This is a genomic window from Mailhella massiliensis, from assembly GCF_900155525.1.
In the GTDB taxonomy this organism is placed as follows: Bacteria; Desulfobacterota; Desulfovibrionia; order Desulfovibrionales; family Desulfovibrionaceae; genus Mailhella; species Mailhella massiliensis.
The window spans coordinates 1-56076 of sequence record NZ_LT706937.1 but is presented as its reverse complement, the minus strand read 5'-3'; the positions used below and the strand labels follow the sequence as shown (position 1 = coordinate 56076).

Here is a 56076-nt window from a genome sequence, read left to right as displayed (position 1 = left end):
AGATGCCGCCTATGATGATCCACAGGAAGCAGGGCAGCCAGCCGAAGAACGCGGCCTGGATGGGGCCGTTGATGGGACCGGCGCCGGCGATGGAAGAAAAGTGATGGCCGAAGAGCACGGGGGTTTTGGCGGGAACGTAGTCCACCCCGTCATGCATGGTATGGGCGGGGGTGGGTTTCGTCTCATCCACGCCCCACTGCTTCGAGAGCCACGCGCCGTAAAACACGTAGCCCGCGAAAAGACATGCGAAGCCGATAAGAAGAATGACAACGGAACTCAATTTAATTCCTCCTCAATTGAGTTAGCACTTTTCCAGATTTCCGCGTATGAATGCCGCCAGTTCCCGGCCCGCCCCGTTGACCGCAACGGCCCCCGTGGCAAGATTCACGGCGGCGGCGCGATAGTCCATCCAGCCGTGCAGGGAAAACAGGAAGTCCTTGTGGTGCCGCGACCTCCGCACGGCCCCGGCAGCCTCCTCCGTCATGCCGTCGCAGACGAAGATGGCGGTGATGAAGGACGACCGGTGTTCGATGTGAGGGCGGATATGACGCATACCAAGCTCGAGAGCCTTCCCCCGGCAGGCGTCGTAAAGTTCCGCACTCAGCTCGGGAACAGAGAAAACATACACGAATTCATGGGATTCCGCACGCCAGAGCCGGATTTTCCGCGAGAGGACGAAACACTCGTCGGCGGAGTGGAAGGCGTAACAGGCGGCAAGCAGGGGAGCGTCCGCCTCAACGGGCCGTTCATCGAAATAAACGGTGTAGGCATCGTTGAGTTTGGCAAGCATGGCTGATCTGCTGACGGGCATTCCCGCATCCTCCTGGTACGTTTTCCCTTGAACGGCGGGTTCAGGGCGTCGCGCGGCCTGCAGGGCGGAGGCCCTTGCAGAAGCCGTTCCGGCGGCGTTTTCCGGCTACCATATTCAGGGGTGGCACGGCCTCATTACGCTATCACGGCCCAAAGTGGAGATACAAGAAAAAATTATATTGTGAAAAAAGAAATTAGAATGGGTACTTCTGGGAAAGGCACGCGCAAGGAGCGGTCAGGATTCTTCCGGCGGCAGAGCAGCGATTTCAGGTGTACAGGAATGTGGAGGGAACAGTACCTTTTTTCCGCCTTTCCTTTCCGCGAAACATCTTTCATGCGACAATAAAGAAAAGATTTTTTCCCTTCTTTGCTTTAAAGAGTATCCGTTTCGTATTTTTCATGGAGGTTTGAAGAGAAAACTTGTTTAAATGTCTGCGCGGTGCATCCTGAAAGAGCGATTGTCGCACTTTTCCCGGAAAAGATGCGGGAGACTGCGGAAAAGATGCTGCAAACGTGAAAGTTGGAACATGATTTTCGCAGGGCTTCCCTCAGCCTTTTCAGGTGCGGGGACGGAGTTTTCTCCTCTGGGGGAGCGAGGAGGATGCGACCGCCTGCAGAAGCATGGGGAGAGCCGTTGCGGGGAGCGTGCAGGGAGTTGCAGAAAAAACGGAGAGCGGCGTTTGCGCCCTGCGGAGGGCATGAAAAAGCGCGGCCGGAGCCGCGCTTTTTCATCGGATGCTGTTACGGGTCATCAGGCTTTGGCGAGACCGGCAAGGAAGGCCTGCGCTTCTTCCTGCATCTTCTGGAAGTGTTCTTCACCCTTGAAGTCTTCCATGTAGAGCTTGTAGATGGGTTCCGTACCGGAAGGACGGACGGCGAACCAGCCGTCGTCGGTGACGATCTTCAGGCCGCCGAAGGGAGCGTTGTTGCCCGGAGCTTTGGTGAGCACGGCCTTGACCGGGGAACCGGCCAGTTCCTTCATGTGCACGTCGTCGGGAGAGATGGTCTTGAAGGCGGCCTTCATTTCCGGCGTCATGGGCGAGTCGATGCGGCGGTATACGGGCGCGCCGAACTTTTCTTCCAGTTCATGGTAGAGCTCGGCGGGGTTTCTGCCGGTTTTGGCCGTGATTTCGGCGGCCAGCAGGCAGAGAATGAGCCCGTCCTTGTCGGTGCTCCAGGGCAGACGGTCGGCCCGCAGGAAGGAAGCCCCCGCGCTTTCCTCGCAGCCGAGGCAGCAGGTGCCGGAGTGCAGGCCGGGCACGAACCACTTGAAGCCCACCGGAACTTCCATGACGTTGCGGCCGTGGGATTCGGCCACTCGGTTGAGCATGGAGCTGGTCACCACGGTCTTGCCGATGGCCGCGTCCTGACGCCAGGCCTTGCGGAATCCGTCCTTGCTGTCGCGGATGAGGAAGTCCACCACCACGGAGAGGTAGTGGTTGGGGTTCATGAGTCCTTCGGGCGTGACGATGCCGTGACGGTCGGAATCCGGGTCGCAGGCAAAGGCGATGTCGAAACGGTCCTTCAGCTTGAGCAGTTCGGCCATGGCGTAGGGGGAAGAGCAGTCCATGCGGATCTTGCCGTCGTGGTCGAGGGGCATGAAGCGGAAGGTGGGGTCGTACTGGTTGTTGGTGTTTTCGATGCTCAGGCCGTACTTCTCCGCGATGGGCGCCCAGTAGGCCAGGCTTGCTCCGCCCAGGGGGTTCACGCCGAGCTTGAGGCCGGCTTTGGCGATGGCTGCAAAGTCGATGACGTTGCGCAGGTCGTCCACATACGCGGCCACATAGTCGTGATCCTGCACCAGGCCGGAGCGCAGAGCCTTGTACAGGCTGATGCGCTTCACGTCCCTGTTGCCGTCTTCCAGAAGCTGGTTGGCGCGGTCCTGAATGCGGGCGGTGAGACCGGTATCCGCCGGACCGCCGTGGGGCGGGTTGTACTTGAAGCCGCCGTCCTGCGGAGGATTGTGGGAAGGCGTGATGACGATGCCGTCCGCCGTGGCCGTGGACTGGCGGTTCCAGCTGAGAATGGCATGGGAAATGGCGGGCGTGGGCGTATAGCCGTGGCCCGTCTGCACCATGGTGACCACGCCGTTGGCGGCCAGCACTTCAAGAGCGGTGCGCCATGCAGGTTCGGAAAGGGCGTGCGTGTCCTTGCCGAGGAAGAGAGGACCGGTAATGCCCTCGGCCTTGCGTACGTCGCACACGGCCTGCGTCACGGCGAGAATGTGGGCTTCATTGAAGCTGGTGCGCAGGGAGGAACCGCGATGCCCGGACGTGCCGAAGCTCACGGCCTGCTCCGCCACATCCGGGGAGGGCTCGCAGGTGTAGTAGGAGGAAATGAGAACGGGAATGTCGGTAAGCTGGTCGGGGCGGGGGAGTTTACCCGCCTGAGGGTCAAGAGCCATGGCAAGTCTCCAGAATGGACATGAGGTGACGAAATGCGTTGTGTTGCAGGTTACGCCAAAAAACGGGGCTTGTTAATACGGCAGGCGGCCCTTTGCGCGGAGCTTTTCCTCTTTTCTCGGCACGGGCGGCAAGGCCGGTCCCCCGCACGGAAGCGGATGCGGCCCCGCTCTCCCCGGCAGAGTCAGCGGGGATGTTCCAGCGCCCAGACATGGATGCGGCCTTCGCGTTCCCTTGCATCGGGCAGCAGGCGCAGAAGCAGTCTGTGGAAGGCGGGGCCGTGGTTCATCTGTCTGAGGTGGCACAGTTCATGACAGATGACGTAGTCGACGAGGGGCAGCGGCAGGGCGATGAGCTGCGCGGCGAGGGTGATGTCGCCCCGGACGGTGCAGCTCCCCCAGCGCCGTTTCAGAGAGCGTACCGTGAGGGATGCCGGGGCGGCTTCGTCTCCGAGAAGGAGGCGGGCGCGCTGCTCCATGCGCGCGAGACGGCGGCCGAGCATGTGTTTTGCCGCAGTCAGCCGCCAGAGGCGGAAGGCTTTTTCCACGGCGCTGACGTCGTTTTCCCGTCCTGGGGGAAGCGGAAGATGCAGTTGTCTGCCCGCGAGGCGCGCCGGGACATGTTTTCCGGCAGGCATGAGGCGGATCGTGAAGGGCCTGCCTAGGTAGAAGATGATGCCGCCTTCGCAAAATTCGGAAGGCGCGCCCCTGTGGGCGGCGAAAAAGTCCTGCTTGGCCCGCACCCAGTCAAGGCGCGCATGGAGAAAGGAGAAGACTTCCTTCAGCGCAAGGCGTGAAGGCGCCTTCACCCGTACCGAGCCGTCGGCCTTCACGGCGATGCGCAGGGTGCGGCATCCGTCGCGCTGAAAAAGAAAGCTCAGGTCCGTGCCGGGCAGAACGAGAGTTTTTTCTTCCCGGATTCGTCGGGAATCGCTTTTCCGGGAGCGGCATACACGGTTCAGCATAGCCACCTGCGGCTGGAGGGCAGAAGAAGGCAGGCGCAGCTTGCCAGCATGAGGGCGGAAAGCGCGGCCGCAGCCGCAAGTTCCGCGGCGCCTGCCCCGGGCAGGGCGTGCATCATGTCCAGCAGGGAGATGAGGCAGCAGCCGCCCCATGCGGGAACGAACCCCGCGTTGCCGCATACGGAGAGAACGTGTCTGAGCGCCAGGTAGCGCCATGCCGCGCCGAGCATGTCCAGTCTTCCGGCATGGGCAAGAGGCCCGCCTGCGTGGGGAAAGAAGAAGGGATGCACAATCAGCGTAAGAACAAGCAGCAGCGAAAGCACCCCGAAAAGACGCATGGCGGAAGGCCGCGGCGTTTGCGGGCCGGGCCGGGGCAGAAGAAAGGCGCCGATTTTATAGGAAATGTAGAGCAGAGGGCAGGAAAAGAGCGGGGTGAGGTTGGCTGCGGCCAGGGGAACGAGCATGGCCGGAATGTTCAGCCACTGGAAGAGGGGGCGCGCCGCTGCAAGAAAGAACAGCGCGAAAAGGGAAAAGGAGAAAAGCACGGCCCGGCCCGTTTCCCGCGAGATGTCCCGCAGCGGACGCGAGCGGTCGGGCCAGGCGTGCAGGGCGGGCGGCAGCACCAGCGAAAGGGCAAGGATGAGGGCAAAGACAAGCCAGCCCGGCTGCGGAACGAGGCAGTCGGCCAGAGAAAGAAAATCGGCGCAGATGAGAATGAGCCATCCCGCAACGGGGATGGCTGTGAGCGTAAGCGCGAAAAGGGCGAAGAAGCGCGGCAGGAGGCTCATTCTTCAGCGGCGAGCCTCTTGAGCAGATCCTCCATGCCCACAACACCCACGATACGCCCGTTTTCCTCCACGGGCAGCGTGTAGTAACGCTGCTCCACCATGAGCGTGGCTATTTCTTCCACCGAAGTGTCGGGCGTGATGGCGTGCGGTTCGGAACTCATGACTTCGCCCACGGTGCTCGCGGCCATACGGCGCAGCTCGCGGGAGAACTTGCCCGGCATCTGCATGGGAATGGCTCCGCCGAGCAGCAGAAAGTAGCCCGGAGTTTCCAGCTTTTTGTCCAGAGAAATGAGGTCGGACTGCGTGAGCATACCGATGAGCCGGCCTTCTTCCACAACAGGCAGGCCGTTGAAATGCCCGTCGAGCAGGAGTCTTGCCGCGTCGCGCAGCGTGGTGTCGCGCGTGACGGTAACGGGGTTGGTGGTCATGATATCGGCGGCAGTCTTCATGTTTTCCTCCGGCGTGGAAGGTTCATAGCGGTCTGAATCGACCCTGCATCCATTAAAAGAGGAAGCGGCGGGACTGTCAAGAGCGGCGGAAGAATGCCGAGCCTTTCCGCCTGCGGAAGAGAAGGGGGAAGCGGAGCGTATCGTGGTTGCTTCTGCGGGGAACAGGAGCATTCCGTTTTCCTGTATCCCCGCAGAGGGGTTATCCGGGCAGAACCTCATTGACGCACGAGAGCGCGTTCAGCGTACGGGGAAATCCGATGCAGGGAAGTATGAGCGTAAGCGCATTCACCAGATCCTGCCTGGTGTTGCCCACGTTCGCGTTGCCCTGCACATGACTTTTCACCTGCGACTCGCAGCCGCCGAGAGCGCTGATGATGCAGAAGGTGACCAGTTCCCGCTTTTTCAGGTCGAGTCCTCCGCGGGTGTAGATGTCGCCGAAGCAGAAGGCGGAAAGCCGGTCCACCATGATGCGTCTCTCGTCTTTCGGCGTTGCGCTATGCATCCGGTCGATGGCATCCCCGAAAATGGATTTCTGCACCGCAAGTCCGCGGGAAAAGCGGTTTTCCTCCGTTACCGCGGCACAGCTTTCCACGGGCAGGGAAACGCCGGAGGCAAGAAGCGCCTCGTTCACGGGACGAAGGGCGGCTTCCGTTCGGGGAAAGCCGATGTAGGGGACGCACTGATACAGGGTTTCCTTGATTTCCACAGGCGTCGCCCCGGCCCGGAGGGCTTCCTCCGTGATGCGCTTCATGTCTCCGGTCGTCTGAAGGGCGGCAAGCACGGCCATGGTGAGAAGACAGGAGGTTTTTGCATCCGGGAAGCTTTCCGCGTCTTCCCGCGCAAGACGCGCACGCATGGCTGCAAGGTCGGGATCGGTCTTTTCCAGAGCAGGGAATGTTTCCCCAAGGTACGGTTCTTCAATGGGCTGGTTCATCACATCTCTCCGTTTTTTTGCGTCCGCCCGTGCGATACGGCAGCGTGGGAACAGGCGGGAAAGTCATGTTTTTCCGATACGTCGTGCTGACTTGCGGGGTATCTCTGTCGGGAAGGACCGGACGTAAAAGACAAGGTTTCCGTCTTCCGGGCCGGGCGCACGAACGCTTCCGAGCGCAGCATAGGACGGGAGCTTCTGGTAAGGTAGATACGTTTCCTTCTTATTCTTGCCTGATTCTGCCGTTGCCGGTGAAAGCGGGAAGAGCGTTTTCCCCTGCCGGTGAACAGGGGCCGTCAAGCCAGTGCAAAGCGATGTGCGGCTGGGGACATGCGGGAATGCCTGTCCGCGCATTTTTGCCGGACTGGGCCCTGCGCATTGCCGTTTGCCGTCCATATGGGGAAAAAAGAGCGGAAAAGAGGAGCGCGGGGAAAAAGGCTGTTAATTTTTTATTTTTTAATATATGGAAATAATTGAATATTTAATTTTTTTTCAAAAAAAGGGCAAAAAAATGCCGTTTTGCCCCTTTTCAACTTCGAAAGCGGGCTTATTTATGCTTCGTCACCGGGAGCGATAATGCTCCGGGGTTTTCAGCGCCGCTTTTTCGCACAGCCTTCCGGTTTCCCGGAACGGTGCTGGAGAATTTACGATAACAAAAATTTTTTGGGAGGATATGGGTAATGAAACCCCTGAATGATCGTGTGCTCGTGAAACGCCTTGAATCTGAAGAAAAGACCGCCGGCGGCCTTTTCATTCCCGATGCCGCCAAGGAAAAGCCCTCCAAGGGTGAAGTCGTGGCCTGCGGCCCCGGCAAGCTGAACGAGAAGGGTGAACGTGTCGCCATGGAAGTGAAGCCCGGCGACGTCGTGCTCTTCGCCAAGTATGCCGGTACCGAAATCAAGGTCAACGGCGCCGATCACATCATCATGCGCGAAGAAGATATCCTCGCCATCCTCGACTAACTTCCTCGATCACTTCCTCTATTTTTCTCAGGAGAACATATCATGTCTGCTAAAGAGATTCTCTTCGACGCCAAGGCCCGCGAACGTCTGGCCCTTGGCGTGGACAAGCTTGCCAACGCCGTGAAGGTGACCCTCGGCCCCAAGGGCCGCAACGTGCTCATTGAAAAGGCCTACGGCGCTCCCGTCATCACCAAGGACGGCGTGACCGTCGCCAAGGAAGTCGAACTGGAAGACAAGTTCGAAAACATGGGCGCCCAGCTCGTCCGCGAAGTGGCCTCCAAGACCAACGACGCCGCCGGCGACGGTACCACCACCGCCACCGTTCTGGCTCAGGCCATCTACCGTGAAGGCGTGAAGCTCGTGGCCGCCGGCCGCAACCCCATGCCCATCAAGCGCGGCATCGACAAGGCCGTGGCCGCCATCACCGCTGAGCTCGGCAACATTGCCAAGCCCACCCGCGACCAGAAGGAAATCGCCCAGGTCGGCACCATTTCCGCCAACTCCGACGCCACCATCGGCAACATCATTGCCGAAGCCATGAGCAAGGTCGGCAAGGAAGGCGTCATCACCGTGGAAGAAGCCAAGGGCCTCGAAACCACGCTGGAAACCGTGGAAGGTATGCAGTTCGACCGCGGCTACCTCTCCCCCTATTTCGTCACCGACGCCGAAAAGCTGGTGTGCGAGCTTGAGAACCCCTTCATCCTTCTGCAGGAAAAGAAGATCTCCGGCATGAAGGAAATGCTGCCCGTCCTCGAACAGGTGGCCAAGATGAACCGTCCTCTGCTTATCATCGCCGAAGATGTGGAAGGCGAAGCCCTTGCCACCCTCGTGGTGAACAAGCTGCGCGGCACCCTGCAGGTTGCGGCCGTCAAGGCTCCCGGCTTCGGTGACCGCCGCAAGGCCATGCTCCAGGATATCGCCATCCTCACCGGCGGCACCGTGGCTTCCGAAGAAATGGGCGTGAAGCTTGAAAACTTCACCCTCGCCAACCTCGGCACCGCCAAGCGCGTGCGCATCGACAAGGACAACACCACCATCGTCGACGGCGCCGGCGAATCCGCCGACATCAAGGCCCGCGTCGCTCAGATCCGTGCCCAGATCGCCGAAGCCACTTCCGACTACGACCGTGAAAAGCTCCAGGAACGTCTGGCCAAGCTGGTCGGCGGCGTTGCCGTGATCAAGGTCGGTGCCGCCACCGAAACCGAAATGAAGGAAAAGAAGGACCGCGTCGAGGACGCCCTCAACGCCACCCGCGCCGCCGTTGCCGAAGGCATCGTGCCTGGCGGCGGCACCGCCTACATCCGCTGCATCCCCGCTCTTGACGACATCGAGGCTTCCGAAGAAGAAATGGCCGGTGTGAACATCATCCGCCGCGCCGTGGAAGAACCTCTGCGTCAGATTGCCGCCAACGCCGGTTTCGAAGGCTCCGTAGTGGTGGAAAAGGTGCGCGAAGGCAAGGACGGCTTCGGCTTCAACGCCGCTACCGGCGAATATGAAGACCTTCTGGCTGCTGGTATCATCGACCCCAAGCAGGTTTCCCGTTTCGCGCTTCAGCACGCCTCTTCCGTGGCCGCCCTGCTGCTGACCACCGAATGCGCCATTGCTGAACTGCCCAAGCCCGAGCCTGCGGCTCCCGCTGCTCCCATGGGCGGCGGCATGGGCGGCATGTACTAAAAAGTGCCCGGCGGGCATCTGCCCGCCGATGCCTGATAACAAGGGGGATCGCGCAAGCGGTTCCCCTTTTTTCGCAGAAGAGCCTGTGATGAGAAGCGGTGCAGGCCGGGAACTTTGTTCCGGTTACGGGAAAATCTGTTCCTGCGCTGCGGACGTCCCTTCCCGCGTTTCACGGCGGACGCTCAGGGACTGTCCTTTCTTCGCGTCCGCAAGGCCACAGGAGAGCAATCCATGACGGAACACGACGAACAGGGCCGCGCCGTGGTGGAGCCGGAACTTGTCACCGATGAGAAATACCGGCGCGCCTATTCCGAAGAGGCGTTTCACACCAAGCTGCTGCGCTTTGCCGGAACTCTGGGCAAGGAAGGCCTGCGTTCCGCACTGATTCTTTACTATACCCTCCGGCGCAGGGATCTGCCGGGAAAGACGCGAGCCATCATTCTCGGCGCGCTGGGGTATTTCATTCTTCCGGCCGACATCATCCCCGACATCATTCCCGCTTTCGGTTTTACCGACGATATAGGCATACTGGCGGCGGCGCTTGCCGCCGTGGCCGCCTATGTGGACGACGAGGCCCGGGCCCGGGCCGATGCCGCCCTTGAGCGCTGGCTGGCGAAGGCGGAGAAGGTTCTTCGCGGTTAGACTTTTCTGTTTTTCCTCCATGCCCGCTTTCCCGGAAGGGAGGCGGGCTGCTTTTTCATGTCCTCTCCGGCGGCCGTGACGCGCGGAAGAGAAGCGTGAGGCTTCCACGGGGATGAGAAGATACGGCGCTCCGAGTTCCGGGCTGTCGTCTTCTCCTCCCGGGCGGAGAAGGGAGCTCTGCCGTCGGCATGACGCGTCGGGGGAGTACCCTCCTTGCCCGGAAGGCCGACGGGGGAAGGCTTTTTAAGGGAGGATGTTCCTCTGCCGGAATTTCCCTTGGAAAAAGTGCTTGCCAGACGGAGAGAAAACGTGTATGACCATCCTTCGGATGTCCGCCCAGGGCATCTATGCACTTGCCTGTAATGGAAAAGTCGCCCTCCTCGGAGAGGCGCACCTGCACCGACATACGGGAACAGGTTGTCATGCCTGCCAGCATCATTCAGGGAGTGTGCGCCGCTCAGCGGCTTTTTCCGGTTCGCCGGAGTACCTGTATCATGGGAAGCAGGCTTCAATTCTGACCCGTTTTTCGGAGGTTTTAATGTACGCTATTGTTGAAGTGCTCGGCAAGCAGTACCGCGTTCAGGAAGGCAACAAGGTTGTTGTCGACCTCATGAACGCTGAAAAGGACAGCGAAGTGTCCCTCGACCGCGTGCTCATGATCGGCGGCGAAAGCACCAAGATCGGCACCCCCGTCGTGGAAGGCGCCAAGGTGACCGCCAAGGTCGTCGATCACATCCTCGGCGACAAGGTCGTGGTGTTCAAGCACAAGCGCCGCAAGGCCGAACGCCGCACTCAGGGCCATCGTCAGGAATACACCGTTCTTACTGTTACCGGTATCGTCGCCTAACGGGCGTACCGTTTTTCTCCAAGGAGTTTCATCATGGCACATAAAAAAGCAGGCGGCAGCTCCCGCAACGGTCGTGACAGTGAAGGTCAGCGCAGAGGCGTGAAGCGCTTCGGCGGCCAGCATGTTCTTGCCGGCAACATCATTGTTCGTCAGCTCGGCACCGTGGTGTATCCCGGCGCCAACGTCGGCATGGGCCGCGACTACACCCTTTTCGCCAAGTGCGACGGCGTGGTGAAGTTTGAAAAGTTCTACCGCAAGCGTCGCGTGCACAAGCGCGTGAGCATCGTTCCCGCCGAAGCTGCGGCGTAAGCGTGCTTCTGGTATGACGTTTTGGGCGAGAAGGGCTGTGGCTCTTCCCGCCCTTTGCGTTTTTTGGAAAGCGGGCGCATTCTTGCTTCCGCTGCTGCGTCAGGGGCGGCCCGTCAAAGGCTGTCCGGCAACGGACCGGGCATATGTTCCCCGGAACAGGAAGGCAGCGCTTCAACCGACGAGAGGAAACCGATATGAAATTTGTGGATGAGGCCACCATTCAGGTGAAGGCCGGCAAGGGCGGCAACGGCTGCGTTTCCTTCCGCCGCGAAAAGTTTGTTGCCAAGGGCGGCCCGGACGGCGGCAACGGTGGCGACGGAGGCAATGTTTATGCCATTGCCTCCAACAGGCTTTACAGCCTGTACGATTTTCGCCTGAAGCGCATTTATGAGGCCCCCAACGGGCAGGGCGGCATGGGCAGCCAGTGCGACGGGCACAAGGGCGAGGATCTTATCATCGAACTGCCCGCCGGTACGCAGCTTTATGAACGTACGGGCGAGGGCGAAGTGCTCTTTGCCGACGTGTCCGATACGGAAAAGCCCGTGCTTCTCGCAGCCGGAGGCCGCGGCGGCAAGGGCAACGAACATTTCAAGTCCTCCACCATGCGTGCCCCGCGTTTTGCGCAGAAGGGGGAACCCGGCGAGGAGAAGACCTTCCGCCTTGAACTGAAGATTCTGGCCGACGCCGGTCTTCTGGGCCTGCCCAATGCGGGCAAGTCCACCTTCCTTTCCCGCGTGTCCGCCGCGCGACCCAAGATAGCGGATTATCCCTTCACTACGCTGACGCCCAACCTCGGCGTGCTCATCGACGACTGCGACCCCGACCGCCGCATGGTCATTGCCGATATTCCCGGCCTCATCGAAGGCGCGCATGAAGGGCAGGGCCTGGGCGACCGTTTCCTGCGTCATGTGGAGCGCACGCGTTTTCTCGTGCATATTCTCAGTGTGGAAGATGTGGACCCCGAGGCGGAAAATCCGTGGGAAGGCTTCGACCTCATCAACGACGAACTTTCTCTCTTCGACCCGGAGCTTGCCAGACGCCGCCAGATAGAGGTGGTGAACAAGATAGACCTGCGCACCCCCGAGGAACTCGAAGTGCTCAAGGCCCGCGCTGCCGCGGACGGCAGGGACATTCTTTTCATTTCCGCCAAAGAGGAAATCGGCATCGAGGAGCTGGTGGAGCGCATGTGGAAACTGCGCGATGAGCTGGACTTCAACGATCCGTTCGTGCACTATCAGGAAGAAGTGGTGGTGGATGAAGAATTCCCCGACATTGAAGTGATATGGACGCGCGAATAATGGATACCCGAGAAAAAACGCTCGCTTCGGCGCATACCCTTGTGGTGAAGGTGGGCAGTGCGGTGCTTACCACCGCCGAAGGACTGCATCTTTCCGTTCTGTATAATCTTGTGGAACAGCTTGCACGTCTGGTCCGCAGCGGCAGGCGCGTCTGCCTGGTGAGTTCCGGGGCCGTGGCCGCCGGACGCACCGCGCTGCCGGACCGCGGGCGCAGCGTGGAAGGCATATCCGGCAAGCAGGCTCTCGCCGCCATAGGACAGGGCTGTCTCATGCGTGAGTATGAGCACGCCTTTGCCGCGCAGGGGCTGCTGTGCGCGCAGGTACTGCTCACCCGTGACGACCTCCGCAGCCGTACGCGCTTTCTCAATGCCCGCAATACCTTCATGAATCTGCTGGACTGGGGTGTGGTGCCCATCGTCAACGAAAACGACACCGTGGCCGTACAGGAGCTGAAGTTCGGCGACAACGACCAGCTTGCCAGTCTGCTGCTCAATCTGGTGGAAGGGGATCTGTACATCAACCTCACGAGCGCCGCAGGCGTGATGGCGGCGAACCCCGAGTCCGCGGCTCCGGGGGAAAGCATTCCCTATCTTGAATGCATCGACGACATTGCGGAGCTGGACATAGAATCCCTGTGCGGAGCCAAGACCAGCGTGGGGACGGGCGGTATGCGCTCCAAACTCATGGCGGCGCGTCGTGCGGCGCAGCTCGGCGTGCCTACGCTTATTCTGCCGGGGCGTCGCCCCGATATTCTCGATGCCGCGTTTGCCGGGGAGAAGGTGGGCACCTGGGTACGTCCGGCGGAACAGGCCGTGTCGCGCCGCAAGTACTGGATGGCCTATCAGTCGGAACCTCAGGGCAGCATTCTTGTGGATGAGGGCGCGGCCCGTGCGCTGGAGGAAAAGGGCGGGAGCCTGCTTCCCGGCGGCATCCGCGCGGTGGAAGGCAGCTTTGAACCCGGGGCGCTGGTGCGCGTCGTGTGCGGGGATCACCACATCGGCGTGGGGCTGACCAACTACTCCTCGGAAGACCTTGAACGCATCAAGGGACTCCGCAGGCTGGAGGTGGCGGCCATTCTGGGGAATGCCCACTATCCTGAAGTGATACACCGCGACAATCTGCTGATCAACGCAGCCGTATGAACAAGGTTGAAAAAAGGCCGTAACCTTCGGGGAGCGGCCTTTTTCGCGCATAAAGCTTTCCTTTGGGGAGGATATTCCTCATTTTTCCGTTCACGGAGCGGCGCAAAAGGCTCAGGAATATTTTTTTGCGACGGGATGAAAAAAATGCTTGCCAAGGCGGGCGAATTTCTATAAGTTCCAGCTCGTGCCCAGGTGGTGGAATTGGTAGACACACTATCTTGAGGTGGTAGCGCCGAATGGCGTGGGAGTTCGAGTCTCCCCCTGGGCACCAGTCAGTATGTAAGGGCCGCGAAATTCTTTTCGCGGCCCTTTTTGCATTAAGGCCTTCAGGCAGTTGAGGGAGCGGAAGCGACCGAAACAGAAAACCACCCGCTTAGCGGGTGGACCACAAAATGGTTATACCTAAAAAAACACCTTTTCGATAAGACGGAGTTGTTCAGGCTCCCGTCCACATCGAAAAGGTGTTTTTTTATGGCGAAAGAACAAAATCTGGCACATACGAAATGGCTGTGTAGGTACCATATTGTCTTCACTCCGAAGTATAGGAGAAAAGTGATTTACGGGCAATACCGTGAAGAAATAGGAAAAATAATACGACAGCTTTGTAATTACAAGGGAATCGAAATTATTGAGGGACATATGATGATAGACCATGTGCATATGCTTGTCATGATACCGCCGAAGTATGCGATATCGTCGGTTATGGGGTATATAAAGGGTAAAAGTTCACTGATGATTTTTGATAAATTTTCCCAGCTGAAATACCGGTATGGCAATCGGAGATTCTGGAGCGTGGGATATTACGTCAGCACAGCAGGTTTGAACGAAGCAACGATCAGGAAATATATACGGGATCAGGATAGAGAAGATATCATGCTTGATAAGAGGACGTGCAGGGAATATACGGATCCGTTCAGTCCAAAGCAGGGAAAGCTCCTTTAGGAGCAGGCTACGAGTCAAAGTACATGGGGGCTTGAACTGTTGAAAAAAAGGCAGGGCGCCGACTAGAGAAGTTCAAGCCGGCGCCCTTAAGGCGCGAGTAAGTAACAAGCCCTTACAGGGCTGGTCAAGCCACCCGTTTTACGGGTGGTCCTGACTCCGTTCTCTGCTGCAGGCTCCGTTTACCTTTTCGAAAGGCGGAGCCTGCATGTTTTTCGTTGCACGTTGCANGAGCAGGCTAAGAGTCAAAGTACATGGGGGCTTGAACTGTTGAAAAAAAGGCAGGGCGCCGACTAGAGAAGTTCAAGCCGGCGCCCTTAAGGCGCGAGTAAGTAACAAGCCCTTACAGGGCTGGTCAAGCCACCCGTTCTACGGGTGGTCCTGACTCCGTTCTCTGCTGCAGGCTCCGTTTACCTTTTCGAAAGGCGGAGCCTGCATGTTTTTCGTTGCACGTTGCATGTTGTCTTCCGGTGTTTTCTGCGTTGCCGGATACGCGGTGCGGGATGCTTTTTGTCGTGGGCGATGCAGGCGGGAGACGGCCGCCGTTTTCCGAAGGGGGAGCAGAGGGAGTTTTTTCGTCTACGCAGAGGTGGACGCGAGGCGTGTTTTATCTGTACCATGCCGGAATGTATGGGCTATATGTTTCAGTAGAAGGGGAGCCGGAAGGCCGGAAAACGGAAGAGAGCTGTCCGTACCGGCATTGTCCGGTCCTTTGCCGGAAGCGCCGGACACATACGCCTTGCGTGCAGAGCTTCCGGGAGCGGCGCTTTGCCTCCGAAGCGGGTTCGGACAGGCGCAAAACACGGCCTTTGCACGGCCTCTTACCGGAGCCGGCATCATACCGGCAGGAGAACGTATGGATCGCTTTATCTATATTCATGGTCTGAACAGCGGAGCGCAGAGTCGTTCCGGCAGGGAGCTTTCCGAACTGCTCGGTACGGAGGTCATCCGTCCTGAATACGATTATGCCCGGCCTTTTGCCGAATGCCTCTGTTCCCTGCGCCGGCAGATCATGGAGGCCGTGGACGAGAAGAACGACCGTCTCTGCGTCATGGGGTCCTCGCTGGGGGGCTTTTACGCGCTTCAGTTGCGGCATCCGTCCATCGTCCATGTGGCAGCATGGAATCCCGTAGTGTTTCCGGCCATGCAACTGGAACAGTTCCTCGGAACCAATACGCGTTTTACCGATGGTTCTTCGTGGGAATTCACGCGGGAAACGCTGCTGTCCTATGCGCAGGCGCCCGATCCCCGTCCCTGGCGCAATGAAATGTGGGCCCGTGAGGAACGCCGTGAAGCGTGCGCGCAGGAGGCTTCCGCCCCCGTTCTCATGATGGGCGGACGCGGCATTTCCCTGCGGGCGGAAGAACGGCAGAAGGGTACGTTCGCCCTCAGGGAACGCATGGAGCCGCCCCGTCGCGACATTTTCCTCGGCAATGCCGACGATGTTCTTGATTCCCGTCTCGCCCGAGCCTTCTGGCAGGGGGGAGCGGAACTGCATGATATTGCTTCCGGGCATCAGATCATGGACTATTCCCACGCCGTGGACATTCTGAAACACGGCAAGCTGCTGGAGAATTTTTCCTGCTGGGACGCCGGGGAACCCTTTGCAGAGCCGTTTCACGAAGCCGCGCGTTTTGAACTGGCGGGTCTGTTCGATGCCGGGGTCGCACTGGCGCGGGCGCGCCGCATACTCTGGCTTGCCGATGTGGAATATATGGAACTGGAAGAGGAAAACGGCGGGGAACGCCGTGTCGTCATTGCCGTGTTCTTCCCTCTGCGTCACGAGGCGCGTATGAAGCGGCTTCTTGCCGGACTGGTCCGCCTCTGTGGAGGGAAGGACTATGTGCTTGTCCGGGCCGACGGGCAGATGCTGCGGCATCAGATGGCGGCGCATAGCCTCCTGGACGCGGAATATCGCCTGCCGCTGGAGCAGAATTCCTTTTCTGCAGCCTGGGAATCGGCCTTTCCCGGCAGGCGCTGCATCAGTGCCCGCTGGCAGGGGCATCAGCTCCACGGCTCGTTCATGAACGCGTCTCTGCGCGACCGTTTTTCCTCTCTGTGGGACAGAAACGAAGATCCGGTGGAGGCTTTTGAACGGTTGTAGGCGGGAAGGGCTGTCCGCCCGGAAAGGGATGTTGCCCGGCGCGTGCGCCTCGTCCTGCGTCGGGCTTTCCCGGTATGCGGGAAGCAGGGGGGACACGGAAAAGCCCCTGCCGTGCGGAAGGAGAGATCCTCCGACCGGGGGGCGGAACCTGTGCGGAATGCGGCGCATAAAAACAGGAAGCTCCGCAGGGCGCGGATTCTTTTGCGGGAAACGGGGAGAGGCCGGAAAAGCGTTCGTGCCGTGCCTTGTGGAGTACGGCCTTTTCTTCGGGCGAATGCCGTTCGGGCGGAAGAACATGTTCCTGCTGGTCTGCCGCGGAAGGTTGTCTGTCCGGGGAAGTGTTCTTTCCGTTTTCAGGCGAAGCGTTTTTCGCGTCCCGGGCGTCCCTGTTCGTGGCAGCCCGTACCCGGGCGGCCGGAGCTTAGTCGCGGATGGCGTCGAGGGGCCATGCAGAGTGCTTCTCTCCGTTGTCTCACAAGGCGCAGGGAGCTTCCGTTCCGACCGTGTCTGCTTGCCGCAGGCATGGCGTTTTCTTCGGAAGCGCCGGACAGATACTGCAGGGCGTCGCCGCTTGCCCGGACGTCGGGCTGCTGTACGCGTCGGGAAGGGCGGAAAATAAAGCGCAGCGCCATGCCGTTCTGCCGGACGGCATGAAGACAGACGGCGGCATCCTGATCGGCGACATGCCGCAGGTTCAGCCCGGTTGACTGCACGGCCAGGAGCCGGAGCGAAGAAGGGGGGACAGGAGTACCCGTTGCAGGTATCACTTTCCGCCGCCGTTGAAAAATGCCCGGCGTCAGCGCGCGTTTTTTGGCCTGTGGACATAGCGCAGAGATTCGCCGTCATTGCTCAGAGCCGCTGTACATGTCTCCTCATCCTGTCCCGGGACGAACTGCAGCGCCTGTCCCCATGTCTGCACCACATTCATGATGACCTTGCGCGAGGGACTTGCCATCCAGCGTATGCTGTAGGGATCGGAACGCAGAGCGGCAAGCTGGAGGTCTTCGTCCTGCTCGGGAACAAGGCGTATGGCGCCGCCGTACTGTGCCACGGCTTCCCGGCAGATTTCGGGGGTTTTGTTCCGTACATAGAGCAGGGCGTCGCCTTCGTTGCGCACGGCGGCAAGGCAGATGTTTTCCGTCTGATTGCGTACATAACGCAGGGCTTCGCCGTTTTCCCGTACGGCGGCGAGACAGATTTCTTCCGTCTGTTCAAGAACATGGCGCAACGCAAGGCCGCTTTCCCGCACGGCGGCCAGGCATACGATGCGGCTCTGACGGCGCACATGGCGCAGGGCTTCGCCGTTTTGACGCACGGCGGCAAGGCAGACCGCTTCGCTCTGCCGGTCTTCATCAAGAAGTTCCAGCGCGTCGGGGTCGGCCGTGACGGCGCGCAGACAGGCGGCTTCCGTGGGGTGTTTCATGCGCAGCAGCGCCTTGCGGGCCGAGGCCTTCCTGTCCAGAAAAAGATCGGGATCTGCGCCTTCGGGAAGAAAAGAGGTACCCCGGCAGGAAAGGGCGGCAAGGCGGAGAAGTTCCGGCGTGATGCTGCGTACATGACGCAGGGCGTCGGGGTTCTGCTTCAGCGCAAGCTCGCATAGCTCCGTATTCTGTTCCTTCACAAAGCGCAGGGCCAGTCCGTTCTGCGTGACGGCCGCCCGGCAGAGAACGGGCGTCTGTTCCTGCACATATTCCAGTGCCTCGCCGTCTTCCTGTACGGCGGCAAGGCAGATTTCCGGCGTCTGACACCGTACATGGCGCAGCGTAAGCCCGTTTTCCCGTACGGCGGCAAGGCAGAGTTCCTCGTCCTGTTCACGCAGAAAGGCGAGCAGTTCCGGTTCCTCCCACAAGAGGGAAAGAATTTCGTTCCGGGTGTTTTTTTCCTCGGCGATGCCCCCGGGGGCATGATGGTGATGAGACATGTGTTCTCCTTGCTGACGCCGCTTTGCCGGCGGATGATATTCCCTGAAAACACCATAGCAGCAGAAGGAGAACGAAAAAGAAAAGATGTCGGCCCCATCCACCTATGGGTGGACGGGAACGGGAAGGATGACCGGGGAAGAGGGATGACTGCCGGGAAGATGCCGTGCATTCCGCTCCGGTGACGAGGGGACGACCGGACACTCATGCGGGGAACAGCAGGGGACTTATTCCTCGTCCGAAGGCTCCACGCCTATGACTTCCGCCTCATGCCCCCACTGTTTTGCCCAGTACAATACTTCCTGCGGATCGGAAACGCGCACGGAAAAAAGCAGTTCATGTTCGGAACGGCGGATGCGCTGGCTGGAATGCCAGTTTTTTTCCAGAACGTAGTGCATGGCATTGCCGGTGAAGCGCAGCGTGACATCGTAGAGCCTGTCGCCGAACACGCCGGAAAAGGCGTTTTTCTGCTTTTCTTCAAATCCACCGTCGTCCATGGGGTCCCAGCTGCAGAAAATGCCGGTGGCGCGTACCTCATCAATGCGGTTCAGGCGGAAGATTTTCCAGGCCGGTGGCGTTTCATCCACCGTTCTGGCGTAGAGGTACATGGCCCGTTTGCGGATATAGAGGCGGCGGGGGTCCAGTTCCCGCCAGCTCCGGGTCCAGTCCGCGGCGCGCGTATACAGAATGCGGACGCGCTGCCCGCGGCTTACGGCGTCCTGAAGAGCGGCCAGCACTTCCGGCCTGACGCCGAAGGCTCCCTGAGTGACGCAGGAGTCGAAACTTTTCTGCAGTTGTTCCCGGAAGGGAGAATCCAGCCCTCCGGCAAGTTTCCGGCCCGTTTCCATGGCAAGGGCCGCCAGCGTACCGTCGCCTTCGGCGGCAAGATGTTCCAGCGCGAACATAAGCAGAAGGCGGTCGCTGAAGGTGAGTCCCGTGATGGGCGTCAGCCTGTCCTCCAGAATGCGGAAACCGCGGTTTTTCTGAAAATCGAAGCGGAAACCCACATCCGCCAGAGCGCTTTTATCCTTATAATACTGGCTGCGGCTGATGCCGAACCTGCGCCACAGGCTTTCCTGCGTCTGATGCGGTTCCCGGCGTATTTCCTGTGCAATGCGCAGAAGCCGCGTGATTCTCGGCGAGTCGTCTTCCTGAAGGTGATGTGCGCTGTCCATGATGCCCTCCTGTCGTGAGAGTTGCGTGAATTTTCTGCAAACGCAAGAAAAAACAGAGACCGGGCGTTTCTTTTCCAATGGCGGCCGCCCGTGAAGAGAAAACGGGGGATGTCCGCGTCATGGTTCCTCACGGGAGATTTCTTGCCGTATCATCCCTGCGGGCATACCATGGGCGCAGGGATGAGCGCAGCTTCCGCCCGTCGTATCCGGGCGGAGACTCAAACGTCGTACGGAGTGTTTATGGCCACCATGATTCCCGCTTCCCTTCCTGAGGAAGCCACCGAGGGTGAAAGGCGTCTTTACCGTTTTCTGGAAAAGCTTCCCGTGTTCTTCACGGCGTGGATCAATCCTTCTCTGGATGGTGAGACGGCCGATTTCGTGCTCTATACGCCGAAAAATGGTCTTATCGTGCTGGAAGTGAAGGACTGGGCGCTGGATCAGGTGGTTTCGGCGGACAGAAACGTGGTCCGGCTGCGCCTGGGATGGAAGGAAGAGAACCGTACCTGTCCGTTCGGGCAGTCGCAGCACTACCTTAACCTTCTGAAGGCCATGTTTCAGAAGCCGGGAGGAAAGGAATTTCTGCTCCCCCTGCAATGCGGCGTGGTGTTGCCGAATATGAGGCGTGCCGATTATGAGGAGCGGCTGCGCCGTGATCCTTTGATTTCGGAACTGACATCCCCCCGTACCACGCTGTTTCAGGAAGAACTGGAAGCGCTGGAGCGTGCTTCCGACAAGGGCGGATTTTTTCAGAACATGCTGAACGAACGCTTTCCCTGCCGTTTTTTTTACGAGCACGGCAAAACTCTTGTGCAGACCGTGGAACGCAAGCTGGGCCATGCCGTGATCATGCAGATACCCGGTGTGGACTGGCAGAGCGGGGAAAAGAGGCTGGTGACGCTGGATGAAGAGCAGGAAAAGGCGGCCCTTCGTTTCACCGGCGGCCGGAGACTGCTGCGCGGCGCGGCAGGCTGCGGGAAAACATTGATTCTGGCGCGGAGGGCGGAAGAGATTCTTAAGAAAAGCCCCTCCGCAAAAGTGCTTTTTCTCTGCTTCAATCTTTCCCTTGCGGGCTATATCCGGCGTATGCTTGCGGAAAGAGCCCTGCCTCTGGGAACGGGCGGGGTGGAGGTCATGCCCGTGTTCGATCTTATGGCCCGTATTCTCGGAGACAAGGTGGAGGAGAAGGAGAACGCCGACTACTACAGGACCGTGCAGGCCATGGCAGTGGAGGAACTGGAAGCCGGTCATGAACTTTGCGGAATCTGGGATGCCGTGCTTGTGGATGAGGCGCAGGACTTCACCCCCATGATGGTGCGAGCCGTGACGCTGCTTCTGAGGGAGGACACGTCGCTTCTCGCGGCCATGGATGCGGAGCAGCACCTCTATGCCGAGAGCAGTCCCGAAACGTGGCTGAACATGCCCGGTATGAAGACGTTTTCGTTGAAGAACCGTTACCGCTCCACCCGGCAGATCGCAGCTTTTGCGGAAGACTGGCTCGATGCGGAGGTTTACGCACCGGATAAGGAGCTGGGTGTTCTGGATGGCGACATGCCGGAAGTGCGCTACGCTTCCGGCAGGGAGGAGGCCGCCGCCATGGCCGCTTCCGGCGTGGCGGATATGCGCCGTTCCGGTCTGCCCCAGGGAGAAATGGCCGTTCTCTATGCAAGAACGGACGGCAACCTGCCCCATCTGCTGCTCGATGCCCTTGCCCGTCGCGGCATGATGACGCTGTGGCCTTCGGAAGATGAGCGCGCCAAACGCCGTTACGACATCACTACGGATTCCGTTACGGTTTCCACCATACACAGCATGAAGGGCATGGATTTTGCCTGCGTCACGTTGGTGCTGCCCCTCAGCCTTGCGGAAGGCAGGGAACATCTTCTGCTCAGGGAGAGCCGGGACCGCCGTGCTTTCTGGGAACGGAGAAGAGAGCGGGGGATGACGCGCAGCGAAGCCCGGTTTCACGCTCTTGTTTATGTGGGCATGACCCGCGCCCGCCGTCAGCTCACCGTCATCTGGTATGACGACGGAAAGAAGAGCGGAGTTTGAGAGGAGGAAACGTGAAGTGGTAGAGGGAACTTTGTCGGGAAAGCCCCTGAAAGAAATTTACAGCTCGAAAGCAGGAAAAGTTTTCCGTGAAAGTCGGGCATATGGAAAGGCGTTTTCTGCATGATACAGACGTAGAAAGCGACCCGGAATACCCGGATCGCTTTCTATGAGGAAGATGCATGGGGGCGTGCATCAGGGCCCGAGGGGCAGGTCATGCCTAGGTTCAGGACTCATTAAATATAAAAGATGACAATGGCAGCGAGACAAATAGCCGAAAAGAACGTGTGGGCACAACGGTCATAACGCATGGCTATTCTGCGCCAATCCTTGAGCCGGCCGAACATGATTTCTATCTTGTGCCGCTGCTTATAAACCTCCTTGTCATAGGCCACCGGAGTTTTCCGGCTGTGTCTGCCGGGAATACACGGCGTGATTCCTTTACGGGACAAGGCATGACGAAACCAGTCGGCATCATAGCCTCTATCCGCCAGAAGCTCCCCGGCCTGCGGCAGAGTATCAAGCAGGACAGCAGCGCCTTTGTAGTCGCTCACCTGACCGCCGGACAGATGGAAGGCCAACGGTTGACCGAAGGCATTGCAGACAGCGTGGAGTTTTGAATTCAGGCCGCCTTTTGTGCGTCCGATACATCGGGAAAGGCCCCTTTTTTCAGCAAACTTGCTGCTGTCCTGTGTGCCTTGAGATGTGTGGCATCAATCATCAAGCGTGTTGTGGAGCCGTTTTGCTCAACAAGCTCCGCAAAAATCCTGTTAAAGACCCCCAATCGGCTCCAGCGGATAAAACGATTGTAGAGAGTTTTGTATGGTCCATACTCGCGCGGAGCATCTTTCCATTGCAGGCCGTGCTTGATGACATAGATAATGCCGCTGACGACACGCCTGTCATCGACTCTCGGAATGCCATGGGAACGAGGAAAGTAGCGTTTGATACGAGCAATCTGTTCATGAGAAAGATAAAAAAGTTCCTTCATGGCATCCTCCCTATGCCGACAATAAGAACTTTTTACCCTTTTGGCAATTAATGAGTCCTGAGCCTAGAACAGCACGGAGGGAAGCCAGAGAGCTATCTGCGGGAATACCGCAAGCAGGAAGACCAGGAACATCATGGCCAAGAAGAAGGGGATCACTCTGCGGAAAATGCTGGCCATGGGCACATCGGTGGCTACGCTGCTCAGGGCAAAAACGTTGATGCCCACGGGAGGAGTGATCTGCCCGGCTTCCATGAGAATGACGACCACCACGCCGAACCACACCGGGTCGAAGCCGAGTTCTATGATGGTGGGGTAGATGGCGGGCAGCGTGAGCAGGATCATGGGGATGACGTTCATGAGGCAGCCCATGATGATGTAGAAGAGTACGATGGCCGCAAGCAGTACATATCTGTTGACGTGGAGACTTACTACGGTGTCGGCCAGATCGTAAGGCAGGGCAGTGGCAGCGAGGAATGTACCCAGAATGCTCACTCCGATAAGTATCAGAAGAAGCCTGCCGGTGACCTGTGCCGTGGAATTGAGTGCGCTCTTGAAGTCGTTCCAGCTGAGGCGACGACGACACAGTGCATAGAGAAGCGTGCCGGCCGCGCCGACGGCACCGCCTTCGTTGGGACTGAACCAGCCGAGGAGAATGCCGCCGAGAATGAGAAAGATCAGGGCGACCATGGCGAAGATTCCTTTGATGGAACGTATTTTTTCCTTAAAGGTGGTGGATTCCCCACGAGGGGAGAGCTCAGGATGCCGATAGGCGATGAAGAGCAGCACGGATATGAACATGAGCGTAAGGAGAATACCGGGGATGACGCCTGCGACAAAGAGCTTTCCTATGGAGACTTCGGTCACGAGCGCATAGAAAATGAAGCCTGTGCTCGGGGGGATGAGTATGCCCAGAGTGCCGCCTGCGGCGAGAGTTGCACAGGCAAGGCCGGGGTCGTACTTCTTCTTGCGCATTTCAGGAAGGGCTACGGAAGCCATGGTCACGGCGGTGGCCATGGAATCGCCGGAAACGGCGGCGAAACCCGCGCATCCGCTTACGGTGGCTATGCCGAGGCCGCCCGGCTGGCGGCCGAGCCATACGTTGGCGGCGTTGAACAGATCCCGGCTGATGCCGCTGTACATGGCCAGCTCTCCCATAAGGATGAACATGGGAACTACGGTATAGGTATAGTTTGAGGCCACATTGTAGGGATTGACGCCCAGCATGGAGAAGGAAGCCTTGAAGTTGGGGTATATGACCAGCATGCCGATATATCCCATAAGCGCCATGGCCAGCCCTATGGGCATGCCCAGAAGTATGCTTGCCATGAGAATGACCATGCCGAGGGAGCCGAGAAGCATGTAGTTGTCGGCAATTTCCGTTCCGCGGACGAAGAACGGCACGGAAAGCAGCAGTACGCTTAATACGATGCCGCACAGGAAGGAAAGGTGCATTCGTCGGGAAAGCATGTCCGCCGCAACGGAGATGAAGTTCGCAAGCAGAGCGAGGGAAAAGATGAGACAGCCGAGAGCACCGTAGAAGATGAAGGGCGCAAGCGGAATGCCGAGCATGCCGCTCAGCTCGTTGGTGCCGGACTTGGTCACGCCGTTCTGGAATACGCACCAGGTGATGAGGCAGAGCAGCAGAAAGGGGCACAGCGTGGAAACAGCTTCCAGCATATCCCGCACACGCGGGGAAAAGTGATCGGTAAGCAGGGTGACACGGATGTGGGAACGATCGTCCTGAATGTATCCCAGACTGCTGAAGACAAGGATGACCATGCAGAACTCGACAAGCTCCATGGCTCCGATGAGGGATTTGTTGAACAGAAAACGGCTGAGTACATCCAGAACCGTAGGGATGACCATGAGTCCCGCGGCCAGCGCGGAGAGTCTGTAGAAGACTCCGTTGACGCTTTTGGAAAGCACGGCCAGGCGATGCGCAGCATTTTCAATACCGGAACTCATGATTATCCTCCCTTGCGGTGTTGTTGGTTTCGGATGCAGCATGCGGATATCTTTTCTGTCCCGGAAATGCGATCATTCCGGGACAGAAAAGAGGGGAGAAGGGATTACCGGGGCTTTGACAGAGAGTTGGTTACTTCCGCGCCTACCTTGCGGACCTGTTCAAGCAGTGCCCTCGCATCTTTTTCGGCAATGCCGAGTTCTACAACCTTGTTTATCCATGCCTGATCCAGAGGTGCGCAGGCCTTGACCCAGCGTTCGTATTCTGCATCGTCCAGAGTATAGAATTTGGCTCCTGCCTTGGTAAGAAGTTCTCTGCCGGAAACGTCGCCTTCATCCATGACACCGGACATGCGGGCCGCCCAGGACTCGCTGCAGCAGGTGCTTTCAATGGCCTTCTGAATATCCGGGGGGAAGCTGTCCCACAGATCCTTGTTGATGCCGACGAAGCGGATGTCCTTGCAGAGGCTCACCAAGGTGATGTGCTTGATGATATCCTGGATCTTGATGGAGCCGGAGGCCAGCAGGGAAAAGAGGGCGGAGTCGGCAGAATTGCGCGAGAGCGTCATGTAGATGTCGGGAAGAGGAACAGTGATGGGGTTGGCGTCCAGCGCCTGCACGGCGTCGGCAAAGGGTTTGCTCATGCACGTCATGCGCAGCCCCTTCATATCTTCAAGCTTTGTGACGGGCTTTTCCTTGGTCATGATCTGCATGGAGCCGCCTCCCCAGTATCCGAGGACCTTGACGGATGCCATTTCTTTCTGCAGCAGGGGCGAGGACTGGAATACGCGCCATGCCGTCACCCCCTGAGCTGTGGAATTTCCTGTAATAAGGGGAAGCAGGAAGACATCGTGCAGAGGAAAACGGCCGGTGTTGCGCGCATGGTCAATGGCACCCATATCGATGGCGCCGCTTTCGATGGAGGTAACGATTTCGTTTACCGGGCAGATGGTGTTGGGATTGAAGTAACGTATTTTTACCTGCCCGTTGGTGGCTTTTTCAATTTCCTTGAGCCAGGGCAGAAGACCGTTGGTTACGCTGGGGTGGGATTCGAAGTCTGATCCTGTAAAACGCAGGTTCCAGGTCTTCGCCTGTGAGGCTATGGGCAGGGTAAAGCTGAACGCCACTGTGGCTGCCAGAGCAATGAGGAAGCGCTTGTTCATAGAGACCTCCGTATTCTCAAAACTGGGAAAGGGCGTACTGCGTCCTCTGCCATGGCATGGTGCGCAGCACGCCAGGAGAAACTTTAAAGTACTGCGGCTGCGTCATATCCGGCCGCCGTGGCGTCGGCTACGGTGCCCACCTTTTTACAGTCGCCTACATGGATGACGTCGAAGGCCAGGTCGTCGAATTGCCGGGCCTCCTCGTCAAGGGATTTCATTCCCGTGCAGATGATGACGGCATCGGCCCGGATGGTTTCGACGCCTTCCGACGTTTCCACAACGATCTTGTCCTTTTCGATTTCCACGCAGCGGGTGGAAACATGAGAAGTGATGTTCGGGTCGTTGTCCATGAGGTGCAGAGTATGGACGCGTTCGGTATAGATGCCGTCGGGAGCCAGCATGGGAGCCATTTCCACGATATCCACCGTGTAACCGAGGTGAGAAAGCTGGAGTGCGACTTCACAGCCCACCATCCCCCCGCCGATGACGGCAGTGCGGATGCCGGGAAGTTTTTCCTTTTCATGGCCGAGTATGTTCATGGCGGTGAACACGTGGGGGGCGTTCAGGCCCGGAATGGGAGGCAGCAGAGGCTGTGCGCCTACGGCGACGATGACGGCGTCCGGGGACTCCGCGGCTACGCGTTCGGGAGTGGCCTCCTCGCCGAGATGGAGGCGTATGGCGGCTTTGCGCACCTGTATTTCCAGGTAACGGCGGTAATGTTCCATATTGTCGATCTTGAACCACATGGCCGGGGCGTAGATGGAGAGCTGGCCTCCCAGAGTGTCGGACTTTTCAAAGAGTACGACTTCATGTCCGCGTTCGCATGCCGTAAGCGCCGCATTCAGGCCTGCAACGCCTCCGCCGATGACGACTACCTTCTTTTTGCTTTTTGCCGGAGGCAGATCCAGACGGCACTGGCCGTTGCCGTGATACACGTTCACCGCGCATTCTGCGCGCCGCGTGGTGGTGGGGAACTCATCGAAAATGTCCGCGATATTGTGCAGACTTGTATTGCGTTTGCCCAGAGGAATGTCCAGACAGTGCATGCAGCGGATGCAGGGACGTATATCTTCCGCCTTGCCGCAGCGGGCCTTGTTTGCCCAGTCGGGGTCCGCTATCCAGCCGCGTGCCATAAGCACATAGTCGGCCTTGCCTTCAGCCAGAACCTTTTCCGCAAATTCGGGAGTGTCGATGCCGCCCAGAGTACCGATGGGGATATGAATGTCGGGCGTGTTCTTCACCCTTGCCGCAAGATGTACGTTGTGCCCTTCCTCGATGAAGTGCGTGGGGTGCATGATGGCCCGGCTGAACGGAACGAAGCGGTTGCCTGTGGAGATATGCACAATGCTGGCGTAGTCCTGCAGCATGCGCACGTTTTCTATGGTATCTTCTATCTGTATGCCTTCAGGCACACATTCATCGCCGCTCAGACGCACTTCGATGAGGAAGTCTTTGCCGACGGTTTTGCGCACACGTTCGAGCACCATGAGCGGAAAGCGCATACGGTTTTCCACGCTGCCGCCGTACTTGTCCGTACGCCTGTTCAGAATGGGAGAAAGAAAGCCGCCCATGAGCCAGCCGTGACCATAGTGGAGCAGGATCATGTCGAAGCCGGCGCGTTTGGCCATATTTGCGGCCTTGCAATAGATATGCGCCACATAGTCCATGTCGTCCTCGTTCATGGCGCGTACATGCACGCCGCTCGGCATGTCCATATCCATGGCCGACATGGGATCACGGCCGTCGCCGAAGGCAGGCATGGCGAAATGCCCGCTGTGGTTGAATTCTATGGAGGTCTTGGCTCCGAAAATGTGACAGTATTCGTTATAGGTATTGTAGGTTTTGAGACATTCCTCATCTATGATGTTCAGGTGACTGTCGTGTGCCGCGCTGTTGACCCTGTCCAGCAGCGATTCGCCAATATGCACGGCTCCGGCGCCGCCTTTGGCGAAGCCGCCGTAGTAGCGCATTCCTTCCGGAGTCATCAGATTGTTCACTCCTGCAGAAAAGGGCGTATGTGTGGGGGCGACGAAAATGCGGTTTTTAAATGTTGCGCCGCCGACGGTAAGAGGACTGAACAGATGCGGGTAGAGCTGCTTGTAAACCGGAGAACTCATGGATATACTCTCCTTGAGAAAATGGTGGTCGGTCGGATCTGACTCTGCTAGCATTGTTTCTTTCGTAACAATGTTGGGGGACCAGGCATAGAAGATGAAAGTTGTGACGCTATACAGGTAAAAAGCTGTAACGAATATATCACTTTGATATAATATATTTTTTTATTTTATTACGAGTATATTCCGGGCCAGAATTTTTTTGGGAAAATTTTCTCGACACTGGTGGAGCATCATGGGGTGCACGGTGTATGGCTTCCGTTGCTGACGCGATGCCATGAAGAGAAATAAGGCGGCATCAGGTATGACAATACGGCAGTTCAGGTATTTTTTGAAAATCGCTCGCTGCGGTTCCATCAACAAGGCCGCCCTGCAGCTCGATATCACTCAACAGTCCCTGCTTGCTTCCATGAACTCTCTGGAGAAGAGTCTTGGTTTTTCCGTATTCAGCCGCTCGAAGTCCGGCGTCAGTCTTACCCCGCAGGGGGAAGCCATACTCGATGACGTTCAGCGCATCGTGGACATCTGCTCCAGATGGGCGCAATTCATGGATGACGACAGTGCCGCCAGACTGCCCATACGGATAGCTGGCACCAGTTCCATGATCAACCTTATTCTGGGCAAGGCCGTTCTGTCGCTTAAGGAAAAGTATCCCAATGTAGCCATTGAGCTGCATGAAAGGAAGAAAGATGAGCTCATGCATATGGTGATGGAGGATTCCATGATCGGACTTTGCGGAGCTCTGCCGCCGGAAGAGCTGGAAAATCGCCGTCTTGTTCTGGAAAAGAGCAGTATGCGCGTGGAAGTCATGGGAGCGGACGATTATGCGGTCATCGTCAACAGCCGCCATCCTCTGGCCTCACGGGGGATGCTGAGAACGGAAGATCTGGGGCAGTTCACCGCAGCGCTCTACCCCAACGACGATCATGCTTTTTTTTACAGCGGCATATACCAGTATTTTTCCCGCCAGCACGCGCCGTACTATGGTTCCAAGCAGGAGAGCCTTTTGAACATTATTCTGCGCGACGACACGGTGGCCGCCGTGTTTCCCGTCAGTGTCGCGCGCAATCCCAATATTCCCGAGGGCAGTCTGAAAGGTCTGTTTGTAGAAGATTATCCCATGCCGGGATTGAACTGTCTTGTCTATCCGCGTGAGGACAGGCTTTCCCCCGTGGAGAAGGCCATCATGGAAAGTTTTCGTGAGGTGTACCGGCAGGAGCGGCTGTAGAGTTTTTTTGCGGAAAATAAAAGCAGGCTCTCCCTGAAAGAGGAGAGCCTGCTTTTTCGATTCTGGGTTGCTTCATCCCCCTATGGCGGACATTCTCTTATGCGCCACGGGACCGTGGCTTGCGGCAAGGATTTCCGCGCCTATGGGCTTGCGGGCCACGGCATCCATCATGATGCGGCGTACCTCGTCGAGTCCCTTTTCACGCAGCACGTCGCGGATGGGGTATTCCGTATCGTCGAAAAGGCAGGTGCGGAGGTTTCCCTCGGCCGTGAGGCGCAGGCGGTTGCAGGAACGGCAGAAGCTCTGCGTGACGGAGGTGATGAGCCCGAAGCTCCCCCGGGAAACGGTACCGTCTTCGGCGATGAGCTTCCACAGTTTCGCCGGGCCGCGCTCCTCGGCGGCCTTGCCCTCACTCTGGTCGCCGTCTTTGCGACGGAGCGTCACGGGCATGAGTTCCCAGTGTCTGCGGGCGGAGTCCAGAATATCGGCTGCGCTCCAGAACAGGTTCTTCGACCAGATGGTGGCGTCCCCCATGGGCATGAACTCGATGAAGCGGACGTCCACAGGCCATTCCATGGCGAGAGACGCCAGAGCGGGAAGTTCGTCGTCGTTGACGCCGCGCATGGCCACGGCGTTGATCTTCAGGGGAATGCCCATGTCCAGCATACGGTGCATGTTCTCGAGCACCGTGGGGAGCATGTCCCTGCCGGTGACCGAGGCGTATTTTTCCCTGTCCAGCGTATCGAGGGAGAGGTTGACCGAAACGCCGAGTTTTTTCAGCGTATCCAGCGCAGGTTCAAGAAGCGTGCCGTTGGTGGTCAGCTTCAGGGCCGTATGCGGGAAGCGTTCGTGAATCCCGACGAGAAAATCCAGAAAGCCTTTTCTGGCAAAGGGCTCTCCGCCGGTGAAACGGAGCTTGTGCACGCCGAGTTCCACGGCGAGACCGATGATTTTTTCGATTTCCTCAAAGCGCAGGATGCGTTCATGGGGAATAAAGGGGATATCCTCGTCGCGGCAGTAGCGGCAGCAGAGGTTGCAGCGGTCGGTCACGGAAATGCGCAGGTAGCGCACTTCCCTTCCGTGACCGTCGACGAGCAGGGCGGGAGAATCATCCATGGCTTCAGGCATGTCATTTTCTCCCGCAGTCGCTCATGTCGCCGTTCAGCTTTTCCAGCGCATGGGGCAGCACGGGCAGCAGGGAGGCGAGGTTCTCCGCCGCGGCGCGGCGGCTTCCGGGCAGCGCCAGCACCATGGTTCTGCCCAGCGTGCCAGCAAGGCAGCGCGACAGCACGGCCCGGGGCGTATGCGAAAGCCCTTCGGAGAACATGACCTGTTCAAAGCCGGGAAGGCGGCGCTCCAGTACGGGCAGAAGCGCTTCGGGCGTGAAGTCCCGCGGAGAAAGACCGGTGCCGCCAGTGCTGACGATGAGTCCCCAGCCCGATGAGGCGAGATCCTTCACCAGCTTGCGCAGGGCTCGCGGGTCGTCCGGCAGAAGGAAGAGTTCCTTTTTCGCAGGATTCAGGGCGGAGAGCATGTCCATGAGGGCGGGGCCGCTTTCATCGACTCTTTCCCCGGCATAGCCCTTGTCCGACAAGGTGATGCAGGCCACGGCAAGGCCTTCCCCGTTCCATGCTTCGGGGGCGGGACGCGGGGCGGGAAGAGGGCTGTCCTCCACCTCGAAAAGCAGCGGATCGTCGGTTTTGAACAGTCCGCTCTTGCCGCCGGATTTCAGGATGAGGCGCACGTCGCGGATGACCACATCCTTCTGCACGGCCTTGACCATGTCGTAAATGGTGGACGCGGCTATCTGCGCGGCGATGATGGCTTCCATTTCCACCCCGGTGCGTCCGGTGGTGCTGGCAGAGGCTTCCAGCAGTACGGATGGAGGCTCGTCCTGCACCTTGAAGCGCACGTCGGCATGGGTGATGGCAAGAGGGTGGCACATGGGAATGAGTTCGGAAGTGCGCTTTGCCGCCATGATGCCCGCCACCTGGGCCACGGTGAGCACATCGCCCTTGGGCAGGGCCTTGGCCTTGAGAAGTTCCAGAGTATGGGCGTTCAGTTCCACCACGGCGCGGGCTATGGCCGTGCGCTTTGTTTCGGACTTTGCGCCCACGTTCACCATGCGGGGGGCGCCGGAGGCATCGAGATGGGAGAAATCGGACATGGGAGCCTCGGCGTCACGCTGTGGGAAGAACCTGGGGGCGGAAGCTTATGCGGAAGCTGTCGCCGGGCCTGACCACGCCGCCTTTCAGAATACGGCAGAACACGCCGCGGCGGGGCATGATGCAGTCGCCCACCTGCTGGCGTATGGCGCAGCCCATGTGGCATTCCTTGCCGATCTGGGTAAGCACGAGTTCGATGTCGTCGCCGATGGTGAAGCGGGTTCCGAGCGGACAGGTGTGAAGTTCCACGCCCTCGGTGGTGATGTTCTCGGCAAAGTCGCCGGGATGCACGTCGGCTCCCATGGAGCGCATGTATTCAATGTCTTCCATGGCCAGCAGGCTGAGCTGGCGGTGCGTGCCGTCGGCGTGGACGTCGCCTTCCACGCCGTGATTGGCCACGAGCGTGACTTCGGGGCGGTTGACTTTCTTTTCTCCCTTGCGGGTACTGGTGGATACGGCAACGATACGCATGATGTTCTCCAAGCCTTTGAGAGGCGGTTTGTTCCGGGAGCGCCCGATCAGGACTTTCTGCCGGCGAGGGCCACTTCCCTCGCCTCCAGAGCGGCGGAAACGTCTCTGTCGTGCGTGGCGCAAACGACGCTCACGCCCCGGGCGTGAAGCGTACGCACAATATTCAGTATGGCCTTTTCGCTCGCTTCGTCAACATTGGAAGTGGGTTCATCAAGAAGCAGCACGGAGGGGGAAAGAATGATCCGGGAGGCGAGGGCTATGCGCTGCCTCTCTCCACCGGAAAGTTCCCCCGGCCCGCGTGAGGCCATGTGGTCGGGGTCGGCAAAGCCTACGGCGAGCATGGCTTCTCTGTATTTTTCGCGCAGAATCTTTCTGTCCGTCATGCCGCGCAGGCGCAGACCGAGCGTCACGTTCCAGTATACGGAAGCCTTCATGAGGTACGGTTCCTGCAGAAGGAGCGTGATCTCCCGGCGCGGATCGGCGGAGGAGCCGCCGTAGAAGAGCGTGCCGGAGGTGGCTTTTTCCAGAAAGGCGAGAAGCCGGAGCAGCGTGGACTTGCCGCTGCCGTTTCTTCCGGTGAGCACCACGATTTCTCCCTGCTCCATGGAAAAGAAGGGGAGAAAGAGCGCCGTCAGACTACCGTAGCACCTGCAGAGATCGTGCGCTTCAAAAAGTGTTTTCATGCGCGCCCCATGCGCCTGAACCAGGCCAGAAGAAAATTGACCAGAAAGGCGATGAGAAGAAGTACGAGGCCGAGGGCTATGCCCTGTGCGAACTCTCCTTTGCTGGTTTCCAGCGAGATGGCCGTGGTCATGGTGCGCGTGGAATAGCGGATGTTGCCGCCGAGCATCATGGCCACGCCCACTTCCGTCACCACGCGGCCGAAGGCCGTGACGCAGACCATGCCGAGGTCGTAGCGGACTTCGCGTATGGTGTGCAGAGCCACCTGAAGAGGCGAGGCTCCCAGCGTGAGCAGCGTTTCCCGGCATCGCGCATCCAGGCTTTCCACGGCCTGCGCCGTCCAGGAAACGATGATGGGAAGCGCGAGTATGCTCTGACCGATGACCATGCCGGGCAGCGTGAAAAGAAGCCCGAACTGCCCGAACGGTCCCCGGTAGGTGATGAGCACATAGACGATGAGGCCGATGAGCACCGTGGGGAAGGCCAGCAGCGTATCGGAAATGAGCCGGAGCGTCTTTTTGCCCGGGAACGAGGCGTAGCCGAGCAGAAAGCCCAGAGGCAGGCCCAGAACCATGGCGATGACGAGGGCGCAGCTTGTGGAGGAAAGCGTTGCCTGTATCGCGGAAAAGGTGGCGTCGTCCATGTTGAGGAGAAGGGCGATCGCCTTGTGCATGCCGTCGCTGAAATATCCCATGGATACCTGTAGAAGGCGGGCCGGTCGCCCGGCCCGCGTGAGAGTTACTTGCCCGCGTTGGGGAAGAAGAGCTGCTTGCCTTCCAGCTTGTAGTCTTCAATGAGCTTCTGGGTTTCGGGCTTCACCCACCAGTCTTCGAACTTTCCGGCCAGATCCTTCTTGACGTTGGGGCAGATGGCGGGGTTCGTGGTGATCACGCTGTACTGGTTGAAGAGGGCGGAGTCGCCTTCAACCACGATGGCGAGGGGGTTTGCGTCGCCCTGCTTGTTGGCGTACTTGATCCAGGTGCCGCGGTCGGTAAGGGCGTAGGCGCCCTTTTCGGCGGCGATGGCGAGCGTGGCCATCATGCCCTGACCGGCGGAAATGTAGAAGGATTCCTTGTCGGGGTTCAGGTTGGACTTCTTCCACAGCGCCAGTTCCGCGGAATGGGTGCCGGACTTGTCGCCGCGGCTCACGAAGCCCGCCTTGGCGTCATAGATGGTCTTGAGGGCTTCCGCCGTGGTCTTGCCGGCGATCTTCGCAGGGTCGGCCTTGGGGCCGACGATGACGAAGTCGTTGTACATGATCTGACGGCGGTCGATGCCGTAGCCGTCGTCGATGAACTTCCTCTCCACGTCGGGAGCATGGACGAGCAGAACGTCGGCGTCGCAGTTCTTGGCGATTTCCAGGGCCTTGCCGGTGCCCACGGCCACCCACTTGAGGTCGATGCCCGTTTCCTTCTGGAAGGTGGGGGCGAGATATTCCAGCAGACCGGAATCCTGCGTGCTGGTGGTGGTGGCCATCATCAGGGTATCCGCAGCCTGCACGGGCGCGGCGCAGGAGAGGGCGAAAAGAGCGCCCAGAAGGGTTTTGCCGAAGTGATTCATTGTGTTGCTCCTTGTGTTGGCCCCGAAGGGCGGTTGATACGCTCAGTCCGTACTGATGCGGACTCCTCTCGCCGGAAAACTCATGAAGACCTGACTGCCCTGCCTGAGTCTGAGACGGGAAAGCGGCGTGCTTTCCTGCACGGCGCTTACCTTGGTGCCGTCCGCAAGTTCCAGCGTGAGAAAACTTTCCACCATGTCCTGATGCAGGGAAACGACCGTGGCCTTCACGGGCCCCTGCAGGCTTCCCGGATTTTTTTCCGTGGAAAGCACGATGTGTTCCGGCGTAACGGAAACGGTGACCACCTGATTGAGGTGCGGAGCCATGTCCATGAACTGCCGCATGTCGCAAAGAGCCGTGATGACGAGATCGGAAAAGGTGGTGACCTCTATGCTTGCGGCGCGCATACCTGTTTCCATGGCCGTGATGATGCCTATGAAGGAATTGACGTTCTCATGTTCCTTCCATCTGCCGGAGGCGCTTTCGCGCACGATATCCTTGGCTTCGCCTCCGGCAAAGGCGAGAAATTCGGCGATCTGAGAGGTTTTCTGCTGGCCGAGGAAGGCCTGCACCACGTTGAAGGGAACATGGAGCCTGAGAAGCTCGAGCCCCCGTGCATAGCGGATGGCGCGCGGCCCGGCCATGCCCGGCGAAAGCCCGAGTCCCTGCGCCACGGCGTAGAATTTTTTCCGTACGAAACCCTGGTCGAAATGCAGAAAGGCGGCATCCTCCGCTTCGGGCAGGCTGAGGATGCGCCGGATATGCTTCATGCAGGAGAGGGGGAGCATGATGTCGCGGCCGCCGGGATCGGGCACGCGAACCATGCCGGTGACGGTGTCGACGGCGGATTTCGCGTTCAGGTTCAGGGCCTCGCCGAGGCGCAGCCCCCCATAGCGGATGAGCAGAAACAGAAGATGCAGCCGCGCGCGGACGATTTTTTTCGCCGTGGTCGTGGCTTCCGCCTCCCATGCCTCCCAGCGCAGCGTGAGCTGTTCGAGCATGTGTTTGTTCAGATGTTCCTGCGTCAAGGTTTCACCGTCTTTGCTCTCCCGCGCCTTTTCGTGCATGCTCTGCGGCATGGCATTCGGCGGGCAGGAGGGCATAAAAAATCATGGCTGGGGCATAATGAAATGCGCCTGTCGGCCATGTTTCAATATTGCCGAAGAAAAATTCTCATTTCACATTATCAGAAAATTTCGGCCGGGGCAATGCGGAAAGGCGTACATATCGGTTACAAGACGGTTTTCATTTCAAAACTCTCATCCTTCATGGCGGGATCACAGGCTAAAAAAGATATTCACAAGGAAAAAAGCAGAAAAATTGCATCCTGAGCCTTTCAGACGTATCTTTTCTTTTTTCTTCAAAAGACTATACTCCCGGAAAATACCATCTTATACGCAGGAGCCCGGCATGAAGTCCTTTCTTACCCTTAAACCGGTGGACGAGATCCTTTCGTTCGTCGAAGCATGCGCGCCGCTGAGCGCGGAGCGCGTTCCCCTTGACGACTCTGCGGGGCGGCGTCTGGCCGAGGATCTGATTTCCCCCGAGAATCTGCCGGGATTTGCCCGTTCCACGGTGGACGGCTATGCCGTGCGCGCACGGGATGTGTTCGGCGCACAGGAAGGTTCGCCCGCGCTTCTGGAATGCGTAGGCGAATGCCCCATGGGCAGGGCGCCGGAATTTTCTCTTCTCGAAGGGCAGACGGCCCGCATCATGACGGGGGGCATGCTTCCCGAAGGGGCGGACTGCGTGGTCATGGTGGAGTACTCCCGCCCGGCAGGGAAAAACATGGTGGAGCTCATCCGCTCCCAGGCTCCGGGCGACCATGTGCTGGAAGCTGATGAAGACGCCTCCTGCGGGAGCGTGCTTCTTCCTGCAGGGAGGCGGCTGCGTCCTCAGGAAATAGGCCTTCTTGCCGCGCTCGGTCAGTGCGTCGTGCCTGTGTTCCGCAGGCCCCGTGTGGCCATTGTTTCCACCGGAGACGAAGTGGTCCCCTTTACGCAGAAGCCTGCGCCCGGGCAGGTGCGCGACGTGAACTCCCACTCTCTGGCGGCCCTGTGCCGGAGCGCGGGGGCCGAGGTGAGCATGGAAGGGCTTGTGCGCGACGACATGGCGGCGCTGGAGTCCGTGGTACGCGGAGCCCTTTCCCGTGCCGATGTGGTGCTTCTTTCCGGCGGTTCTTCGGCAGGCATGCGCGATCATACCGTGGATATTTTCCGCGCCATGCCGCAGAGCGAACTTCTGGCCCACGGCGTGGCCATCAGCCCCGGAAAGCCCTTTATTCTCGCCCGTTCCGGTGCGGCCTGGCTCATGGGCTTGCCCGGTCATGTGTCGAGCGCCCTTGTGTGCGCCCGCGTTTTTCTTCTGCCTCTGCTGCGCCGCCTTCAGGGCGGCCGGGAGGGCATGATGCCTTCGGTTCCGGCGGTGCTTTCCCGTGCCGTGGCTTCCGCTCAGGGGCGGCGGGATTTCATCCGCGTCCGGCTTTCCCTCACGGAACAAGGCTGGACGGCCGAGCCCGTCACCACGCCTTCGGGGCTGATTTCCGGCCTTGTGAGCGCTGATGCTCTGGTGGTCTGCCCGGAAAACAGCGAAGGGCTGTATGCCGGGCAGGTGGTATCCGCCTACATTCTGGATTAGAGCGGAGCGTATTGCGGGCCGTCTTCGCCGATACGGAGGGCAGGGCGGCCGTTTTTTCATGCAGGAAAAGGCGTGCGCCTGCGGCAGGCCCGGCTGCGGCCCGCACGGCGGCGTATGCGCTTTTTTGACCGGGGCGCAGAGATGCGCCGAAAGAGGATTCTATGGCCAGGCATACCTACCTTACGATGATGGCTCCCGGAGAGGCCCGGGATCTCTGGTTTTCCCGTATCGACACGTCGCTTTCCGAACCGGAGGAGGAGAGCGTTCCCCTTTCCGCTGCGCTGCACCGGGTGCTTGCCCGTCCGGTGGATGCCCTGCGTTCCTCCCCGGCCTTTCACGGCGCGGCCATGGACGGCATTGCCGTGAAGGCGGAAGATACCTTCACCGCCTCTCCCCGGAGGCCCCTGCGCCTGGAAATAGGAAAGGACGCCTTCTGGATCAATACCGGTCATCCGCTTCCTTCGGGCTGCAACGCCGTGGTCATGGTGGAGCATGTGAATCTGGAGGAAGAGGGCAGATTCGCCGTCATAGAAAAAGCTGCCTTTCCCTGGCAGCATGTGCGCAAGCTCGGGGAAGACATGGTGGCCACGGAAATCATTCTCGCGCCGGGCGTGGCCATCGGGCCGTATGAGCTGGGCGCTTTGGCCGCAGGGGGCGTGACGCATCCCGTGGTACTCAGGAAGCCGAAGGTGGTCGTGATTCCCAGCGGCTCGGAAATTGTGGCGCTCGATGAGGCGAAGGAAGAGGATCTCCGGGCGGGGCGTGCTCTTCCCGAATTTAATTCCATTATTTTTTCCGCCATGATAGCAGAGGCCGGAGGCGAGGCGGAGGTGTACCCCGTCGTGCCGGATGAGCCGGAACTCATCCGCGCCTCCGTGCGCCGTGCCATGGAGGAAGGGGCCGACCTTGTGGTGCTGAACGCCGGTTCCTCGGCGGGCAGCCACGACTACACGGCCGACGTCATCGCCTCCATGGGAGAACTTCTCGTGCACGGCGTGGCCGTCATGCCGGGCAAGCCCACGGCTCTCGGCCTTGTGACGGAGGGCGGACGCAGCGTGCCCGTGGTGGGGACGCCCGGTTATCCCGTTTCCGCCATTGTGGCCATGGAAGAATTTGTTCTGCCCCTTCTTGCCCGTTGGCTGAAGAGGGAGCCTGCCTGCCGGGAGAGTCTGGAGGTGGTTCCCTGTAATCCCATTCCCTCACGGCCGGGCATGGAAGAGCGTGTCCGTGTGAAACTCGGCATGGTGAATGGAACCTGTTTTGCCGTACCTCTGCCCCGCGGCGCCGGTACGGTGACCAGCCTTTCCCGTGCCGATGCGGTGATCCCCGTGGAACGTGACCGCGAAGGCCTGAACGCCGGGGAAGCCGTGCGGGCGGAGCTGTTCCGTACCCGCAGGGAAATAGAGGGGGCGCTGCTCGCCACGGGCAGCCATGACAATACGCTGGATCTTATCGACAGTATGCTGAGAAGGAACCATCCCGGCTTCCGCCTCACCTCGGCGCATGTGGGTTCTCTCGGAGGGCTTCTCGCCCTCGGACGCGGACAGTGCCATCTGGCGGGCAGTCACCTGCTGGATGAGGAAACGGGCGTCTACAACCGCAGCGCCATGCGGGAACACCTGAAAGGGGTGCCTTCTCTTCTGGTGCATCTGGTGGACAGGGAACAGGGGATCATGGTTCTGCCCGGCAATCCGAAGAAGGTTGCCTCCTTTGAAGACCTCTGCCGGGAGGACGTGCGCTTCATCAACCGCCAGAGAGGCAGCGGAACCCGCGTGCTTCTGGATTATGAACTGAAAAAGCGCGGCCTTTCCCCCGCCCGCGTACAGGGCTACAGAGACGAGGAGTACACGCACATGAACGTGGCGGCGGCCGTGCTTTCCGGCAGGGCCGATGCCGGACTCGGCGTGCGTTCCGCAGCCGCGGCTCTCGGGCTGGAATTTATTTCCGTGGGCGTGGAGGAATACGATCTCGTCATTCCCTGCCGTTATGCGGAGGATGCGAGAATCCTCGCGCTGCTGGACGTCATCCGTTCGGATGTCTTCAAGAACGCCGTTCTTGCCATGGGCGGCTACGGTGTGGGGCGTACCGGGGAGATTCTCTGGGAATACGACGGAAAATAGCATTGTTCCGGCTTTCTGCTGCAGAAGGCAGAATGGCCGGAAGATGACGGATCATGCCTTGTGCGGAAGAACGACCGTTTTTCCCACAAGGCGGAAGAGACGCGCTTTTTCCCTGCAGGAGCCTGTGAGGCAGGCAGGGAGAAAGCGCGTTTTTTATCCGGGCGGACAGGAAGCGGGAGTTTCCGCCTGCCGTGGACGCGTGATGCCGGATGAACGGTGCCGATGGACGGCGTACGCAAGGGAAACAGCCGTATGGAGATCCGGCCGACTGTAAAGAAGATACGTTTGAAGAGAAAAGCTTCGCCGGAGCGCGTCCGCGGGGGCGCCGTGTATGAAAAAGCCTTTCCTGCGGCAAAGCGGGAAAGGCTGTGCAGGATCTGCCGGGAATGAGGCGCGGCCGATGCCCGTGCGGTGCCTGAGATCAGGATTCCGCCTGCGGGGCTTTGGTTCCTGAGTACTTCTTCATGGCCAGGCTGCACTTGCCTTCCTTTATTTTCCGGGGAGTGCTGGCATTTTCGGAAAGCTGTATGCTGGCGGGCAGGCAGGAACGGATGATGTCGAACGTGCCGTCCTTTTTCCAGGCGGTGAAGCGACGCCATGCGGTAACATAGCTGCCCATATCGCGGGGAAGGTCGCACCAGCGGCAGCCCGTCGTCAGAACATAGAGAACGGCTTCCAGCGTTTCACGGTCGCTTTTGCGCGGACGCCCCACCTTTTTGCCTCGGGCGAGAAAGGGTTCTATACGTCTCCATTGCTGATCGCTGATGAATGCCATGCCGAGTTCCTTGTATTAAAACGATGATCCCGCACTACGGTCTGCCTTTGAAGGCGAGCCTTTCCAGTTCGGGAATGGAAAGATCGAGGTGAAAGAGCTGTCCGTCGCCGCGCCTCTTTCCGCAGACGCGGCGCAGAAGCAGAGCGACCATGAGACAGGAGGTTCCCGTTACGGTAAGCGCGTGGGCGTTCATGGGCGGGTGAGAGCGGGAAAAATCCCCCTCATCGGGATACAGCAACGCGCAGGGAAGGGGCACGTTTTCGTCGAAAAGGGCGAATCCTTCGCTTCGGGAAACGGCTCCGTGCACGCAGGGCACGTCCGCTTCCAGGGCGGCCTTTTCCAGCATTTTCTTTCCCGCCACGGAATCGAGGCAGTCGATGACCACATCCGCGCGCTGCAGAAAACCGGGCAGATTCCTTTCATCCAGCGCCGTGACGCAGGCCTCGATATCCATGTAGGGGGCTATATCCAGAAGTCCCTCACGGCAGACTTCGGCCTTGGGCCGGCCCAGCGTCTTTTCCGTGCAGAAGCACTGTCTGTTGAGATTGCTCTCTTCAAAAACATCGGGGTCGCAGAGCGTGAGCCGTCCCGCGCCCGTACGCGCGAGAAGCTCCGCAACCTGTCCGCCCAGCCCTCCGCAGCCTGCAATGAGGATGCGAAGATCCATGAGCAGCGCAATATCCTCCGCGCGGAAGCCCCCTTTGCTGCGGATGAAGCGCAAAGGCCAGATGTCCTGCCGGAGCAGGGCGAGCATGGCCTCCCTTTCGGAAAGCCGGAACTTCTTTGCCAGCAGGCGTATGCCCTCGGCCCGGACGGAGGATTCCTCCGCGCTGCCCTGCAGGAAGGGTTCGAGCAGGGAAAGCAGGTGTTCTCGTTCGGGAAGGGCGTTCATCTAACCGCCTCCCACGGGGGGGAAGAAGGCCACACGGTCGCCGTCATGCACCAGATCGCCGAGTTCGTTCTGGCGGCTGTTGATCATGACGATGGTGATTTCTTCCGGGGGAATGCCGATGCGCCTTGCCGTCTCTTCGGCCGTGAGGGAGGTTTCACCTTCGCGAAGTTCAAAGGTGAGTCCCGTTTCCGGATCGTAGCCGGGAACAAGGTCGCGCAGGGTGGTGCTCAGTCGTATCTGTATGCTCATGGGCGGAAGATCCCTCGCGCGGCGTGTGCCGCGCGAGGGCGTAATAGGTTACTTCTTGATCCAGTTGAAGGTGGTCTGCAGTTCTTCAGGCGTGAAGTCGAACGTCGTGTTGTGCGGCGCCACGGGCTCGTCGCTGAAGAAGTCGGGCAGGTGGTCGGCGGCTTCCGTGATGCCCGCGCGACGGTTGAAGTCGATTTCCGTGGACAGAATGCGCTGGCCCAGGGTGACCACGTCGTCGCCGGTGAGGTTCCAGCCGAACTTGGCGTTGAGCATGTCCACGATGGCGGCGAGAGCATCCGGGATGTCGAGGATGGCAAAGGCCGTGAACAGGCACAGACCCACGCTGTCCACCGAAGCCGTGGCTATCTGCAGGTTGCGGGAAAGTTCGATCTGGCCTTCCTTCTTGAGCGGATCGACCTTGCCGCCGCAGCTCAGAATGTTGGCGGTCACGGAGTAGCCGGCGGTATGGTCCGCACCCATGGGGGTGGTGGCGTAGGTGACGCCCACGCCCTTGACGGCGCGGGGATCGTAGGCGGGCAGGCTCTGGCCCTTGACGCAGGGAACTCTTCTCACGCCGAACACGCGGCCGGTGGTCGCCGTACCGCAGCCGATGACGCGGCCGAGGGGCGTGCCGTCGCTGATGCCCTGCATGGCCTCGAGCACGGCCTTGCCGTCGCCGAGAGGAATACCGCCGCCGGCCATGGCCACGCCGATGGCCACGCCCACGTCGATGGTATCCACACCAAAGTCGTCGCACATATGGTCGAAGGTGCAGATGAGGTCAAGATCGCCGATGTTGCTGTGGGGGCCGAAGCACCACAGGGTTTCATATTCGGGCCACTTGCTCTTGAACTTGCCCTGAGCGTCGGGGAAGATGCCGCTGCAGCGGATGATGCAGCCGCTCATGCAGCCGTGGGCCACAGCGCCTTCGCCGCCGCGTTCCTTGGTGAGCTGGTTCATGCGTTCGCCGGAAACGGCTTCGTGCTGTTCAAACTGGCCGACGGTGAAGTTTCTGGTGGGCAGGCCGCCGGCTTCGTGCAGAATGTTGACGAGCACGGCGGTGCCGTATTCGGCAAGGCCTTTGCCCGTGATGGGATGGCTGGTGAGAGCCTTGGCGAAGCGTTTGGAAGCAGCCTTGAAGGCTTCCTCATCCGCGAGGGGATGGTTCTTGCCGCCTTCGGGGTTGATGATGATGGCCTTCAGGCCCTTGGAACCCATGACGGCGCCCACGCCGCCGCGTCCGGCATGGCGCTGGGGACGCAGTTCTCTGTCGGTGAAGGCGATGCTGGCGGCGGTCAGCTTGAATTCGCCGGCCCTGCCGATGGTGACGTAGCTGCATTCCTTGCCGTAGGTTTCCACGAGCCTGGCCACGGCGTCGAAGTTGTTCAGCCCGGCCACGGGGGAGGGCACGAGTCTTGCGCTGTCCTTGCTCACTTCAAGCTGCCACCATTCGCCTTCCGTGGCCATTTCTTCCACGATGATGGCGAGAATGCCGAGCTTGGCGAGATGGCCGCCGGGCTGACCGCCGGAGTTGGATTCCTTGATGCCGTCGGTCAGCGGGCTTTTGCAGCCCACGGAAATACGGTTGGAGTTGGGGCTGTTGGTGGCTCCGAGAAGGCCGGGAGCGAACACCAGCTTGTTGTGCGGGCCGAGGGGCGTGCAGATGGGGTTGACTTCGCGGGCGACGATGGTGGACGTCAGCGCGCGGCCGCCGAGACCGGCGTATTCTTCGGGGATGTCTTCAAAAAAGCAGGCCTTGGTGGCCATGTTCACACGCAGAAAACGAAACATGCCGTGCTCCTTGTCTGGTTCGCGGTTGCTTGTAGGATAGGAGAAGCTCCTTTAAGGCGAACATAGGGCCGGAGGATTTTTTTCGTCAAGGAAGAGAAAAAACAATCACGCTTTTGACGGAAAAAGCCTGTTTCGTGACTTTCTGGCGCGGAAGCGGCCGGTAAGGAAAGGAACCGGGCGTATGGCCATGAAGGAGGAGCATGGCGGCGGGTCAGGAGGAAGTCCCGCGCTCCGCCCGGTTCCCGGGCTGTCATGTTCAGGAAAAGAAAACGGGAGCCTTGCGGGTACAGGGCGGAACGGCAACTCTGGCGTATCCCATGCTCAGCGTCGCCACAAGATGGAAGTTTTCGGGAACGTGGTGGGCGGCCTTGAAGTCGGCTTCGTCAAACAGCGCCTCGGCAAAGCCTATCCAGCAGCACCCTATGCCCTGTTCCTGCGCCGCGAGCATGATGTTGCCCGCCGCAAGGGTGCAGTCGTACACATGCCAGGGCGAGGTGCGGTCGCCGTAGATGATGAGCACCGTGCCCGCGTTATTGAAAATGTGGTACTTGTCGTTGCGCAGCCACCCTTCATATTGCGAAAACTGCGGATAGTCTTCCAGGTGCTCCAGCACCTTTTTCTTGATGCGTTCGGAGAGCGCGTCGATTTCCTGCCTGTCCTGAAGAAGTGCGAATCCCCATGGCTCCATGCCCGATCCCGTGGGAGCCTTGACGGCAAGTTCCGCAAGTTTTTCCACAACCTGCCTTGCTATCGGCTCTTCCGTATAGCTGCGTATGCTGCGCCGTGCTTTGATGGCCTGAATGATATCCATAAAGAAAATCCTCAATACCCCATGGAGAGAGGGAAAAAGACGGAGGAAAACGCGCGGCCGGAAGGAAAAGGGCGGATACCGGAAGGCATCCGCCCCTGATGGCCGGTAAAAAAGTCCTCTGCCGCCGGAGAGGCGGCCTTCCGTTTATTTGTTCAGCGCGGCGACACCGGCCTTGGCCACATTGGTGTCTTCCTGCACGGAACCGCCGGAAACGCCGATGGCGCCGACGATGACGCCGTTCTTGTCCTTCAGCAGCTCGCCGCCGCCGAAGATCACGAGGCCGCCGTTGGTCACTTCAATGCCGAACAGTTCGCCGCCGGGCTGGGACGCGGCGCCGAGTTCGGCGCTGGACATGTTGAACATGCGCGCGGTCTTCGCCTTCTTCATGGAAACGTCGATGCTGCCGAGGAACGCGCCGTCCATGCGGCAGAAGGCCTTGAGGTTGCCGCCGGCGTCGACGACGGTGATGTTCATGGGCACGCCCTGCTTCTTGGCGAAGGCGAGAGCGCCGTCCACGACCTTCTGGGCCTGTTCCAGCGTCAGATCGCCGGGAAGCTGAAGTTTGCTGGTGTCGACGGCGGCGGAGGCGGGAGCAACCAGAGCGGCCAGAAGAGCGCAGGTAAGAAGAATGTGACGCATGATACTCTCCATGTTTTGCAAAAGGCGGACATGACGGAAAAGATCATGTACGTTCTTTCGGTTTGTTTTCTTATAGCCCAGGATATGATGTGTTTCAAGGCGGTTTCTGCATGTGCACGGTATTTTCCCGGAAACGGCGGGGCAGGGGAAAAACGGAAGCTGGGGCGAAAAGCCCCGGGGCGGAGGTTTCTTCTTCATTAAAGAGAGGGAAAGAGCGTTGGGGAGACAGCGACATACGGAAAAGTCGGAAAAGTTTTCCGGTGGAACGGAGAGGGAGAAGAGGAAACTCTCTTTCTGGGGAGAGGAGAAAACGGGACAAGGCAGGTTTCAATTTTTTTGAAATAGAGAAAGAGTATGAATGATTTTCGTGTATTATACGATAGGTTGTATGAAATGCCGCCATGTTAAATCCTTCCCCAGGGGGGACGGGGGAGGGCATTGGAAAATAGTTTTGAAATGGAATTTTGAAATGGAAGCGGAAAAGTTTCGGGCTTGTTGATTTGGTAACATGGTAATATGCCATGATTATTGATGATTTTCTTTATTGAATTTTGAAATGAAATAGTTATTTTTTTATTTTTTTATAAGCTTTGACTTTTTCACAGCATTCCCGTAGGACAAATACAGTACAAGTCTCTTATCCTTTCGCTATCAATGCTACCAAGGAGTTACTATGAGCACCGATGTCAAATGCATGTATCAGGGTCAGATCACTTCCTTCTTCATTCCTACTGTTACTCTGGTAGGTCCCAACTGCAGCAAGGAGATTCCCAACCGTCTGAAGAGCCTGGGCGCCAAGCATCCTCTTATAGTAACCGATAAGGGTATCGTTGCCTGCGGCATTCTGAAGCAGATCACCGACATTCTTGACGGCGCGGGTATTTCCTATGTTGTGTTCGACGGTGCCGTTCCGAACCCCACCGATCAGAATGTTACGGACGCTGCTGCCGTATATAAGGAAAACGGCTGCGACAGCCTCATCACCCTCGGCGGCGGCAGCTCCCATGACTGCGGCAAGGGCGTCGGCTTCCTCGTGAGCAACGGCGGCAAGATTCAGGACTACGAAGGCGTGGACAAGTCCTCCAAGCCCTTCCCGCCCTACATTGCCGTGAACACCACCGCCGGTACCGCTTCCGAAATGACCCGTTTCTGCATCATCACCGACGTGGCCCGCAAGGTGAAGATGGCCATCGTGGACTGGCGCTGCACCCCCAGCGTCGCCATCGACGACCCCGTCCTCATGATGGGTATGCCGCCTTCGCTCACCGCCGCCACCGGTATGGACGCTCTGACCCACGCCGTGGAAGCCTATGTTTCCACTGCCGCCACTCCCATGACGGATGCCTGCGCTGAAAAGGCCATTGAATTCATCAACCGTTATCTGCGTCGTGCCGTGGCCAACGGTCAGGACAAGGAAGCCCGCGAAGGCATGTGCTACGCCCAGTACCTCGCCGGTATGGCCTTCAACAACGCCAGCCTCGGCCACGTCCACGCCATGGCTCATCAGCTCGGCGGCTTCTACAACCTGCCGCACGGCGAATGCAACGCCATTCTGCTGCCCTACGTCTGCGAATACAACCTCATCGCCGCCCGTCGCCGCTTCGGCCGCATCGCCAAGCTGCTCGGTGAACGTACCGAAGGCTACACCGCCAATGAGTCCGCTGAAGCCGCCGTCAAGGCCATCCGCGAACTCTCCCGCGATGTGAACATCCCCGACGGCCTCATCGCCCTCGGCAAGAAGTACGGCAAGGAAGTCCGCGAGGAAGACATTCCGATCATGACCGCCAACGCCCAGAAGGACGCCTGCGGCCTGACCAACCCCCGCATCATGACCGATGCCGCCGTGGCCGCCATCTACAAGAAGGCCCTGTAAGAGCATGACATAGGCCGGAGCTTCCCCTCCGGCCCCCTCCACATTCTGGTACATCCCTCCCCGGCGGGCGCGTATGAAACACATACGCGCCCGTTTTGTCTATGCGCGTTCTGCCTAAGGGAACATGTTCAGGGGAGGGAACGACCGGTGTTCCCGGAGGGGCAGCCTCGGCGCGCGTATGTTGCGGTCTGTCCCGTGCCGCAACTTGCAGGGAAAAGGATGCCGGGAGCCGGAGTGCATACTCTCCGGGCAAGCTCCGCAGCGGAAGAGCCGAAAGCTTGGTTTGGCGTGAATACGGGGAGAAACGGAGGGCGGAAAAGTTTTCCTGCGTCTTCCGGGCGGAGCAAGAGGGCTGGGAAAAAGACGTCGTTTTTCGTGGAAGGTGACAGGCTCCGCAGCATGACGGCGGAGCGTGATGAAAAAGAAAAGGCCCCGGAAGTTCCGGGGCCCCGTGTTCAGAATGCGGTCTGCGGAGCAGAGGAAAAAAGACTTTTATTTCGCTTCAAGGAAGGCCTGATAGGCGAGTTTCGCAGAGTAGATGTCGGGCACGGAAGAAAGTTCGAAGGGACTGTGCATCCCGAGCAGCGCGGGCCCGGCGTCCACCACATCCATGCCGTAGGCGGCCAGGAAAAGGGCCACGGTTCCGCCGCCGCCCACGTCCACCTTGCCGAGCTCCGCCATCTGCCAGGGAATGTTCTTCGCATCCAGCACGCCGCGCATCCAGCCGACGTATTCGGGGTGCGCGTCGTTGGCGCCGTACTTGCCGCGGGAACCGGTGAACTTGCAGAATGCCACGCCGTGACCGAAAAAGGCGGAATTTTTAAGCTCGTGCCTGTCCTGCCAGTCGGGGTCCACGGCCGCATGTACGTCGCCGGAAAGGGCCTTCGTGTTCATCATGATGCGGCGGAAGGGGGTTTCCGGTTCCCAATAGGCGGCCATGTCTTCCACGCAGTACTGGAAGAAGCGCGAGCTTGCGCCGGTGGAACCGTCGGAACCGATTTCCTCCTTGTCCCAGAAAATGAGGCAGGAAGTGTATTCGGGTTCTTCCGCATCAAGCAGCGCTCGCAGGGCGGTGTAGACGCAGATGCGGTCGTCCTGACCATAGCCGCCCACGATACCCTTGTCCAGTCCCACATAGCGGGCGGGGCCGGCGGGCACGGCTTCAAGTTCGGCGGAAATGAGGTCGTCTTCCTTTATGCCGTACTTCTCATGCAGAAGCTGAAGCATACGGGCCTTGACCGGTTCCTTGGGGGCTTCCGCATCTTCTTCCTTGAGCACGGGTTCGTGCCCCAGAATGACGTTGAGCTTTTCCGCATCGAAGGCGTCGGAAAGCGTGAGGTTGCCGTCCTTATGGGAAAGATGGGGCAGAAGATCGGCAATGGTGAAGACCGGATCGCCTTCCTCTTCACCAAGACGCACGTCGATGGAACGGCCTTCGGCCGTGACGATGACGCCGTGCAGGGCCAGCGGACGCGCAAACCACTGGTATTTGCGCAGACCGCCGTAATAGTGGGTCTTGGCCTGGCCCACTCCCACCTGTTCCTGCAGCGGATGCTGCTTGAGGTCGAGGCGGGGGCTGTCGGTATGGGCGCTTATGAGGCGAATGCCTTCGCTCAGCGGGCGTCTGCCCCTGCGGGCCACGAAGATGGCCTTGTTGTGCAGGGCCTGCCAGCCTTTATCGGAGGAAAAGCCTTCCGTATAGCCCGCTTCCTTCAAAAGGGCGATGACGCCGGAAACGGCTTCGCGTTCCGTCTTGCAGTCGGAAATGAAACGGATATAGGCGTCGGCCAGCTCGTACATGGCGCGGCGGTCTTCGGCCGAGCGGTAGACTTCCCAGCCGGAAGTGGAGGTGGATGCAAGTTCGTCCATGATGACCTCGAAAGGATGAGAGTTGTTTTCAGGTGCGGTTCGGTCAGCGGTTGTCGCAGAGGGCTTGTTTAAGCACGCGCACCGCATCGGGGAAATCTTCCTCTTCCAGGGTGCGGGGGTCAAGCTGGAAATACGGATCTTCCAGCCTGCCGATAAGCGGAGGATCGGTGCGGAGCAGGCGTTTTTTCAGCTGTGCGGCGGATATGCCCGCAGGTTTGATGGCTATGAGCGTGGTGGGCATACCTTGTTCGGGAAAGGCTCCGCCCCCTACGCGGGAGAAGTCGCTTTTCAACGAACATCCGGCAAGGGGGCCGAGTTCTTTTTCAAGCAGCGCCCGCAGCGTTTCGGCGCGTGCGTGCAGCAGGTCGGCGCTCATGGTCATGCGGCGCACCGTAGGTACTTCCCGCAGGGCCGTTTCCTTGTCGAGATACAGGCTGAGCGTGGCTTCGAGCGCCGCCAGGGTGAGCTTGTCGCAGCGCAGGGCGCGCAGAAGCTGGTTGCGCTTCATCCTGTCCACATACTCCTTCCTGCCCACGATGATGCCCGCCTGAGGGCCGCCGAGCACCTTGTCGCCGGAAAAGGTGACGACGTCGGTACCTGCCTTCAGCACTTCCGGTACGGTGGGTTCATCGTGCAGGCCCCACTGCGAGAAATCGAGCAGGCTCCCGCTTCCGAGATCCTCCAGAAGGGGCAGGCCGTGGGCATGGGCGAAGGCGGCAAGCTCCGCAGGGGGAACCGAGGAGTGGAATCCGATGATGCGGTAGTTGGAAGGATGAACCCAGAGCACGGCGCGGGTGTTTTCAGAGAGGGCCTTTTCGTAGTCGGCAAGGTGGGTGCGGTTGGTGGTTCCCACTTCCTTCAGCGCGGCTCCGCTGCGCTCCATCACGTCGGGAATGCGGAAACTGCCGCCGATTTCCACAAGCTGCCCCCGGGAAAGGATGACTTCCCCGCCTTTGCAGAGCGTATCCAGCATGAGCAGCACCGCCGCAGCGTTGTTGTTCACCACAAGGGCGGCCTCCGCGCCGGTGAGGGTGGTGAGAAGCTCTTCCACAAGGCTGATGCGGCTGCCCCGTTCTCCCGTTTCCAGGTCGAATTCCAGGTTGCTGTAGCCCGAGGCGGCGACGCGCACCGCCTCCTGTGCTTTTTTTGCCAGAACGGAACGGCCGAGATTGGTATGCACCACCACGCCCGCGCCGTTGAGCACGCGGCGGAGACGGGGACGGGTGCTTTTTTCCACGGCGGAGCAAAGGCGCGGCAGCACGGCTTCCACGGTCAGCTCGGAGGCGTCCTTCACAAGGCCCGCGCGTATGTCTTCACGGAGAGTCTCGAGCACGGCGCGGCAGCTTTCCCGCAGCACGGCGTGCGCCGTGGAAGGAAACCTTTCTTCAAGAGCGCGCAGGCAGGCGTCCACCGAAGGAAGCGAGCGAAAAAGGGAAGACATGGATACTCCTTGCATGGTTTGGAGGGAACAGCCTTGTTATGCGGAGGCACCCGGCGCTTCCAGAAGGTCGGGCCAGAGGGTGAAAAGCTCCGAAAGCAGGTACAGCGAGCCGCACACCATCACGGGCCTTCCCCCGGCGGCCGACTTCGCTTTTTCCAGAGCTTCGGCAAGGTCCGGTACGGCGCAGGCGTTCGGGCCGAGCATGGCGGCCAGCTCGCTCCCCTGTGCGGCGCGGGCGTTGTCTTTGATGGTGGGAACGAACAGGGGCAGGTCTTTTGCCAGAGAGCGTACAAGAGCCGTGAGTTTTTCCGGTTCCTTGTCCGCCAGGCAGGAGAACACCAGCGCTCCGGGAAGTTCCTCTTCCTTCATCTGCGCAACGGCTGCAAGAAGGGCCGTCATGCCGTGGGTGTTGTGCGCGCCGTCCAGCCACAGGGCGGGGCGACGTCCCGTCGCCGGAACATACTGCAGCCTTCCGGGAATGAAGGCATTTCTGAGCCCCCGCGCAATGGTGCGGGCGTCGGTTTTCCAGCGGTAGCGGTGGCACAGCAGCACCCAGGCAAGCACCGCAGTCTGGGCGTTGATGCGCTGATGCGGTCCCCGCAGGCCGAGCACCGCGTCTTCCGGCAGTACGGAACAGGCCTTCAGCTCGTCGGGCAGGTTTTCCCAAAGCGCGATACCGGCCCGGGTGCCGCCGCAGCCCCGGGGCGTGGGGCAGGAGCACAGCGGGATGCCGCGCTCCTCGGCCCGTGCAAAGAGAACGTCCTGCGCTTCCGGCACCTGCGGAGCGCTGACGGCCACGGCAACTCCCTTGCGCAGCGCGTCGGCCTTGTCGTCAGCTATGGCGGCGAGAGTGTCGCCCAGCACGTTCATGTGATCCATGCCCATGGGCACAAAACAGGTCATGTCCACGGGAAGGGCGGTGGTGGCGTCGTAACGGCCGCCGAGTCCCGCTTCGAAGATCATGAGATCGCATTCGCTGGTCTGGAAGGCGGAAGCCGCCATGACGGTAAGCAGCTCGAAATAGGTGAGCCCGGGCTCGATACGGACGGCATCTCCGGCAAGGGCGGGCCAGATGCGGCGGGGAAGCATGGTGCGGTTCAGACGGATGCGTTCTTCCGGCCATACGAAATGAGGAGAAGTGTACAGCCCCGCGTTCAGCCCGTGGGCCATGGCTATGGACTGAAGAAAGACGGAGGTGGAACCCTTGCCGTTGGTTCCCACGATCTGTACGGCGGGGCAGCGGAGCTTGTCGAGTCCGAGGCCCTTCAGCGCGCGCTCCATACGTCCCAGCCCCATATCCATATGAAAGAGGCCGAGAGAGTCCAGATGCTTCAGCACGTCCTCGTAGGTATGGAAGGGCGCGTCCTCAGGCAGGCGGCAGCAGCATAAGTTCTGATCAGTCATGGGCGGCTTCTTTCTTGGCGCGTGTTGCGGCGCGCAGCCATTCATACCAGGCGTCCAGGCCGGAACGGGTGCGGCAGGAAACTTCCATGACGGCAAGATCGGCGTTGGCGGCGCGGGCGTGGGCGCGCGCCTTGTCCACGTCGAAGTCCACATAGGGCAGCAGGTCGATCTTGTTGAGAATCATGGCCTTGGCCTTGTGGAAAAGATAGGGGTACTTCTGGGGCTTGTCGTCTCCCTCCGTCACGCTGAGCAGAGCGATCTTCGCATCTTCTCCGCAGTCGAATTCCGTGGGGCAGACGAGGTTGCCCACGTTTTCGATGAACAGAATGTCGAGTCCCTCGAGGTCGACGGCCTGAAGCGCTTCGCTGATCATGCTGCTGTTCAGGTGGCAGCCCCCTTCGGTATTGATCTGCACGGCCTGCGCGCCGGATGCGGCCACGCGGCGGGCGTCGTTGTCGGTCTGCAGGTCGCCTTCGATGACGGCCATGCGGAATTCTCCCGCGAGGTCGTTCAGCGTGCGTTCCAGAAGAGACGTCTTGCCGGAACCGGGAGAGCTTATGAGGTTGAGCACGAGTATGCCGCGCTGCGTGAAGTCGGCGCGCAGGCGCGCGGCGATGCGGTCGTTGGCCTCCAGTACATTGCGTACGACGGGGATTTCCATGGTGAACCTCAGCTTTTTCTGAAAAAGAGTAAGAGGGCGCGAGTGTTACTCCGCCTCCAGGTGGTCGAGAAAAATGCCTTCCCCGCCCGTGATGCTGAAGGGAGCGGTTTCCCCGCAGGCGGGGCAGGGCAGGTACAGAGCGTTTTTGTCTTCGGGATGGAACACATGCCCGCACAATCGGCAGCAGAGTCCGAGCGGTTCTTCCACAAGTTCCAGCTTTGCGCCTTCGTGAGGCGTTTTTGCCGTCATGACCTCGAAGGCCATGCGCATGGCGTCGGGCTGTACCTGATCCAGTACGCCGTAGCGTATGCGCAGAAGAAGAAGACGCGAGGCCCCGTGCCGGGAAAGTTCCTCCCGGGCGATGTCCATAACGCTTGCCATAAGGGAAAGTTCATGCATGACCATGGTCTATAGGAAAAAGGCCGGACCGTCCACCGTGGCAGAATTTTTCACATGAAGGGGGCGGCTTGTCATGGCATGGACATCTCGGCTATAGAGGTACGAAATACCGCTTCGGATCATGAAGCATGAGAGGTTCTATGCGCAGGACATTGCGTCTTTTCGCCTGTGCGGCGGGTATGCTGGTCGTCGCCGTGGGCGTTGCCGCGCTTTTGAAGGATGAACCCGGCTATGAGGCCGGACGTTCGGAAGTGTCGGGAAAGATTGTCGGACTCACGGAATATCAGGAAGGCAGAGGAGGGGCGGAAGGCGCGTCTTCTTCGATGGAAGAAGAGCAGGCCTCCGGCCCGGAAGCGATAAAGGACGCGGAACCTCCTTCCGCGCGCATGGACGATACGCCCCCTTCCGGCGAGAAGAGCAGCTTTACGGAAGGCAGCCATGAGACGCAGCCGTTGCCGAATGCTCCCCGGAGCGGAGAGCAGGCCGCGCCCGCGTCCGAAGGCGCCGTTTCTTCCCCCGTTCATGAGAAAGCGAAGACTGCTGCTTCGGTGGTGGAGGCTTTCTCTGTCCGGGAGCCGGAACAGGTCGAAGAAAAGAAGGTTCCGGCAGAGCGTGAGGAAACGCCCCGTTCTGCGGAGAAGGCCTCTGCAGAAAAAGCCGTACTTTCGCAGCAGGCGGAGAAATCGCAGGCTGCTGTCGTGGAAGCCGTGGCCGAAAGGAAGGATTCCCGGGTTGCAGCATCTGCCGCAAAGAACGATGCTGCGGAGGAAGCCGGAACGGCCCGGGCGCGTACTTCCGCAGCTTCCTCCCGCGAGGCTTCCGCGGAGCCGCGTATTGTATCGGGCGGCGAGGGAGTCGCAGGGAAAAAGGCCCGGCCCCGGTATGAACGGGTGGTGACTTCCGCAAAATTTTCCATGAAGGGCAGCCTCATCAAGCTTGTTCTTCAGGGCAATGCTCCCATGGTGGGGCATTGTTCCGTTCTCGGCAATCCCGATCGCGTGGTGCTCGATCTTGCGGGCAACTGGGAACTGGAAGTTCCCCGTGTTCCCAGCAACAGACTTGTTCAGGCTGTTCGCGTGGGGCAGCATGACGACAAGACCCGCATCGTGCTGGACATGAAGACCATGGGCAAGGTGGCTCTGGTTCCCCTGAACCGCAACTGCCTTGAGCTGAGCATACAGTAGGCCGGAGGCAGAAACATGAACGTGAACGGCAGGCATTACCGTACCATCTGGACGGAAGAGAGGGGCGGGGAGGAAACGCTCTGCATCATCGATCAGACGGCGCTTCCCCACGAATTCAGGACAATTGAGCTGAAAACCGTGGACGATGTGTGCCGCGCCATACGCGACATGCATGTGCGCGGGGCGGGACTTATCGGCGCTGCCGCGGCATGGGGCGTATGGGTTGCGGCCCGCACCGCGCCCGAGGGCGATTTTTCCGGCTTCATGGCGGAAAGCATGGGGAAAATGCGCGCCACGCGGCCTACGGCGAGCAATCTTGCCTGGGCGCTGGAGCGGCAGAAGAAGGCTCTTGCCGGGCTGGGCCGGAAGGATGCCGTTGCCGCCGCCCATGCCGAAGCGCAGGCCATAGCCGACGAGGATGCCTCGTTCTGCCGCCGCATAGGCGAGCACGGCCTTGCAATCATCAGGGAAATTGCGGCCCGCAAGGGCGGGAAACCCGTCCATATTCTTACGCATTGCAATGCCGGGTGGCTGGCCTTTGTGGATTACGGTTCCGCGCTTTCGCCCGTGTACGCCGCGTTCGACGCGGGTATTCCCGTTCATGTATGGGTGGATGAAACACGGCCGCGTAATCAGGGCGCTTCGCTTACCGCCTGGGAACTGGGTATGCACGGCGTTCCCCACGATCTTGTCGCCGACAACGCAGGGGGACATCTCATGCAGCACGGCATGGTGGACATGGTCATTACCGGCACCGACAGAGTGACGCGCCGGGGCGATGCTGCGAACAAGATCGGTACCTATCTGAAAGCGCTGGCCGCGTACGACAATACGGTTCCCTTCTATGTGGCGCTGCCTTCCTCCACGTTCGATTTCGCCCTGAGCGACGGCGTGCGTGAAATTCCCATTGAAGAAAGAAAGGCCGACGAGGTGCGCGTCATGTCCGGGCTTTCGGAGAAGGGCGCCCTTGAGCGCGTGCTCATCTGCCCGCAGAAGACGCCCGCCCGTAACTGGGCCTTCGACGTGACTCCGGCACGCCTCATTACGGGGCTCATTACCGAGCGCGGCGTATGCGAGGCCTCGGAAAAGGGCATTCTTTCCCTGTATCCTGAACAGGCATAAGGAAGAAACGATGACCGAAGAAGGTTATGTCAAATACCGCTGCGTGCATGAGAACGGTCCGGCCCCGACGCATCCCGGCTGGAAGGCGTTGAACGATCTGCGCTCCGATCTTGTGCGCGCAGGGCTTGTGGGGGTTCTGGAAAACGGCGTGGGCTACGGCAACGTATCTCTCCGCGCGGAAAACGGTTTTGTGGTCACGGCCACGGCTACGGGGCATATTCCCGAGCTGGGGCCGGAAGGCTACACGCTGGTGACCCGCTGCGATATCGACGCCAACACCGTGTGGTCCACGGGGCCCGCCCAGGCCAGTTCGGAATCCATGACCCATGCGGCGGTGTATGAGGCTTCTCCTTCCATCAACTGTGTCATTCATCTGCATCATGCAGGGCTTTACGGGCAACTGATCGAGGGCAGGGCTCCGGCCACGGCGCCGGATGCGGCCTTCGGTACTCCGGCCATGGCCCGCAGCGTCGCGGAGCTGGTGCGCCGGCATCCGGCGGACGGCATCATTGTCATGACCGGACATCAGGACGGGTTCATCATGTATGCTCCCGATGTGGAGCACATGCGCGATCTTCTCTATATGCTCTCGCAGGGGTATATTCCCTGCTGATCCGGGCGCTTTGTAACGCCGGGCATGAATGACGGCGGGTGGAGAATGATTCAGAAAACGGCTTTTTGCCTGCGCGTCGGCAAAAGTCCGGCACAGGCGGGCGCGACATGCGACCGGAGCTGCAAACGACATGACGGGAGCGAATATGAGCAGAAAAATAGGCATTATCGGCGGCAGCGGGCTTGACGACCCCACTCTTTTTGAAAACGCCCGCGACATCGTCATGGATACGCCCTACGGGCAGCCCTCCAGCTCTCTGCGCGAAGGGATGATCGACGGCGTGCCCGTGGTGCTCATGGCGCGGCACGGGAGGGAACACACCATTCCCCCCACCCAGGTGAACTATCGCGCCAATATCTGGGCGCTGAAGAACGCAGGCTGCACCCATGTTCTGGCCAGCACGGCGGTCGGTTCCCTGCGTGAGGAAATACGGCGCGGCGATCTTATCATTCCCGATCAGTTCATCGACTTCACAAGGTCACGCAAGCTGAGCTTTTTCGAATCGTTCGCTCCGGGCGAGCCCGTGCATACAGCCATGGCCGATCCTTTTGATGCGGACCTGCGTTGCGCGCTGATCGAAGGTCTTGCCGGGCTGGGCTATGCCTTCCATAAAACCGGAACGGTCGTTACCATCGAGGGGCCGCGTTTTTCCACGCGGGCGGAATCCCGCATGTTCCGAAGCTGGGGCGCGGACATCATCAATATGAGTATTGCCACGGAAGCCATCATGGCCAATGAGCTGGGCGTACCGTATGCGGCCGTGGCCATGAGCACGGATTATGATTCCTGGAAGGAAGACGATACCGTTACCTGGGAGGCCATTCTCTCCGTGGCGCAGGCCAATGCGCAAAAGGTGCTGGAACTTTTCCGGCTGGTCATCCCCCGCTTGGCGTAAAGAAGACGTATCTTACCGAACACGGCAGGATGCGTTTTTAGAAGGCTTCCCCGGAAGGGGGAATCCCGCTTTGCGGCAGGCCGGGAGAACTGGAAAGGCCGTGTTCAAAAAGCGTTCCTTGAAAAGAGGGGCGCTTTTTTTGGTGGAAGCACCCGGAGATTCCCGGAAGGAGAAAACAACAGCTTTTTTAAGGAAGGAAGGCTTTTTTGCGCGCTGCACCGGCAGAGTGTGCAGTGGATATACGGGCAGAAGAGGCGACGGGCGACCAGAGGATTCCGGTCACTGATTCTGTGCATCATGCGCCTTCCGGCGGAGGAGGGGAGCATGCTTGCCCGGGACAGGGCACATGCTCTTCAGTATTGTCTGCCGCAGATTCTTCTCGGAAGCTCTGCATGAGAAGCGGAAAACGGCGTGTTTTCCCGGAAGAGAGAGGTGGAACGGCGTTTCCGTTGAAAACGGGCCGCGGCGGAAAATGTTGAGAGGAAAAGGGCAAAAGAGCGCTTTCCTGCAACTGTTTTCCGCTTTGCCGGGTATTTTTTCCGCGTTTTCGGCCTTTCGGGGGAAGAATTGCCGGAAAAAGGCCTTTCGGAAGAGAAAAAACAAAAAAATTTTGTTCCCTATGACAAGTTTTATCGGCAGGATACGAAGAATCAGCGAAAAATTTCCCGAAAAAGGCGAAAAAAGTGTTTGACAGAACGGGGTGAAACGGGCATAACTCGAAAACGCGCTGAGGCACAGCGGCTCAAACGAGCCCACACCGAAGGCGCTTCGCTGAAAAAAAACTTTGAAAAAAGTTGTTGACAGCGGAAACGAAAAGTTGCATAAAGCAACACCGCCGCGAGTGAGCGGCACGGTTCTTTGACAAGTGAAGAGCGAGTTGGGAAATAGAGCTTTGAGTTCGATTTGAGAACTTTATGTTCTCTAAATCAAATACTTTTCAACTGGAGAGTTTGATTCTGGCTCAGATTGA

General features: G+C 59.5%; 52 protein-coding genes and 1 tRNA gene (1 of these 53 only partly in view). 21 read left to right on the top strand and 32 right to left on the bottom strand.

Features of this window, described 5'->3' with window-relative positions; all coding sequences use genetic code 11:
* The 7 genes from CZ345_RS00805 to CZ345_RS00775 form a co-directional block, all read right to left on the bottom strand.
* A protein-coding gene (locus tag CZ345_RS00805) for a carbon starvation CstA family protein (RefSeq protein WP_077071302.1) crosses the window boundary here: on the bottom strand, positions 1–280 show its 5' end (the start). Its footprint begins 1406 nt before the window's first position; only the first 280 of its 1686 coding nucleotides appear in the window; the start codon lies at positions 278–280; the stop codon falls past the left edge of the window.
* Positions 281–301: 21 nt separating this feature from the next.
* The gene (locus tag CZ345_RS00800; RefSeq protein ID WP_144277191.1) at positions 302–811 is read right to left on the bottom strand and encodes a DUF8052 family protein; all 510 of its coding nucleotides are present in this window, start codon (positions 809–811) and stop codon (positions 302–304) included.
* A gap of 750 nt (positions 812–1561) precedes the next feature.
* A complete protein-coding gene (gene pgm, locus CZ345_RS00795; RefSeq protein WP_077071300.1) occupies positions 1562–3214 on the bottom strand; it encodes a phosphoglucomutase (alpha-D-glucose-1,6-bisphosphate-dependent) in 1653 nt (550 codons plus the stop codon).
* 182 nt (positions 3215–3396) lie between these two features.
* Entirely contained in the window at positions 3397–4176 is a 780-nt protein-coding gene (locus tag CZ345_RS00790) for a M48 family metallopeptidase (protein ID WP_077071299.1), read from the bottom strand.
* Positions 4170–4961 carry a hypothetical protein gene (locus tag CZ345_RS16965; protein WP_077071298.1) on the bottom strand — a complete coding sequence of 264 codons (792 nt, stop codon included), beginning with the start codon at positions 4959–4961 and terminating at the stop codon, positions 4170–4172. The genes CZ345_RS00790 and CZ345_RS16965 overlap by 7 nt, the downstream gene beginning before the upstream one ends.
* Entirely contained in the window at positions 4958–5410 is a 453-nt protein-coding gene (locus CZ345_RS00780) for a CBS domain-containing protein (protein WP_077071414.1), read from the bottom strand. The genes CZ345_RS16965 and CZ345_RS00780 overlap by 4 nt, the downstream gene beginning before the upstream one ends.
* A 199-nt stretch (positions 5411–5609) precedes the next feature.
* A complete protein-coding gene (locus CZ345_RS00775) occupies positions 5610–6344 on the bottom strand; it encodes a carboxymuconolactone decarboxylase family protein (protein ID WP_077071297.1) in 735 nt (244 codons plus the stop codon).
* Between the two features lie 677 nt (positions 6345–7021).
* On the opposite strand from CZ345_RS00775, the gene groES reads away from it, so the two are divergent.
* The 10 genes from groES (at position 7022) to CZ345_RS00725 (ending at position 16258) form a co-directional block, all read left to right on the top strand.
* On the top strand, positions 7022–7303 hold the full coding sequence (gene groES / locus CZ345_RS00770; protein ID WP_077071296.1) for a co-chaperone GroES: 282 nt from the start codon (positions 7022–7024) through the stop codon (positions 7301–7303).
* A gap of 42 nt (positions 7304–7345) precedes the next feature.
* Complete coding sequence (gene groL / locus CZ345_RS00765) at positions 7346–8977, top strand: chaperonin GroEL (RefSeq protein WP_077071295.1); 1632 nt, start codon at positions 7346–7348, stop codon at positions 8975–8977.
* Positions 8978–9208: 231 nt separating this feature from the next.
* Positions 9209–9619, top strand: coding sequence for a YkvA family protein (locus tag CZ345_RS00760; protein WP_077071294.1), 411 nt, complete (start codon positions 9209–9211; stop codon positions 9617–9619).
* A gap of 538 nt (positions 9620–10157) precedes the next feature.
* Entirely contained in the window at positions 10158–10466 is a 309-nt protein-coding gene (gene rplU / locus CZ345_RS00755) for a 50S ribosomal protein L21 (protein WP_077071293.1), read from the top strand.
* Between the two features lie 33 nt (positions 10467–10499).
* Complete coding sequence (rpmA, locus tag CZ345_RS00750) at positions 10500–10775, top strand: 50S ribosomal protein L27 (RefSeq protein WP_077071292.1); 276 nt, start codon at positions 10500–10502, stop codon at positions 10773–10775.
* 194 nt (positions 10776–10969) lie between these two features.
* Positions 10970–12073, top strand: a complete 1104-nt coding sequence (gene obgE / locus CZ345_RS00745) for a GTPase ObgE (RefSeq protein ID WP_077071291.1) — start codon at positions 10970–10972, stop codon at positions 12071–12073.
* Complete coding sequence (gene proB, locus CZ345_RS00740; RefSeq protein ID WP_077071290.1) at positions 12073–13215, top strand: glutamate 5-kinase; 1143 nt, start codon at positions 12073–12075, stop codon at positions 13213–13215. The genes obgE and proB overlap by 1 nt, the downstream gene beginning before the upstream one ends.
* 186 nt (positions 13216–13401) lie before the next feature.
* Positions 13402–13486: transfer RNA gene (locus CZ345_RS00735), tRNA-Leu, on the top strand.
* 200 nt (positions 13487–13686) lie between these two features.
* Positions 13687–14157 carry an IS200/IS605 family transposase gene (tnpA, locus tag CZ345_RS00730; RefSeq protein WP_077071289.1) on the top strand — a complete coding sequence of 157 codons (471 nt, stop codon included), beginning with the start codon at positions 13687–13689 and terminating at the stop codon, positions 14155–14157.
* An 853-nt stretch (positions 14158–15010) separates the two neighbouring features.
* The gene (locus tag CZ345_RS00725; RefSeq protein ID WP_077071288.1) at positions 15011–16258 is read left to right on the top strand and encodes a YqiA/YcfP family alpha/beta fold hydrolase; all 1248 of its coding nucleotides are present in this window, start codon (positions 15011–15013) and stop codon (positions 16256–16258) included.
* 353 nt (positions 16259–16611) lie between these two features.
* On the opposite strand, the gene CZ345_RS16425 is transcribed toward CZ345_RS00725, so the two are convergent.
* The 3 genes from CZ345_RS16425 to CZ345_RS00710 form a co-directional block, all read right to left on the bottom strand.
* The gene (locus tag CZ345_RS16425) at positions 16612–16971 is read right to left on the bottom strand and encodes a hypothetical protein (RefSeq protein WP_144277190.1); all 360 of its coding nucleotides are present in this window, start codon (positions 16969–16971) and stop codon (positions 16612–16614) included.
* Positions 16972–17054: 83 nt separating this feature from the next.
* Complete coding sequence (locus tag CZ345_RS00715; protein WP_077071286.1) at positions 17055–18179, bottom strand: DUF4116 domain-containing protein; 1125 nt, start codon at positions 18177–18179, stop codon at positions 17055–17057.
* 225 nt (positions 18180–18404) lie between these two features.
* Positions 18405–19352 (bottom strand): helix-turn-helix transcriptional regulator, encoded by a 948-nt coding sequence (locus CZ345_RS00710; protein ID WP_077071285.1) that lies wholly within the window; start codon positions 19350–19352, stop codon positions 18405–18407.
* A 240-nt stretch (positions 19353–19592) separates the two neighbouring features.
* Here CZ345_RS00710 and CZ345_RS00705 point away from each other — a divergent pair, with 240 nt between their 5' ends.
* Complete coding sequence (locus tag CZ345_RS00705) at positions 19593–21401, top strand: nuclease-related domain-containing DEAD/DEAH box helicase (protein WP_077071284.1); 1809 nt, start codon at positions 19593–19595, stop codon at positions 21399–21401.
* A 233-nt stretch (positions 21402–21634) separates the two neighbouring features.
* Here CZ345_RS00705 and CZ345_RS16060 read toward each other — a convergent pair.
* The 4 genes from CZ345_RS16060 to CZ345_RS00675 all read right to left on the bottom strand — a co-directional run bounded on the left by CZ345_RS16060 (position 21635) and on the right by CZ345_RS00675 (position 27631).
* Positions 21635–22389 (bottom strand): IS5 family transposase gene (locus CZ345_RS16060; protein ID WP_204224230.1). Its coding sequence is split into 2 segments (ribosomal slippage): positions 21635–22056 and positions 22056–22389, totalling 756 coding nucleotides; the frame shifts between segments, so codons are not numbered across the junction.
* A 63-nt stretch (positions 22390–22452) separates the two neighbouring features.
* Positions 22453–24354 carry a TRAP transporter large permease gene (locus tag CZ345_RS00690; protein ID WP_162274901.1) on the bottom strand — a complete coding sequence of 634 codons (1902 nt, stop codon included), beginning with the start codon at positions 24352–24354 and terminating at the stop codon, positions 22453–22455.
* Positions 24355–24458: 104 nt separating this feature from the next.
* Positions 24459–25514 carry a TRAP transporter substrate-binding protein DctP gene (gene dctP, locus CZ345_RS00680; RefSeq protein WP_077071281.1) on the bottom strand — a complete coding sequence of 352 codons (1056 nt, stop codon included), beginning with the start codon at positions 25512–25514 and terminating at the stop codon, positions 24459–24461.
* A gap of 83 nt (positions 25515–25597) precedes the next feature.
* Positions 25598–27631, bottom strand: a complete 2034-nt coding sequence (locus tag CZ345_RS00675) for an FAD-dependent oxidoreductase (RefSeq protein ID WP_077071280.1) — start codon at positions 27629–27631, stop codon at positions 25598–25600.
* A 274-nt stretch (positions 27632–27905) separates the two neighbouring features.
* Here CZ345_RS00675 and CZ345_RS00670 point away from each other — a divergent pair, with 274 nt between their 5' ends.
* A complete protein-coding gene (locus tag CZ345_RS00670) occupies positions 27906–28856 on the top strand; it encodes a LysR family transcriptional regulator (protein ID WP_083717030.1) in 951 nt (316 codons plus the stop codon).
* Positions 28857–28928: 72 nt separating this feature from the next.
* Here CZ345_RS00670 and moaA read toward each other — a convergent pair whose 3' ends face one another.
* From moaA to CZ345_RS00635, 7 genes are read right to left on the bottom strand one after another with little or no spacing between them, the layout of a single operon-like run.
* Positions 28929–29984, bottom strand: coding sequence for a GTP 3',8-cyclase MoaA (moaA, locus tag CZ345_RS00665; RefSeq protein ID WP_077071278.1), 1056 nt, complete (start codon positions 29982–29984; stop codon positions 28929–28931).
* Between the two features lies 1 nt (position 29985).
* Positions 29986–31023, bottom strand: a complete 1038-nt coding sequence (moaCB, locus tag CZ345_RS00660) for a bifunctional molybdenum cofactor biosynthesis protein MoaC/MoaB (RefSeq protein WP_077071277.1) — start codon at positions 31021–31023, stop codon at positions 29986–29988.
* Positions 31024–31036: 13 nt separating this feature from the next.
* Positions 31037–31492, bottom strand: coding sequence for an MOSC domain-containing protein (locus CZ345_RS00655; RefSeq protein WP_077071412.1), 456 nt, complete (start codon positions 31490–31492; stop codon positions 31037–31039).
* A gap of 47 nt (positions 31493–31539) precedes the next feature.
* Positions 31540–32175, bottom strand: coding sequence for an ABC transporter ATP-binding protein (locus CZ345_RS00650; RefSeq protein WP_077071276.1), 636 nt, complete (start codon positions 32173–32175; stop codon positions 31540–31542).
* Complete coding sequence (locus CZ345_RS00645; RefSeq protein ID WP_077071275.1) at positions 32172–32867, bottom strand: ABC transporter permease; 696 nt, start codon at positions 32865–32867, stop codon at positions 32172–32174. The genes CZ345_RS00650 and CZ345_RS00645 overlap by 4 nt, the downstream gene beginning before the upstream one ends.
* Positions 32868–32911: 44 nt before the next feature.
* Entirely contained in the window at positions 32912–33733 is an 822-nt protein-coding gene (locus tag CZ345_RS00640; protein ID WP_077071274.1) for an ABC transporter substrate-binding protein, read from the bottom strand.
* Between the two features lie 42 nt (positions 33734–33775).
* Positions 33776–34759, bottom strand: a complete 984-nt coding sequence (locus CZ345_RS00635) for a TOBE domain-containing protein (protein ID WP_239446566.1) — start codon at positions 34757–34759, stop codon at positions 33776–33778.
* Between CZ345_RS00635 and CZ345_RS16960 the strand changes: the two genes are divergently transcribed.
* From CZ345_RS16960 to CZ345_RS00620, 3 genes are all read left to right on the top strand, one after another.
* Positions 34745–35062: a hypothetical protein gene (locus tag CZ345_RS16960; protein ID WP_162274897.1), complete on the top strand. Its 318-nt coding sequence runs from the start codon at positions 34745–34747 to the stop codon at positions 35060–35062. The genes CZ345_RS00635 and CZ345_RS16960 overlap by 15 nt on opposite strands.
* Positions 35063–35141: 79 nt before the next feature.
* Positions 35142–36368 carry a molybdopterin molybdotransferase MoeA gene (locus CZ345_RS00625; RefSeq protein ID WP_077071272.1) on the top strand — a complete coding sequence of 409 codons (1227 nt, stop codon included), beginning with the start codon at positions 35142–35144 and terminating at the stop codon, positions 36366–36368.
* 161 nt (positions 36369–36529) lie between these two features.
* Positions 36530–38488, top strand: coding sequence for a molybdopterin biosynthesis protein (locus tag CZ345_RS00620; protein ID WP_077071271.1), 1959 nt, complete (start codon positions 36530–36532; stop codon positions 38486–38488).
* A 421-nt stretch (positions 38489–38909) separates the two neighbouring features.
* Here CZ345_RS00620 and CZ345_RS00615 read toward each other — a convergent pair whose 3' ends face one another.
* The 6 genes from CZ345_RS00615 to CZ345_RS00590 form a co-directional block, all read right to left on the bottom strand.
* Entirely contained in the window at positions 38910–39263 is a 354-nt protein-coding gene (locus tag CZ345_RS00615; RefSeq protein ID WP_077071270.1) for a transposase, read from the bottom strand.
* A 34-nt stretch (positions 39264–39297) separates the two neighbouring features.
* Positions 39298–40155 carry a HesA/MoeB/ThiF family protein gene (locus CZ345_RS00610; protein ID WP_077071269.1) on the bottom strand — a complete coding sequence of 286 codons (858 nt, stop codon included), beginning with the start codon at positions 40153–40155 and terminating at the stop codon, positions 39298–39300.
* Entirely contained in the window at positions 40156–40404 is a 249-nt protein-coding gene (locus tag CZ345_RS00605; RefSeq protein WP_077071268.1) for a MoaD/ThiS family protein, read from the bottom strand. It abuts the gene before it with no gap.
* 48 nt (positions 40405–40452) lie between these two features.
* Positions 40453–42195, bottom strand: a complete 1743-nt coding sequence (locus tag CZ345_RS00600; protein ID WP_077071267.1) for an aldehyde ferredoxin oxidoreductase C-terminal domain-containing protein — start codon at positions 42193–42195, stop codon at positions 40453–40455.
* Positions 42196–42451: 256 nt separating this feature from the next.
* On the bottom strand, positions 42452–43006 hold the full coding sequence (locus CZ345_RS00595; RefSeq protein WP_077071266.1) for a nitroreductase family protein: 555 nt from the start codon (positions 43004–43006) through the stop codon (positions 42452–42454).
* A 144-nt stretch (positions 43007–43150) separates the two neighbouring features.
* A complete protein-coding gene (locus CZ345_RS00590; RefSeq protein WP_077071265.1) occupies positions 43151–43645 on the bottom strand; it encodes a GlcG/HbpS family heme-binding protein in 495 nt (164 codons plus the stop codon).
* Positions 43646–44318: 673 nt separating this feature from the next.
* On the opposite strand from CZ345_RS00590, the gene CZ345_RS00580 reads away from it, so the two are divergent.
* Positions 44319–45518 carry an iron-containing alcohol dehydrogenase gene (locus tag CZ345_RS00580; protein WP_077071263.1) on the top strand — a complete coding sequence of 400 codons (1200 nt, stop codon included), beginning with the start codon at positions 44319–44321 and terminating at the stop codon, positions 45516–45518.
* 492 nt (positions 45519–46010) lie between these two features.
* Here CZ345_RS00580 and CZ345_RS00575 read toward each other — a convergent pair whose 3' ends face one another.
* Genes CZ345_RS00575 through CZ345_RS00555 form a run of 5 tightly spaced genes read right to left on the bottom strand, consistent with a single transcriptional unit; the run spans position 46011 to position 51292 of the window.
* On the bottom strand, positions 46011–47387 hold the full coding sequence (locus CZ345_RS00575; protein WP_077071262.1) for an aminopeptidase: 1377 nt from the start codon (positions 47385–47387) through the stop codon (positions 46011–46013).
* Between the two features lie 43 nt (positions 47388–47430).
* Entirely contained in the window at positions 47431–48828 is a 1398-nt protein-coding gene (gene selA, locus CZ345_RS00570) for an L-seryl-tRNA(Sec) selenium transferase (protein WP_077071261.1), read from the bottom strand.
* 36 nt (positions 48829–48864) lie between these two features.
* A complete protein-coding gene (locus tag CZ345_RS00565) occupies positions 48865–50232 on the bottom strand; it encodes a bifunctional folylpolyglutamate synthase/dihydrofolate synthase (protein ID WP_077071260.1) in 1368 nt (455 codons plus the stop codon).
* Positions 50225–50893: a hydrogenase nickel incorporation protein HypB gene (gene hypB / locus CZ345_RS00560; protein ID WP_077071259.1), complete on the bottom strand. Its 669-nt coding sequence runs from the start codon at positions 50891–50893 to the stop codon at positions 50225–50227. Before hypB ends, CZ345_RS00565 begins: the two co-directional genes overlap by 8 nt.
* A gap of 45 nt (positions 50894–50938) precedes the next feature.
* Positions 50939–51292, bottom strand: a complete 354-nt coding sequence (locus tag CZ345_RS00555; RefSeq protein ID WP_077071410.1) for a hydrogenase maturation nickel metallochaperone HypA/HybF — start codon at positions 51290–51292, stop codon at positions 50939–50941.
* Positions 51293–51432: 140 nt separating this feature from the next.
* Between CZ345_RS00555 and CZ345_RS00550 the strand changes: the two genes are divergently transcribed.
* The 5 genes from CZ345_RS00550 to CZ345_RS16955 all read left to right on the top strand — a co-directional run bounded on the left by CZ345_RS00550 (position 51433) and on the right by CZ345_RS16955 (position 55797).
* On the top strand, positions 51433–52476 hold the full coding sequence (locus tag CZ345_RS00550) for an AMIN domain-containing protein (protein WP_162274899.1): 1044 nt from the start codon (positions 51433–51435) through the stop codon (positions 52474–52476).
* A 15-nt stretch (positions 52477–52491) separates the two neighbouring features.
* A complete protein-coding gene (gene mtnA / locus CZ345_RS00545; protein ID WP_077071257.1) occupies positions 52492–53598 on the top strand; it encodes an S-methyl-5-thioribose-1-phosphate isomerase in 1107 nt (368 codons plus the stop codon).
* Between the two features lie 10 nt (positions 53599–53608).
* Positions 53609–54211, top strand: a complete 603-nt coding sequence (locus CZ345_RS00540; RefSeq protein WP_077071256.1) for a class II aldolase/adducin family protein — start codon at positions 53609–53611, stop codon at positions 54209–54211.
* A gap of 145 nt (positions 54212–54356) precedes the next feature.
* Positions 54357–55106 (top strand): S-methyl-5'-thioadenosine phosphorylase, encoded by a 750-nt coding sequence (gene mtnP / locus CZ345_RS00535; RefSeq protein WP_077071255.1) that lies wholly within the window; start codon positions 54357–54359, stop codon positions 55104–55106.
* 346 nt (positions 55107–55452) lie between these two features.
* Positions 55453–55797 (top strand): hypothetical protein, encoded by a 345-nt coding sequence (locus CZ345_RS16955; protein WP_162274898.1) that lies wholly within the window; start codon positions 55453–55455, stop codon positions 55795–55797.
* Positions 55798–56076 lie beyond the last annotated feature (279 nt).

Bases quoted from the DNA above. Each gene is read 5' to 3' on its own strand.
- CZ345_RS00800 (WP_144277191.1), bottom strand. From the start codon at position 811: ATGCCCGTCAGCAGATCAGCCATGCTTGCCAAACTCAACGATGCCTAC.
- pgm (WP_077071300.1), bottom strand. From the start codon at position 3,214: ATGGCTCTTGACCCTCAGGCGGGTAAACTCCCCCGCCCCGACCAGCTT.
- CZ345_RS00790 (WP_077071299.1), bottom strand. From the start codon at position 4,176: ATGCTGAACCGTGTATGCCGCTCCCGGAAAAGCGATTCCCGACGAATC.
- CZ345_RS16965 (WP_077071298.1), bottom strand. From the start codon at position 4,961: ATGAGCCTCCTGCCGCGCTTCTTCGCCCTTTTCGCGCTTACGCTCACA.
- CZ345_RS00780 (WP_077071414.1), bottom strand. From the start codon at position 5,410: ATGAAGACTGCCGCCGATATCATGACCACCAACCCCGTTACCGTCACG.
- CZ345_RS00775 (WP_077071297.1), bottom strand. From the start codon at position 6,344: ATGAACCAGCCCATTGAAGAACCGTACCTTGGGGAAACATTCCCTGCT.
- groES (WP_077071296.1), top strand. From the start codon at position 7,022: ATGAAACCCCTGAATGATCGTGTGCTCGTGAAACGCCTTGAATCTGAA.
- groL (WP_077071295.1), top strand. From the start codon at position 7,346: ATGTCTGCTAAAGAGATTCTCTTCGACGCCAAGGCCCGCGAACGTCTG.
- CZ345_RS00760 (WP_077071294.1), top strand. From the start codon at position 9,209: ATGACGGAACACGACGAACAGGGCCGCGCCGTGGTGGAGCCGGAACTT.
- rplU (WP_077071293.1), top strand. From the start codon at position 10,158: ATGTACGCTATTGTTGAAGTGCTCGGCAAGCAGTACCGCGTTCAGGAA.
- rpmA (WP_077071292.1), top strand. From the start codon at position 10,500: ATGGCACATAAAAAAGCAGGCGGCAGCTCCCGCAACGGTCGTGACAGT.
- obgE (WP_077071291.1), top strand. From the start codon at position 10,970: ATGAAATTTGTGGATGAGGCCACCATTCAGGTGAAGGCCGGCAAGGGC.
- proB (WP_077071290.1), top strand. From the start codon at position 12,073: ATGGATACCCGAGAAAAAACGCTCGCTTCGGCGCATACCCTTGTGGTG.
- tnpA (WP_077071289.1), top strand. From the start codon at position 13,687: ATGGCGAAAGAACAAAATCTGGCACATACGAAATGGCTGTGTAGGTAC.
- CZ345_RS00725 (WP_077071288.1), top strand. From the start codon at position 15,011: ATGGATCGCTTTATCTATATTCATGGTCTGAACAGCGGAGCGCAGAGT.
- CZ345_RS00715 (WP_077071286.1), bottom strand. From the start codon at position 18,179: ATGTCTCATCACCATCATGCCCCCGGGGGCATCGCCGAGGAAAAAAAC.
- CZ345_RS00710 (WP_077071285.1), bottom strand. From the start codon at position 19,352: ATGGACAGCGCACATCACCTTCAGGAAGACGACTCGCCGAGAATCACG.
- CZ345_RS00705 (WP_077071284.1), top strand. From the start codon at position 19,593: ATGGCCACCATGATTCCCGCTTCCCTTCCTGAGGAAGCCACCGAGGGT.
- CZ345_RS00690 (WP_162274901.1), bottom strand. From the start codon at position 24,354: ATGAGTTCCGGTATTGAAAATGCTGCGCATCGCCTGGCCGTGCTTTCC.
- dctP (WP_077071281.1), bottom strand. From the start codon at position 25,514: ATGAACAAGCGCTTCCTCATTGCTCTGGCAGCCACAGTGGCGTTCAGC.
- CZ345_RS00675 (WP_077071280.1), bottom strand. From the start codon at position 27,631: ATGAGTTCTCCGGTTTACAAGCAGCTCTACCCGCATCTGTTCAGTCCT.
- CZ345_RS00670 (WP_083717030.1), top strand. From the start codon at position 27,906: ATGAAGAGAAATAAGGCGGCATCAGGTATGACAATACGGCAGTTCAGG.
- moaA (WP_077071278.1), bottom strand. From the start codon at position 29,984: ATGCCTGAAGCCATGGATGATTCTCCCGCCCTGCTCGTCGACGGTCAC.
- moaCB (WP_077071277.1), bottom strand. From the start codon at position 31,023: ATGTCCGATTTCTCCCATCTCGATGCCTCCGGCGCCCCCCGCATGGTG.
- CZ345_RS00655 (WP_077071412.1), bottom strand. From the start codon at position 31,492: ATGCGTATCGTTGCCGTATCCACCAGTACCCGCAAGGGAGAAAAGAAA.
- CZ345_RS00650 (WP_077071276.1), bottom strand. From the start codon at position 32,175: ATGAAAACACTTTTTGAAGCGCACGATCTCTGCAGGTGCTACGGTAGT.
- CZ345_RS00645 (WP_077071275.1), bottom strand. From the start codon at position 32,867: ATGGGATATTTCAGCGACGGCATGCACAAGGCGATCGCCCTTCTCCTC.
- CZ345_RS00640 (WP_077071274.1), bottom strand. From the start codon at position 33,733: ATGAATCACTTCGGCAAAACCCTTCTGGGCGCTCTTTTCGCCCTCTCC.
- CZ345_RS16960 (WP_162274897.1), top strand. From the start codon at position 34,745: ATGTTCCTGCGTCAAGGTTTCACCGTCTTTGCTCTCCCGCGCCTTTTC.
- CZ345_RS00625 (WP_077071272.1), top strand. From the start codon at position 35,142: ATGAAGTCCTTTCTTACCCTTAAACCGGTGGACGAGATCCTTTCGTTC.
- CZ345_RS00620 (WP_077071271.1), top strand. From the start codon at position 36,530: ATGGCCAGGCATACCTACCTTACGATGATGGCTCCCGGAGAGGCCCGG.
- CZ345_RS00615 (WP_077071270.1), bottom strand. From the start codon at position 39,263: ATGGCATTCATCAGCGATCAGCAATGGAGACGTATAGAACCCTTTCTC.
- CZ345_RS00610 (WP_077071269.1), bottom strand. From the start codon at position 40,155: ATGAACGCCCTTCCCGAACGAGAACACCTGCTTTCCCTGCTCGAACCC.
- CZ345_RS00605 (WP_077071268.1), bottom strand. From the start codon at position 40,404: ATGAGCATACAGATACGACTGAGCACCACCCTGCGCGACCTTGTTCCC.
- CZ345_RS00600 (WP_077071267.1), bottom strand. From the start codon at position 42,195: ATGTTTCGTTTTCTGCGTGTGAACATGGCCACCAAGGCCTGCTTTTTT.
- CZ345_RS00595 (WP_077071266.1), bottom strand. From the start codon at position 43,006: ATGGATATCATTCAGGCCATCAAAGCACGGCGCAGCATACGCAGCTAT.
- CZ345_RS00590 (WP_077071265.1), bottom strand. From the start codon at position 43,645: ATGCGTCACATTCTTCTTACCTGCGCTCTTCTGGCCGCTCTGGTTGCT.
- CZ345_RS00580 (WP_077071263.1), top strand. From the start codon at position 44,319: ATGAGCACCGATGTCAAATGCATGTATCAGGGTCAGATCACTTCCTTC.
- CZ345_RS00575 (WP_077071262.1), bottom strand. From the start codon at position 47,387: ATGGACGAACTTGCATCCACCTCCACTTCCGGCTGGGAAGTCTACCGC.
- selA (WP_077071261.1), bottom strand. From the start codon at position 48,828: ATGTCTTCCCTTTTTCGCTCGCTTCCTTCGGTGGACGCCTGCCTGCGC.
- CZ345_RS00565 (WP_077071260.1), bottom strand. From the start codon at position 50,232: ATGACTGATCAGAACTTATGCTGCTGCCGCCTGCCTGAGGACGCGCCC.
- hypB (WP_077071259.1), bottom strand. From the start codon at position 50,893: ATGGAAATCCCCGTCGTACGCAATGTACTGGAGGCCAACGACCGCATC.
- CZ345_RS00555 (WP_077071410.1), bottom strand. From the start codon at position 51,292: ATGCATGAACTTTCCCTTATGGCAAGCGTTATGGACATCGCCCGGGAG.
- CZ345_RS00550 (WP_162274899.1), top strand. From the start codon at position 51,433: ATGCGCAGGACATTGCGTCTTTTCGCCTGTGCGGCGGGTATGCTGGTC.
- mtnA (WP_077071257.1), top strand. From the start codon at position 52,492: ATGAACGTGAACGGCAGGCATTACCGTACCATCTGGACGGAAGAGAGG.
- CZ345_RS00540 (WP_077071256.1), top strand. From the start codon at position 53,609: ATGACCGAAGAAGGTTATGTCAAATACCGCTGCGTGCATGAGAACGGT.
- mtnP (WP_077071255.1), top strand. From the start codon at position 54,357: ATGAGCAGAAAAATAGGCATTATCGGCGGCAGCGGGCTTGACGACCCC.
- CZ345_RS16955 (WP_162274898.1), top strand. From the start codon at position 55,453: ATGCTCTTCAGTATTGTCTGCCGCAGATTCTTCTCGGAAGCTCTGCAT.